At 60.6% G+C, this 57,671-nt stretch carries 47 protein-coding genes (1 of these 47 running past the window's edge); 29 read left to right on the forward strand and 18 right to left on the reverse strand.

The genetic code is table 11. The features are described 5' to 3' along the window. Positions 1 to 234: 234 nt before the first annotated feature. A complete protein-coding gene (locus CQ007_RS16920; RefSeq protein WP_256582327.1) occupies positions 235 to 2,358 on the reverse strand; it encodes a 4Fe-4S binding protein in 2,124 nt (707 codons plus the stop codon). A 178-nt stretch (positions 2,359 to 2,536) separates the two neighbouring features. On the opposite strand from CQ007_RS16920, the gene ercA reads away from it, so the two are divergent. From ercA to CQ007_RS16945, 5 genes are all read left to right on the forward strand, one after another. After that, the gene (gene ercA / locus CQ007_RS16925) at positions 2,537 to 3,700 is read left to right on the forward strand and encodes an alcohol dehydrogenase-like regulatory protein ErcA (RefSeq protein ID WP_105647019.1); all 1,164 of its coding nucleotides are present in this window, start codon (positions 2,537 to 2,539) and stop codon (positions 3,698 to 3,700) included. Further along, positions 3,684 to 5,408: an ATP-binding protein gene (locus tag CQ007_RS16930; protein WP_105647020.1), complete on the forward strand. Its 1,725-nt coding sequence runs from the start codon at positions 3,684 to 3,686 to the stop codon at positions 5,406 to 5,408. Before ercA ends, CQ007_RS16930 begins: the two co-directional genes overlap by 17 nt. A gap of 195 nt (positions 5,409 to 5,603) precedes the next feature. Next, positions 5,604 to 6,779 (forward strand): porin, encoded by a 1,176-nt coding sequence (locus tag CQ007_RS16935; protein WP_105647021.1) that lies wholly within the window; start codon positions 5,604 to 5,606, stop codon positions 6,777 to 6,779. Between the two features lie 139 nt (positions 6,780 to 6,918). Continuing rightward, positions 6,919 to 8,067, forward strand: coding sequence for a nitric oxide-sensing protein NosP (nosP, locus tag CQ007_RS16940; RefSeq protein WP_305888516.1), 1,149 nt, complete (start codon positions 6,919 to 6,921; stop codon positions 8,065 to 8,067). After that, positions 8,012 to 10,645, forward strand: coding sequence for a PAS domain-containing hybrid sensor histidine kinase/response regulator (locus CQ007_RS16945; RefSeq protein WP_105647023.1), 2,634 nt, complete (start codon positions 8,012 to 8,014; stop codon positions 10,643 to 10,645). The genes nosP and CQ007_RS16945 overlap by 56 nt, the downstream gene beginning before the upstream one ends. Here CQ007_RS16945 and CQ007_RS16950 read toward each other — a convergent pair whose 3' ends face one another. Then, entirely contained in the window at positions 10,646 to 11,308 is a 663-nt protein-coding gene (locus CQ007_RS16950) for a response regulator transcription factor (RefSeq protein ID WP_105647024.1), read from the reverse strand. Between the two features lie 455 nt (positions 11,309 to 11,763). Between CQ007_RS16950 and CQ007_RS16955 the strand changes: the two genes are divergently transcribed. Then, positions 11,764 to 12,423: a response regulator transcription factor gene (locus tag CQ007_RS16955; protein ID WP_105647025.1), complete on the forward strand. Its 660-nt coding sequence runs from the start codon at positions 11,764 to 11,766 to the stop codon at positions 12,421 to 12,423. 14 nt (positions 12,424 to 12,437) lie between these two features. On the opposite strand, the gene CQ007_RS16960 is transcribed toward CQ007_RS16955, so the two are convergent. Beyond that, positions 12,438 to 13,133, reverse strand: a complete 696-nt coding sequence (locus CQ007_RS16960; protein ID WP_105647026.1) for a pentapeptide repeat-containing protein — start codon at positions 13,131 to 13,133, stop codon at positions 12,438 to 12,440. Between the two features lie 76 nt (positions 13,134 to 13,209). Then, positions 13,210 to 15,081 carry a quinoprotein ethanol dehydrogenase gene (gene exaA, locus CQ007_RS16965; protein WP_105647027.1) on the reverse strand — a complete coding sequence of 624 codons (1,872 nt, stop codon included), beginning with the start codon at positions 15,079 to 15,081 and terminating at the stop codon, positions 13,210 to 13,212. Positions 15,082 to 15,449: 368 nt separating this feature from the next. On the opposite strand from exaA, the gene pedF reads away from it, so the two are divergent. The 9 genes from pedF (at position 15,450) to CQ007_RS17010 (ending at position 25,847) form a co-directional block, all read left to right on the forward strand. Next, complete coding sequence (gene pedF, locus CQ007_RS16970; RefSeq protein WP_105647028.1) at positions 15,450 to 15,887, forward strand: cytochrome c-550 PedF; 438 nt, start codon at positions 15,450 to 15,452, stop codon at positions 15,885 to 15,887. Between the two features lie 44 nt (positions 15,888 to 15,931). Then, positions 15,932 to 17,893: an acetate--CoA ligase gene (acs, locus tag CQ007_RS16975; protein WP_105647029.1), complete on the forward strand. Its 1,962-nt coding sequence runs from the start codon at positions 15,932 to 15,934 to the stop codon at positions 17,891 to 17,893. 197 nt (positions 17,894 to 18,090) lie between these two features. Continuing rightward, positions 18,091 to 18,162, forward strand: a complete 72-nt coding sequence (pqqA, locus tag CQ007_RS16980) for a pyrroloquinoline quinone precursor peptide PqqA (RefSeq protein WP_063607997.1) — start codon at positions 18,091 to 18,093, stop codon at positions 18,160 to 18,162. Positions 18,163 to 18,231: 69 nt separating this feature from the next. Continuing rightward, complete coding sequence (pqqB, locus tag CQ007_RS16985; RefSeq protein WP_105647060.1) at positions 18,232 to 19,143, forward strand: pyrroloquinoline quinone biosynthesis protein PqqB; 912 nt, start codon at positions 18,232 to 18,234, stop codon at positions 19,141 to 19,143. A 10-nt stretch (positions 19,144 to 19,153) separates the two neighbouring features. Further along, a complete protein-coding gene (gene pqqC, locus CQ007_RS16990; protein ID WP_105647030.1) occupies positions 19,154 to 19,906 on the forward strand; it encodes a pyrroloquinoline-quinone synthase PqqC in 753 nt (250 codons plus the stop codon). Next, a complete protein-coding gene (gene pqqD, locus CQ007_RS16995) occupies positions 19,903 to 20,181 on the forward strand; it encodes a pyrroloquinoline quinone biosynthesis peptide chaperone PqqD (RefSeq protein WP_105647031.1) in 279 nt (92 codons plus the stop codon). The genes pqqC and pqqD overlap by 4 nt, the downstream gene beginning before the upstream one ends. Then, positions 20,153 to 21,313 carry a pyrroloquinoline quinone biosynthesis protein PqqE gene (gene pqqE, locus CQ007_RS17000; RefSeq protein ID WP_105647032.1) on the forward strand — a complete coding sequence of 387 codons (1,161 nt, stop codon included), beginning with the start codon at positions 20,153 to 20,155 and terminating at the stop codon, positions 21,311 to 21,313. Before pqqD ends, pqqE begins: the two co-directional genes overlap by 29 nt. Then, positions 21,279 to 23,159, forward strand: coding sequence for a S9 family peptidase (locus CQ007_RS17005; RefSeq protein WP_105647033.1), 1,881 nt, complete (start codon positions 21,279 to 21,281; stop codon positions 23,157 to 23,159). Before pqqE ends, CQ007_RS17005 begins: the two co-directional genes overlap by 35 nt. Before the next feature lie 87 nt (positions 23,160 to 23,246). Next, positions 23,247 to 25,847: an insulinase family protein gene (locus CQ007_RS17010; protein ID WP_105647034.1), complete on the forward strand. Its 2,601-nt coding sequence runs from the start codon at positions 23,247 to 23,249 to the stop codon at positions 25,845 to 25,847. A 5-nt stretch (positions 25,848 to 25,852) separates the two neighbouring features. On the opposite strand, the gene CQ007_RS17015 is transcribed toward CQ007_RS17010, so the two are convergent. Together CQ007_RS17015 and CQ007_RS17020 are read right to left on the reverse strand one after the other, a co-directional pair. Further along, a complete protein-coding gene (locus CQ007_RS17015; protein WP_090539970.1) occupies positions 25,853 to 26,275 on the reverse strand; it encodes a group II truncated hemoglobin in 423 nt (140 codons plus the stop codon). Positions 26,276 to 26,380: 105 nt separating this feature from the next. After that, positions 26,381 to 27,307, reverse strand: a complete 927-nt coding sequence (locus tag CQ007_RS17020; RefSeq protein ID WP_105647035.1) for a lysine exporter LysO family protein — start codon at positions 27,305 to 27,307, stop codon at positions 26,381 to 26,383. A gap of 298 nt (positions 27,308 to 27,605) precedes the next feature. Between CQ007_RS17020 and CQ007_RS17025 the strand changes: the two genes are divergently transcribed. Further along, positions 27,606 to 28,895 carry an integrase gene (locus CQ007_RS17025; RefSeq protein ID WP_105647036.1) on the forward strand — a complete coding sequence of 430 codons (1,290 nt, stop codon included), beginning with the start codon at positions 27,606 to 27,608 and terminating at the stop codon, positions 28,893 to 28,895. 55 nt (positions 28,896 to 28,950) lie between these two features. Here CQ007_RS17025 and tpx read toward each other — a convergent pair whose 3' ends face one another. From tpx to CQ007_RS17040, 3 genes are read right to left on the reverse strand one after another with little or no spacing between them, the layout of a single operon-like run. Then, positions 28,951 to 29,451: a thiol peroxidase gene (gene tpx, locus CQ007_RS17030; protein WP_105647037.1), complete on the reverse strand. Its 501-nt coding sequence runs from the start codon at positions 29,449 to 29,451 to the stop codon at positions 28,951 to 28,953. 30 nt (positions 29,452 to 29,481) lie between these two features. Further along, positions 29,482 to 33,201 (reverse strand): translocation/assembly module TamB domain-containing protein, encoded by a 3,720-nt coding sequence (locus tag CQ007_RS17035; protein WP_105647038.1) that lies wholly within the window; start codon positions 33,199 to 33,201, stop codon positions 29,482 to 29,484. Further along, on the reverse strand, positions 33,198 to 34,904 hold the full coding sequence (locus tag CQ007_RS17040; protein ID WP_105647039.1) for an autotransporter assembly complex family protein: 1,707 nt from the start codon (positions 34,902 to 34,904) through the stop codon (positions 33,198 to 33,200). Before CQ007_RS17040 ends, CQ007_RS17035 begins: the two co-directional genes overlap by 4 nt. A 168-nt stretch (positions 34,905 to 35,072) precedes the next feature. Between CQ007_RS17040 and xthA the strand changes: the two genes are divergently transcribed. Then, positions 35,073 to 35,888 carry an exodeoxyribonuclease III gene (xthA, locus tag CQ007_RS17045; RefSeq protein WP_105647040.1) on the forward strand — a complete coding sequence of 272 codons (816 nt, stop codon included), beginning with the start codon at positions 35,073 to 35,075 and terminating at the stop codon, positions 35,886 to 35,888. A 50-nt stretch (positions 35,889 to 35,938) separates the two neighbouring features. Here xthA and clpA read toward each other — a convergent pair whose 3' ends face one another. Together clpA and clpS are read right to left on the reverse strand one after the other, a co-directional pair. Then, positions 35,939 to 38,206 carry an ATP-dependent Clp protease ATP-binding subunit ClpA gene (clpA, locus tag CQ007_RS17050; RefSeq protein WP_105647041.1) on the reverse strand — a complete coding sequence of 756 codons (2,268 nt, stop codon included), beginning with the start codon at positions 38,204 to 38,206 and terminating at the stop codon, positions 35,939 to 35,941. Positions 38,207 to 38,240: 34 nt separating this feature from the next. Next, the gene (clpS, locus tag CQ007_RS17055; RefSeq protein ID WP_105647061.1) at positions 38,241 to 38,603 is read right to left on the reverse strand and encodes an ATP-dependent Clp protease adapter ClpS; all 363 of its coding nucleotides are present in this window, start codon (positions 38,601 to 38,603) and stop codon (positions 38,241 to 38,243) included. Between the two features lie 260 nt (positions 38,604 to 38,863). Here clpS and cspD point away from each other — a divergent pair, with 260 nt between their 5' ends. After that, complete coding sequence (cspD, locus tag CQ007_RS17060) at positions 38,864 to 39,127, forward strand: cold shock domain-containing protein CspD (RefSeq protein WP_105647042.1); 264 nt, start codon at positions 38,864 to 38,866, stop codon at positions 39,125 to 39,127. Positions 39,128 to 39,232: 105 nt separating this feature from the next. Here cspD and icd read toward each other — a convergent pair whose 3' ends face one another. Then, positions 39,233 to 40,492, reverse strand: a complete 1,260-nt coding sequence (gene icd / locus CQ007_RS17065; RefSeq protein WP_105647043.1) for an NADP-dependent isocitrate dehydrogenase — start codon at positions 40,490 to 40,492, stop codon at positions 39,233 to 39,235. A gap of 337 nt (positions 40,493 to 40,829) precedes the next feature. Here icd and CQ007_RS17070 point away from each other — a divergent pair, with 337 nt between their 5' ends. The 10 genes from CQ007_RS17070 to CQ007_RS17115 all read left to right on the forward strand — a co-directional run bounded on the left by CQ007_RS17070 (position 40,830) and on the right by CQ007_RS17115 (position 50,829). Then, positions 40,830 to 41,264 carry an NUDIX hydrolase gene (locus CQ007_RS17070; protein WP_105647044.1) on the forward strand — a complete coding sequence of 145 codons (435 nt, stop codon included), beginning with the start codon at positions 40,830 to 40,832 and terminating at the stop codon, positions 41,262 to 41,264. Between the two features lie 7 nt (positions 41,265 to 41,271). Further along, entirely contained in the window at positions 41,272 to 42,393 is a 1,122-nt protein-coding gene (mnmA, locus tag CQ007_RS17075; protein ID WP_105647062.1) for a tRNA 2-thiouridine(34) synthase MnmA, read from the forward strand. After that, positions 42,390 to 43,010 (forward strand): high frequency lysogenization protein HflD, encoded by a 621-nt coding sequence (gene hflD, locus CQ007_RS17080; RefSeq protein ID WP_105647045.1) that lies wholly within the window; start codon positions 42,390 to 42,392, stop codon positions 43,008 to 43,010. The genes mnmA and hflD overlap by 4 nt, the downstream gene beginning before the upstream one ends. After that, complete coding sequence (locus CQ007_RS17085; protein ID WP_105647046.1) at positions 43,003 to 43,875, forward strand: DMT family transporter; 873 nt, start codon at positions 43,003 to 43,005, stop codon at positions 43,873 to 43,875. Before hflD ends, CQ007_RS17085 begins: the two co-directional genes overlap by 8 nt. A gap of 45 nt (positions 43,876 to 43,920) precedes the next feature. Continuing rightward, on the forward strand, positions 43,921 to 45,291 hold the full coding sequence (purB, locus tag CQ007_RS17090; RefSeq protein ID WP_105647047.1) for an adenylosuccinate lyase: 1,371 nt from the start codon (positions 43,921 to 43,923) through the stop codon (positions 45,289 to 45,291). 90 nt (positions 45,292 to 45,381) lie between these two features. After that, positions 45,382 to 46,554 (forward strand): cupin domain-containing protein, encoded by a 1,173-nt coding sequence (locus CQ007_RS17095; protein ID WP_105647048.1) that lies wholly within the window; start codon positions 45,382 to 45,384, stop codon positions 46,552 to 46,554. Next, positions 46,547 to 46,987: a GNAT family N-acetyltransferase gene (locus tag CQ007_RS17100; protein WP_105647049.1), complete on the forward strand. Its 441-nt coding sequence runs from the start codon at positions 46,547 to 46,549 to the stop codon at positions 46,985 to 46,987. Before CQ007_RS17095 ends, CQ007_RS17100 begins: the two co-directional genes overlap by 8 nt. A gap of 316 nt (positions 46,988 to 47,303) precedes the next feature. Further along, on the forward strand, positions 47,304 to 48,125 hold the full coding sequence (locus tag CQ007_RS17105; protein WP_105647050.1) for a secretin N-terminal domain-containing protein: 822 nt from the start codon (positions 47,304 to 47,306) through the stop codon (positions 48,123 to 48,125). Positions 48,126 to 48,581: 456 nt separating this feature from the next. Next, positions 48,582 to 50,180, forward strand: coding sequence for an isocitrate lyase (locus tag CQ007_RS17110; RefSeq protein ID WP_105647051.1), 1,599 nt, complete (start codon positions 48,582 to 48,584; stop codon positions 50,178 to 50,180). 202 nt (positions 50,181 to 50,382) lie between these two features. Then, positions 50,383 to 50,829, forward strand: coding sequence for a thioesterase family protein (locus CQ007_RS17115; protein ID WP_105647052.1), 447 nt, complete (start codon positions 50,383 to 50,385; stop codon positions 50,827 to 50,829). Positions 50,830 to 50,975: 146 nt separating this feature from the next. Here CQ007_RS17115 and CQ007_RS17120 read toward each other — a convergent pair whose 3' ends face one another. The 6 genes from CQ007_RS17120 to ppsA form a co-directional block, all read right to left on the reverse strand. Continuing rightward, positions 50,976 to 51,935, reverse strand: a complete 960-nt coding sequence (locus CQ007_RS17120) for an OmpA family protein (protein ID WP_105647053.1) — start codon at positions 51,933 to 51,935, stop codon at positions 50,976 to 50,978. Positions 51,936 to 52,031: 96 nt separating this feature from the next. Next, positions 52,032 to 52,613 (reverse strand): RNA polymerase sigma factor SigX, encoded by a 582-nt coding sequence (gene sigX / locus CQ007_RS17125; RefSeq protein ID WP_177424387.1) that lies wholly within the window; start codon positions 52,611 to 52,613, stop codon positions 52,032 to 52,034. A gap of 38 nt (positions 52,614 to 52,651) precedes the next feature. Then, a complete protein-coding gene (locus CQ007_RS17130; RefSeq protein ID WP_105647054.1) occupies positions 52,652 to 53,473 on the reverse strand; it encodes a mechanosensitive ion channel domain-containing protein in 822 nt (273 codons plus the stop codon). Between the two features lie 10 nt (positions 53,474 to 53,483). Beyond that, positions 53,484 to 53,741 carry a hypothetical protein gene (locus CQ007_RS17135; protein ID WP_105647055.1) on the reverse strand — a complete coding sequence of 86 codons (258 nt, stop codon included), beginning with the start codon at positions 53,739 to 53,741 and terminating at the stop codon, positions 53,484 to 53,486. 146 nt (positions 53,742 to 53,887) lie between these two features. Continuing rightward, positions 53,888 to 54,370 carry a ribonuclease E activity regulator RraA gene (gene rraA / locus CQ007_RS17140; protein WP_105647056.1) on the reverse strand — a complete coding sequence of 161 codons (483 nt, stop codon included), beginning with the start codon at positions 54,368 to 54,370 and terminating at the stop codon, positions 53,888 to 53,890. 18 nt (positions 54,371 to 54,388) lie between these two features. Continuing rightward, the gene (ppsA, locus tag CQ007_RS17145; protein WP_105647057.1) at positions 54,389 to 56,758 is read right to left on the reverse strand and encodes a phosphoenolpyruvate synthase; all 2,370 of its coding nucleotides are present in this window, start codon (positions 56,756 to 56,758) and stop codon (positions 54,389 to 54,391) included. Between the two features lie 158 nt (positions 56,759 to 56,916). Here ppsA and CQ007_RS17150 point away from each other — a divergent pair, with 158 nt between their 5' ends. After that, positions 56,917 to 57,671, forward strand: the 5' portion of a protein-coding gene (locus tag CQ007_RS17150; protein WP_105647058.1) for a pyruvate, water dikinase regulatory protein. It continues 64 nt past the right edge of the window; only the first 755 of its 819 coding nucleotides appear in the window; its start codon is at positions 56,917 to 56,919; the stop codon falls past the right edge of the window.

Raw genomic sequence — 57,671 nt, forward strand, 5'->3', positions numbered from 1 at the left:
CGACCCTCCATGGCCTTGAACGGGGATTCGAAGTCACCACCTGGAAGGCCGGGTTCCATCCCGGCCTGCGGTGTCTCCGCCGCGCCGCTGGTCGAGATGGAACTCGACCTTCCATGGCCTTGAATGGGATTCGAAGTCACCACCTGGAAGGCCGGGTTCCATCCCGGCCTGCGGTGTCTCGGGCCACCCCCCCCGGGTCGAGATGGAGCTCGATCCTCTAGCTTCCACGACGCCTCAACCCTTGTAGATCAATACCCCCGGGCCAGCCTTGCGCTGGCTTTTCTCGGCCTTCTTGCGGGCACTGATCGTGGCTACGCATTGTTGGTCGTCATGCAGGATGACGATACATTCCAGGCACTGGATGCATTCGTCATAATCGATACGTCCGTCCCGGTGTATCGCGCCGATACCGCAGTGATTTCGGCAGTGCTGGCAGGGTTGGCCGCAGGCGTCGATCCGCTTCAACCATGAGAACAGGCGGAGCTTGCCCAATATGGCCAACCCCGCACCCAGTGGGCACAGGTAGCGACAATAGAATTTGTGGATGAACAGCCCCAGGCAGAGCAGCAGCAGGGCATAGGCGACGAAGGGCCAGGTACGGATGAAGAACAGGGTGATGGAGGTCTTGAAGGGCTCCACCTCGGCCAGACGTTCAGCCAGGGTCTGGGAAAGCGGGGCGCTGACCAGCAATAGCAGCAGGATCACGTATTTGATCCATTGCAACCGGCGATGCATCGGCTCCGAAACCTTCCACTGCCGAAGACGCAGCTTCCGGGCCAGCCAGGCCGCCATTTCCTGTAGCGCGCCGAATGGACAGAGCCAGCCACAGAACAGCCCACGCCCCCAGATGAACAGGCTGGCGAAGGTGAAGCACCAGAGCACGAAGATGACCGGGTCCATCAAGAACACGGTGATATCGAAACCATCGATGATCGCCAGCAGCAGCGTCGTGATATTGACCACGGACAACTGCCCCTGGGCATAGAAACCGATGAACACCAGGGTGAACAGCAGAAAGCCTGCGCGCAGCCAGTGGAATACCTGGCTGTGGCGACTGATGCGGTGCTGGAAGGTGAAGATCAGGCTCAGCAGGACCAGCGCGGCACCCAGCAGAGCGACCTGCCACCAGCGCTCCTGCCACATGCGCAGCCACACCGGAGCCGGTGTGGCACTGGCCTCGGGATGATGGATATCGAACAGCGCCGGGTCCGGCTCGAACGGATGCTCCAGCACCAGTTGGCTTTCCACCAGGTGGTTGCGTTGCAGGTTGACGTTGAGCTGCAGTTGAGCGGGTTGCGCCGGGTTGTAGGCGGCATGGGTCTTGATGCGGAAGATGTGGCCCTGCACACCCTGCAGCGGGGTTGCCAGCGTATCCAGCAGCGCACCGTTGTCAAAGTCCAGATCATGCAGTTCGATCGCCTGGCCGTTCTGCACCAGCACCACACGACTGGGAGCCGAGGCAGGGATGAAATCCCGCGGAACGTGAGGATAGGCACCCCGGGAGAGAATCAGCAGCGCCTGTTCACCCTCACGCAGGCTGCCGTTCAGCCGAGCGAAGCCGTCATCTCCCAGCAGATTGCGCCCGGTCATCGGGGTGTTCAGATAGGCGAGGAACAGCTCGCTGAAGGGCTGGTCCGGGTCGATTCCGGGGTAATGCCCCAGGGAGTGGCCCAGTATCTGCTCGACCTCGGCCGCCTCCACGGTCCAGTGCTGGATATCACCTCGCCCCAGCAACTGCGGCCAGTCCAGAGGCTCATACAGCTCGGTATTCGGTGTCGCCAATGGGGCGCTGGTAAAGCCTTCCAGGTAGCTGCGAGCCACCGCCAGCGCCGATTGCAACACGGTTTCATTGAGGATCACCACCGATACGGTGGCCTTGCTGATGCCATCGAACTGGATGATGGACTGGCCGTCGCTCGAGTCCGGCTTGCGACCACCGACGACGACTGGCGTGCTGATCGGGTGCTGGCGGTATTGCTCCACGAATTCGAGCAGGGATTTCTCCCCCATGCCATGCAGGAATACCGGTTCGTGGTGCCCCAGTACCCTGACGCCGGCCAGCACCCCGTTGGTGTCCAGGCCGATCAGCAACCGGATCGGTTTGCCCGCGAATCCCTGCAGGCTGGAGTGGTCGGTGGACTCGAACGCATACCCCAGCAGTTCGTTCAACTGATAGACGGGATAGGCTGGTACATTGCCCTGCTTGTCATCGATTCGGGTGGCCTGGGGGAACAGTGACTGGATCGCTTCCTGGACCGGCGCAGTCGGGGGCGTATCGGCGATCAGCAGCGAACTGTGAAGCAGGCACAGCAGGGTCAGCGAGCGGAGCAGCAGATGCAGGCGGCGGGACAGCGACATGGCATGCCTCGATGGGTTGCATGGATTAACACCATGCTATCGAAGCCACCCGGCGCCGCCATGCGACTTGGGGTTCGGTGGATCACGACTTCAGTCGTAGAAACGGCTGGGCGGGGTCGGACCTGGGGCGTTTTGAGGTAATCTGTATGCCCCACAATAATAAAGTCGATCCTTGCCCATGTCTTACGATATCAGCCAACTGCGCAAATTCGTCACGCCCGAGATCATCTTCGGTGCCGGCTCCCGCAAAACGGTGGCCAACTACGTCAACACCTTTGCCGCCCGCAAGGTGCTATTGGTTTCCGACCCCGGCGTGGTGGCAGCGGGCTGGGTCGCTGATGTGGAGGAAAGCCTGCGGCAGCAAGGCGTGGATTATGTGCTGTATACCCAGGTCTCGGCCAATCCGCGGGTGGAGGAGGTGATGCAGGGGGCCGAGATGTACCGTGCCTCCAGCTGTGATGCGATCGTTGGTATCGGTGGTGGCAGCCCGATGGATTGCGCCAAGGCGATCGGCATCGTGGCCACCAATGGCGGGCATATCCTGGATTTCGAAGGGGTCGATACCATACGCGCCCCGGTTCCGCCGGTGATCCTGATTCCGACCACGGCGGGTACCTCGGCGGATGTATCGCAGTTCGTGATCATTTCCAACCAGCAGGACAAGGTCAAATTCTCGATCATCAGCAAGGCGGTGGTGCCGGATGTGGCGTTGATCGATCCCGAGGTCACCGCCACCATGGACCCGTTCCTGTCAGCCTGCACCGGGGTCGATGCGCTGGTGCATGCGATCGAGGCCTTCGTCTCCACCGGCAGCGGCCCGATGACCGATGCCCACGCCCTGGAAGCCATGCGGCTGATCAACGGCAACCTGGTGGCGATGATCCAGCAACCGGATGATATCCAGCTGCGCGAGAAAATCATGCTCGGCAGCCTGCAGGCCGGGCTGGCATTCTCCAATGCCATTCTGGGGGCGGTACATGCCATGTCGCACAGCCTCGGCGGCTATCTGGATCTGCCCCATGGCCTGTGCAATGCCATCCTGATGGAGCATGTGGTGGCTTTCAACTACGATGCCGCCCCGGATCGTTTCAAGGTAATTGCCCAGACCCTGGGTATCGATATCCGCGGCCTGTCCAACCAGCAGGTGCGCCAGCGACTGGTGCAACACCTGATCGAATTCAAGCAGGCGGTGGGCTTCCAGCAGACCCTGGGCATGCACGGGGTGGGGGTCAGTGATCTACCGATGCTGTCGATCCATGCCATGGATGACCCCTGTATCCTGACCAACCCGCGCGAATCCAGCCTCAGGGACGTTGAAGTCGTTTATGCCGAAGCCCTCTGACCCTCGTCGCGATATGCTGACCGGCCTGCTTGGGCTGGGCCTGCAATCGTCACGCAAAAGTTACTACCCGGAGCTGATGGGCCGTCTGGAAGAGCTGGAGACGGAGCGCAATCGCTACAAGTGGCTGTTCGAGAATGCCGTGCACGGTATTTTTCAGGCTGACCTGGAGCATGGCATTCGAGCCGCCAACCCCTCGCTGGTGCGGATGCTTGGCTATCCCTCGACCGAGGCCGTGCTGGCGGCAGCCACCGAGCTGAAGGACAGTTTCTTCGTTGGCGGACCGGCGGAGTTTGCCGAGGTATGCCGCAAGTTGCAGCTATCGGGGGAACTGATCGGTTATGAGACCCGGCTCAGACGCCTGGACCAGGGCGAACTGGATGTGCGCATGAACCTGCTGCTCAAGCAGGAGGCAGGGCGGACCCTGGTGGAAGGTTTCGTGGCCGATATCACCGGTCGCAAACAGGCCGAGCGGGCGATGCAGCAGCTCAACGAGCAACTCGAGCAACGGGTGCATGAGCGCACCCTGGAACTGGAAAACCTCAATGACAGCCTGCGCCGCGAGATCATCGAGCGCGAGCGGGTGCAATGGGCCCTGCGTGATGCCAGGGATGCCGCCGAGCTGGCCAACCGCAACAAGGATCACTATCTGGCGGCGGTCAGCCATGACCTGCTGCAGCCCTTGAACGCCGCACGGCTGCTCATGGCCACCCTGCGTGAGCGTGCTCTGCCGGCATCGGAGGCGCAACTGGTCGAGCGCTCCCATGCTGCGCTGGAAAGTGCGGAGGACATCCTCAGCGACCTGCTCGACATCGCCCGGCTGGATCACGGCAATGTTCCCCTGGACCTGGGCAACCACACCCTGGCGGAGGTCATCGACCCGCTGTTGAGCGAGTTCCAGGGGCTGATCGAGGCCAGCGGTCTGCAGGTGCGGACCAGGCTCGGGCGCTGGGCCGTACGGACTGACTACCGCATGCTCAGTCGAATCATGCGCAATCTGCTCAGTAATGCCATTCGCTATACGCCGACGGGGCGGATACTGATCGGTTGCCGGCGTCGGGGTGATCTGCTGACCGTCCAGGTGTGGGACACCGGCCTGGGCATTCCCCGCGAGCGTTTCGATGACATATTCCGGGAATTCAACCAACTGCATGGCGACCGGGTCGGGCCGCGCAAGGGCGCCGGGCTGGGGCTGGCCATCGTTGAACGTATCGCCCGGCTGCTCGAAGCACCTCTGCAACTGCACTCGGTGGTCGGTGCCGGCTCCATGTTCAGCGTCACGCTGCCGCTGGCCAGCGGCAACGCATCGACTCCGACGGACACCCTGCTGGAACAGCTCAGCGCTCCATTGCAGGGCAGGCATCTGCTGGTGATCGACAACGACACGATGATTCTCTCCAGCATGCAGGGGCTGCTTGAACAATGGGGAGCCCAGGTGCAGGTCGCGGTGGATCTGCCGGGGGCTCTGACCACGCTGGATGACCGGCGCCCCGACGCCATTCTGGTCGATTACCATCTCGATGCGGGCCAGACCGGTTGTGATGCGGTGAGCCTGTTGCGTGAGCATTTCCAGTGGCAGATACCCGCCATCATGATCACCGCCGATCGCAGCGAACACAGCCGGCAGCGGCTGCGTGATCTGGGCATACCGGTGCTGAACAAGCCGATCAAGGCGGGCAAGCTCAGAGCCATGCTGGGGCAGGTGCTGTGATGTGCCGCCTGCCGTGGCTGATCATCCCAAGGTAGCAATCGACCCGCTGCTTTGGCAGCAGGTCACCACCCCTTGGTACCCACAACCAAAGCCCGGTGTTTTCAGCTCCTTGGCAGAATAGGGTTGTTGATTCCGCTTTCCGATAATCCGCTGGACGCTCAGTTTCGTCAGCCACTGATTCCATCGGAGAGCACAATGAACAACAACAAAACCGCCTATCCTCTACTGACTGCACTGGCCGCCGCCATGCTCAGCGCCCAGGCCTCGGCAGCCATTACCCTGTATGACCAGGATGACACCAGCTTCTCGGTCGATGGTTATTTCAATGCCTTCTATGTGCACAACAAGGTCGACCACCTCGATCCTGATCTGGACCGCAACCAATCCCGGGTGAAGATGGGCTTCCTGCCCAACTACATCGGCTTCAATGTCGACAAGAAATTCGACAACCTGACCCTCGGCGGCCGTTCGTCATTCTGGGTCACCATCAATGACAGCGAGGACAATGCCACCAGTACCGGTATCGATGTGCGCCAGTTCTACGGTACCGTTTCCGGCAGCTGGGGTGAGGTGCTGTTCGGCAAGGACTTCGGTCTGTTCGGCCGCTCCAACATCATGCTCGACGAGTTCCTCACCGCCTACGGTCAGTCCAGCGACACACTCGGGCTGGTCGACGGCGGCGGGGTATCCTTTGGCAATATCGGCACCGGCTATCCCTATCCATTCCCCACCTCCCAGATCACCTATCGCTCGCCAGTGATGAACGGCTTCCGGGCCGCAGTGGGCATCATGGACCCGGTCGACGGTCATCTGGTGGACGACAACGGGGTGCAGACCGGCAAGGATTACCAGGACAGTCCGCGTTTCGAGAGCGAACTCACCTATCAGTTCGAGCTGGGTGGCGCGCAACTGCATACCTGGCTCAACGGCATGTACCAGGAGGCGCAGAATACCGGGGCCGGTGTCGACTCGGTGAAATCCCGCGGGCTGGGCTATGGGGTGCAGGCCAGGTTGGGCCAGCTTTCGCTGACCGGATCCGGCTTCGATGCCGAGGGCATCAACCCGTTCTTCACCAACAACGCGACCCAGGCCACGCTGCGTGAGAGCGACAGCCAGGGCTATCTGCTCCAGGGGTCCTACACCTTCAACAAGACCCGGTTGGCACTGTCCTATGGCAAGACCCGGGATGATGGCAACGGACTGGGCTACCAGGCGGACTTCAAGACCAGCGGGGTTGGCCTGTTCCACAGCATCAATGACAACCTGACGCTGGTCGCCGAGTACAACCGCTTCGACCTGAAAAACCGGGATGCCGGTGACCGGGTGGAGAAAACCGACACCCTCGCTCTGGGCGTGGCCCTGGGCTGGTAATCCCTGATGTCCAATAACAGGGCCGGGCAATAAGCCGGCCCTCATCCTTAAGCACTATCGGCTTGCTACTCAAGCAGCATGGGGCAGGGCCCGGTGGCTCAATAGAATCTCGTCATGGCCATCGTGCAGAGAGGTATCCATGCAACAGATACTGGCAGATTGTTTCCGAACCGCCATGACCGATGTTGCCGACCCGGAGCTGGCGGCTCAGAGCCTGGCCCGCCAGCTGCTTCATCCACATCTCGGGTTTGTGCTGTTCTTCTGCTCCGCCCACTATCCGCTCGACAGGTTGGGGGCGGCACTGGAGCAACACTTCGGTGGGGTAATGCTGGTCGGTTGTACCAGTGCCGGGGAAATCACCCCGCAAGGCTATGGCCGGGGTTGCATCAGCGCCGTTGGCTTCGACTGCCGCGCCTTCGCCATTGACAGCACGCTAATCAGTGCGCTGGATAGTTTCAGCCTGGTGGATGCCCAGGCCTCGGTCGAGAAGATGCTCAACCATTGCCGGCACGCGCTACTGGCACCGATCAAGGAGCACACCTTTGCCCTGACCCTGCTTGACGGTCTCTCCAGCCGTGAGGAGGTGGTGCTGGCCACCTTGAGCGCGGCGTTGGGGAGCATTCCGCATTTCGGCGGGTCGGCTGGCGGGGACGATCATCAGGGGCACACCTACGTCTACTACCAGGGGGTATTCCACTCCGGGGCGGCGATCGTGGTGATGATCAACACCTGGCTCGATTTCGAAGTCTTTACCACCCACAACCTGCAGGCCAAGGCCGAGAAACTGGTGGTGACCGCCGCCGACAATGACAGCCGGACCGTGCTGGAACTCAATGCCGAGCCTGCCGCCCAGGAGTATGCACGTCTGGTCGGCGTGCCTGTCGATCAGTTGAGCACCGCGACCTTCGCCCTGAACGCACTGGCGGTGCGTATCCGCGACCAGTTCTATGTACGCTCCATTCAACGGGTCAATGCCGATGGCAGCCTGACCTTCTATTGCGCGGTGGATACCGGCATCGTGCTGACCGCGATGGCCTCGCGGCCACTGTTGCCGGATCTGCAGAAACAGATGGCGCAGCTGCGCCAGCGCCTGGGCGAGCCGGTGCTGATCATCGCCTGCGATTGCGTGTTGCGCCGGCTGGAAGCGGAGCTGCTGGAGCAGGATGCCGAGCTGGCAGCCTATATGGCCGGTAACGCGGTGCTGGGGTTCAATACCTACGGCGAGCAGTTCAATGGCATGCATATCAACCAGACCTTCACCGGGGTGGCCTTTGCCTATCCACGCTGAGCTGACGGCCCAGACCGATCGCGATGAGTTGCTGGCCCTGCGTGCAGCCAACAACAAGTTGCGGCGGATCAATGCGGCGCTGATCGAACGGGTCGAGTCGATCGCCAATCCGCGTACCGAAAGTTACGCCGCTTTCCAGCATTCGGTGGAACTGGCCGAGCAGGTGCGTGAACGTACCCAGGCGCTGAACGAGACCATGGCCGAGCTGCAGGCCAGCAATCGCCTGCTCAACGAGGCGCGAGCCAGGGCGGAAACAGCCCGGCACCATCTGGCTGATGCCATCGAAAGCATGAACGACGGGGTGGTGCTGTTCGACAAGGACAGACGCATCGTGCTGTTCAACAGCCACTACGCGCGCTTCTGGGAGGGCACCCGGGTGCGGGTGCGTGAGGGCGTGCGACTGGAGGAACTCAAGCGTCTGGCTGCCGCTAGCGGCCTGGTGATGGACATGGAAGCCGGTGCCGATGGGCACATGCTGTATCGCATGCGCAACAAGCGCTGGGTCCAGGTCAGCGAGCGGCCGACCCGGGAAGGCGGCCTGGTCATCATCTATACCGATATCACCGACCTGAAAAATTCTGAAACGGCCCGCCGGGAGCAGGCCCTGGCGCAGAAGACACGCCTGCTGCAGCGTACCGTGGACAGCCTGTCCCAGGGGGTTGCGGTGGTGAACGAGGAGGGCGGGCTGGAGCTGTGGAACTACCGTTTCCTGGAGCTGGCCGGGCTGGCCCCGGTCAGACCGCACCGGCCCTTTGCCGAAGTGCTGGAAGACAGCGAGCTGGACCTGTTCACGCCGTACAGTCACAGCGCCGCAGGGCAGCCCCAGTTGACCTGCGAACAGCGACTCGGCAATGGCCGGGTGCTGGAGATGCGCAGCCATCCCATGCCGGCGGGCGGTTTCGTCAACACCTACACCGACATCACCGAGCGCGACCTGTATGCCAAGGCGCTGCTGGAAAGCGAGCGCTGGGTACGCCTGATCACCGACCACCTACCGGCCATGATCGCCTATGTGGAACAGGATCTGACCTACCAGTTCACCAACAAGGTATATGACGAGTGGTACGGCTGGCAGCGTGGCAATATTCTCGGCCAAAGCATGATGCATGTGCATAACGCAGAGCAGTTCACCCGGTTGGAGCCCTATATAGAACGGGCCTTCAATGGTGAAAGCGTGAGCTTCGAGTTTGCCGAATGCAGCCTCAATGGGGATGAGCGCTACCTGCTGCGCTCCTATGTGCCCAACCGAGACCCGAATGGCGAGGTCACCGGGCTGTTCGTCCTGATCCGGGATGTCACCGAGCGTCGGCGCAGCGCCGAAGCGCTGCACCAGGCGTACCAGCACCTGGAGCAGCGGGTCAGGGAACGAACCCGGGAACTGACCAGCCTGAACGACCAACTGCGCCAGGAAATCAACGAACGGGCCCAGGCGGAGGCGCGACTGCGCGAGGCCAAGCATGAAGCTGAGCAGGCCAACCTGTCGAAGACCAAGTTTCTCGCAGCCGTCAGTCATGATCTGCTGCAGCCGTTGAACGCCGCGCGCCTGTTCACCGGTGCCTTGCTGGAGCAGCCGGTACCGCCGCCCAGCGGCGCGCTCGCCAGGCAGATCAACCAGTCGCTGGAAGATGTCGAGAACCTGCTCGGTACGCTGGTGGATATTTCCAAGCTGGATGCCGGGGTGATCAGGCCGGATGTCAGCTCCTTCAACATTGCCGAGCTGCTGGATAATCTGGCCAATGAGTACCGGCAGGTATGCGCCAGCCAGCAACTGCAGTTTCGTTTTGCCGGCAGCCAGTGCGTGGTGCACAGCGATATCCAGTTGCTGGCACGGATTCTGCGCAACTTCCTGACCAATGCGGTCCGCTACACGCAGAACGGCCGGATTCTGCTGGGGTGTCGCCGCCATGCCCACGGGCTGCGCATAGAGGTCTGGGATACCGGCATGGGGATCGCCGAGGACAAGCTGGAAGAGATCTTCCAGGAATTCAAACGCATTCAGCCTGCCACCCAGGCCCGGGACCAGGGTCTGGGGCTGGGCCTGGCCATCGCGGAAAAGGTCGCGCGCATGCTCGGCCATCGGATCCGCGTCCGCTCGGTAGAAGGCAAGGGGTCGGTGTTCTCCGTGGATATTCCCTATGGCAGGCGTAGCCCGGTACCGAACACCGCGGCATCGATTCCGGCGAGCATCGGCCAGCATCTGCGCGGTGCGCGCATCTGGGTAGTGGATAATGACCCATCAATCTGTGCGGCCATGCGCACCTTGCTGGAGAACTGGGGCTGTGAGGTGATCACGGCGCTGTCGGCTGATGATCTGGCCAGCCAGGTGGACGGGTTCCGTGCTGCAGCCGACCTGCTGCTGGCCGACTATCACCTGGATCACGGTGCCAATGGGGTGGATGTCGCGGCCGCGATCAACGCCCGCCGCGGTACACCGCTGCCGGTGCTGCTGATCACCGCCAATTACAGCAACGAGTTGAAGCAGCAGGTGCGCGAGCTGGGGCACATGCTCATGCACAAGCCCGTCAAGCCAATGAAGCTGAAGGCTGCCATGAGCCACATACTGGCCCAGCCAGGTTGATCAGCGCCGCAGATAGGCGCTGAAATCCACATCGACGGCGGACAGAATGGCCTGTACCCGGTTGCTGACATGCAGCTTGCGCAGGATGGCGGAAACATGCGCCTTGACTGTGGTTTCGGCAATATCCAGATGATAGGCGATCTGCTTGTTCGACTCGCCCTTGGCCATGCGTTCCAGGACCAGCAGCTGCTTGCGGGTCAGGGCATACAGCAGCTCCGGCGACAGTGGTGCCTCGTCAGGTGTACGTCGGGTGATGGTGCGATTGGAGCGGATGACATCCGAGGGCAGGTAGACATCACCAGCCAGAATCTGCACGATGGCCTCGGTCATCTGCGCCCTTGGTGAAGATTTGGTGATGAACCCCACGGCGCCATAGGTGATCGCCTGCAACACGACCTGTTTGTCTTCCTCCGCCGATACGATCACCACCGGAATCGACGGCGACTCGTTGCGCAGAGTGATCAGTCCGTTCAGCCCATGCATTCCGGGCATGTTCAGATCCAGCAGGATCAGGTCCAGATCATCATGTTCCCTGGCAATGCCCAGGGCACTGTCCAGGTCCGAGGTTTCCAGCAGTTCGGAGCCGGGAAAACCGGCTGCAACCACGTTGCAGATAGCTTCACGGAACAGAGGGTGGTCGTCGGCTATCAGTATTTTGTACATGACCTGCTCCAGGCTGTTCTTGTTATCGACTGCCAGCCATTGTGCTCGCAGTGTTTATTATATGTCCGGCATTACACCCTGTGACGGGGTACTTTCAAATAGTACATTGGCATCAGAGCTTACAACCAAAGTAGTAGATGGCAACGGAAAACCCCGCCGTACCTTGCCAACAAGTAGCGCTCAGGAAGTACCAAGGTAGCATTCAAGTGCGGTGCCCAGGCCTTAGGATGGACGTATGTCGGCAGTGCCGTACCGGTGGGTTGCTTCACCGCTTTGCGGTTCGCAATGACGAGGGAGAGTGGTTGGGGCTATGCCACCTCCGTGGCTCCCCAGCTGTCATTGCGAGCCCGCAGGGCGTGGCAATCCACGGCGCTGGCCATCCAGCGCACCGAGCTTGTGGGCTGCCGTCTCCTGCTGGTAATAGCGGAGTGGAATGTTTAATGGGAGGTCGGGGCATGCATATCCTGTTATTGGACGATCACTTCATTGTCAGGCAGGGCTATCGCAGCCTGCTCGCGGCACAGCATCCACAGGCTGGCATCCTGGAAGCGGGCAGTGGTGAGGAAGCACTCACGGCCGTCCAGCAGCAGGTGCCGGACCTGGTGATCCTGGAGGTCAGCCTGCCCGGCATCAGTGGTATCGAAACCGCTCGCCGTCTGCTGCAGCGCTGGCCGCTGCTGCGTATCCTGTTCTTCAGCATGCACGACGAACTGCCGCTGGTGCGCCAGGCACTGGCGGTCGGCGCCATGGGTTTCATAACCAAGGGGGCAGGGCGGGAAGTACTGCTCGAGGCGGTGAAGCGCTGCCTGACCGGCCATCGCTACATCGAGCAGGAGCTGGCCATCCAGCTTGCCTGTTCGGCGGACGACAGCAGGCTCGACCCGCGTCTGGAGTGCATGACGCCCCGCGAGTTCGAGATCTTCGTCATGCTCTCCAAAGGCCTTGCTCCACGCCAGATCGCCCATCACCTCTGCCTGAGCAGCAAGACCATTTCCAATAACCTGACCATGCTGAAACAGAAACTCGATGTCACCTCGTTGGCCGAGCTGGTTCATCTGGCCATCGATACCGGCGTGATCCGCATGCACGGTCTGATCGGTCGGCAGCTAAGCTGAACCTGCCGACAGCCTCATTGTGCCTGGGGACTGAGGTGGGCTTCCCAGTCTACCGGGCAGTCGATGCAGTTGGTCATGTGCATATTCAGGTAGGTGCCATAGTGCAGGCGGGTGCCGGTCATGGTCGCTGACTCCAGGTTGGCGTGGTTCATTTTCGACTCCTGCAGATTGGCATCGCTCAGATCGGCACCCTTGAGATCGGCCTTGGGCAGCCAGGCCATCTCCAGATTGGCGGCACGCAACACCACATCATGCATGCGGGCTGCACTGAAGCGGGCGAACTCCAGATTGGCTCCGGTGAAGTCAGCCTGCCGGAACTCGCCGCCCTGGGCATTCAGGTTCCATGCCTGGACCGCGACAAAGCTGCTGCCGATGGCGCTGGCACCGCGCATGGCGGTTTGTTGCAGACTGGCACGGTTGAAATTGGCGCCGTCGAGTCTGGCATTATCCAGTTTGGCCTGGTCCAGCTTGGCGTGGCGCAGATCGGCACCGCGCAGATCGGCGCCGGTGAGGTCAGCCTTGCTCAGATCCTTGTGGCGCAGATCGGCCTGGCGCAGATCCACACCGGGGCAGGAGGTGCCGCGCACCAAGGCGCAGCCATTGATGGTAACGACATCTTCATCGGCAACATCCGCCACCTGGGCTTGCAGCGCGAGGCTGCATGTTGCCAGACCGGACATCAGCAGCATGCGGGGAATCAAAGGATTCATGGTCCGTACCTCTGTCGGTGATTCATGCAGTTGCGCCAGGCTGGGCCTGGCGCAACGTCGGTTACCGCGATAGTGCTCAGCGCTTGGCTGTCTGCTGTTCCCAGGACGGGAGCTTGAACACCCAGAAGGAACCACCCTGGGCGACCGGCTTGGTCAGCTCGGCCATGTCGCCACCCCACAGCGGAACCGCGCCGCCGTAGCCGGTGGTAACGCCGATGTACTGCTCACCATCCTGTTCCCAGGTGATCGGCGGGGAAATGATCCCGGTGCCGGTCTGGAATTTCCACAGCTCCTTGCCGGTCTTGGCATCGAACGCCTTGAAGTAGCCATCGCCGGTGCCGGTGAACACCAGGTTGCCCGCGGTCGCCAGGACGCCTGCCCACAGCGGCAGCGGTTCCTTGTGCTCCCATTCCACCTTACCGGTGGTCGGGTTCATCGCCCGCAGGATGCCGACGTGGTCGTCATACAGACGCTTGATGCGGAAACCCATGCCCAGGTAGGCCGAGCCCTTGTTGTAGCTGACTTCCTCGGTCCAGTAGTCTTCCTTCCAGTGGTTGGCGGGAACATAGAACAGACCGGTGTCCTTGCTGTAGGCCATCGGGTTCCAGTTCTTGCCACCAAGGAAGGGCGGCGATACCTCGACCGCTTCGCTGCGCTCCTGGCCCGGCTGCAGGCGTGGCGGGCGCTGGCCTTCGTTTTCCACCGGACGGCCGGTCTCCAGATCGATATGGCTGGCCCAGGTGATGTTGTCGACGAACGGGAAGGCGTTGGTCAGCTTGCCGTTATTGCGGTCGACCACATAGAAGAAGCCGTTGCGGTCGGCGTGGGCGGTGGCCTTGACGGTCTTGCCTGACTGGTCCTTGTAGTCGAACAGCACCAGCTCGTTGTTGCCGGAGAAGTCCCAGGCATCGTTGGGGGTATGCTGGTAGAACCACTTCACCTCGCCGGTGGTCGGGTCCACGGCGACCTGGCCACTGGTGTAGAGGCTGTCATAGTCAGCCGGGTTGCCGTCCTTGGAGGTCCGCGCCCAGCCATTCCACGGCGCGGGGTTGCCGGCACCAACGATGATGGTATTGGTTTCCGGGTCGAAGCTCGCACTTTGCCAGGGCGCACCGCCACCCTGGCTCCAGGCTTCGACCTTGCCGGTGGGGGAGTTCGGATCGTCCGGCCAGGAGGGCGCCTTGATATCACCGGTGGGCGTGCTGTCCTTGCCGTTCAGACGGCCCATGTGGCCTTCGACGAAGGGCCGCATCCAGATTTCCTCGCCGGTATCGGGATCACGGGCAAACAGCTTGCCGACCACGCCGAACTCGTCACCGGAGGAGCCGTGGATCAGCAGCGTCTTGCCGGTTTTCTGGTCCTTGACGATGGTCGGAGCGCCGGTCATGGTGTAGCCGGCACGGTGATCACCGAACTTCTCCCGCCAGACCACCTTTCCGGTGTCCTTGTTCAGTGCCACGACTCCGGCATCCAGGGTGCCGAAGAATACCTTGTCGCCATAGATCGCCGCGCCGCGGTTGACCACGTCACAGCAGGGGCGGATGTCGTCCGGCAGGCGATGGGAATAGCTCCACAGACGTTTGCCGGTCTTGGCATCCAGGGCGAACATGCGTGAATACGAACCGGTGACATAGATCACGCCGTCGTGCACCAGCGCCTGGGATTCCTGCCCGCGCTGCTTCTCATCGCCGAACGAGAACGACCAGGCCGGAGTCAGCTTGAAGACGTTCTGGTCGTTCACCAGGCTCAGCGGGCTGTAGCGCTGGGCGTTGTTGCCCATGCCGTACATCAGTACGTCGTGGGTGGTGGTGTGATCGTTGGCGATATCGTCCCAAGTGACTGGCTTGGCCGCCACGTGGGATGCGCTCAGGGCAAGTCCAGCCGTGAGGATAAGGTATCTCACAGCCCGGGCTGCAGGCCTCATGGCAGGAAGTGTTTTTGTTGTCATGGCAGTGTTCCTTGTTGTTGGAAGAGGGCAGCATTGCTGGTCCACGCCAACATCTTGGTCAGGGCAGGGAAGGGGCGAAACGGAAAATAACCCGTAGTTGGCGGGAAATAGTCCCTTGCGGATGCTCCTTGGGATGCCTACCGGAGAACCGCTACTTCAGGAGGAGAGAAACGCTGCTTTGGCATCTGTGATCAGCTGAATGCGCCGCGCCATGGCCCGCCGGCGGGGGCTCTCGCCCATGTACCTACTACCAAGGAAGCATCCCCCGACCACCAAAGCAGCATTGGGAGCTTCTCGCTACCTTCCTACCATTTCTGCCGACAGCCGAATAAAAACCATCCGTATCACACGGCCGCGAGGTAAGCAGGATGACACAGTACAAGAAAACACTGAAATTGGCCGCCATCAGCCTGGTGCTGGTAGCCGGCCAGGTCTGGGCGCATGGCAACGTAACGCCGCAAGCCGTCGACACCAAGGGCCTCGACAAGCTCGGAGAGGAGTGGCTGGAGTCCAACCCTTACCGTGAAGGTCATCCGCAATACGAGACCGCCGTGACCATCGGCGCTTCCGCCTATAACCAGAACTGTGCCGCCTGCCACGGCCTCGACGGCATCTCCGGGGGCATCAATCCGGACCTGCGCTATCTGGAGACCGGCGACTACGGCGATGAATGGTACAAGGAACGGGTGGTCAACGGCGCCGTGCGTGATGGCCGGGTGTACATGCCGAAGATGGCCGACTTCCTCAGCCAGGAAGCGCTCTGGGCCATCCGTGCCTGGCTGGAAACCGTTGCCATTGAGCAATAGCCACGCGGGCCCATGAGATTTCCAATACATTACCGAGGTATCCAATGAGCGCCGACCATCTGTATCCCGTTCCGCCAGCCGTGGCCCAGCACGCCCATATCGATGAGCCCCGTTATCAGGCGCTGTACCAGGCATCGATCTCCCACCCCGAACAGTTCTGGGCGGAACAAGCCAAGCGCATTGACTGGATGACCGCATTCTCGCAGGTCAAGCAGACCTCGTTCGATACCGAGCAGTTCGGTATCCAGTGGTTTACCGGTGGCCAGCTCAACGTGTCGGCCAACTGCCTGGACCGCCACCTGGCTGAGCGCGCGGAGCAGACCGCGATCATCTGGGAAGCGGATGAGCCAGGCTCCGCGATACATATCAGCTACCGGGAACTGCACGCACAGGTGTGCCGTTTCGCCAACGTGCTGAAGCAACAGGGTGTCGTCCAGGGCGATGTGGTTACCCTGTACATGCCGATGATTCCCGAAGTCGTTATTGCCATGCTGGCCTGCACGCGCATTGGTGCGATTCATTCGGTGGTCTTCGGCGGGTTCTCTCCCGAGGCGCTGAGCAGCCGAATCGGGGACTGCGGCTCAAGGATAGTCGTCACCGCCGATGAAGGCTGCCGGGCAGGGCGGCGCATTCCATTGAAGGCGAATGTCGATGCGGCAATCGAGCTGCTGGGTGATCGCTCGGTCAACCGGGTGATCGTGGTCCGTCATACGGGTGCGGACGTTGCCTGGGATGCGCGACGGGACCATGACTATGACCAGTTGATGTCCAGAGCCGAGGCACACTGCCCACCCCTGGCGATGGATAGCGAAGCGCCGCTGTTCATTCTTTACACCTCGGGGTCCACCGGTCAGCCCAAGGGTATCGTGCATACCACTGCGGGCTATCTTCTGTACGCCGCGCTCACCCACGAGACGGTTTTCGATTACCAGCCCGGCGAGACCTACTGGTGCACTGCAGATGTGGGCTGGATCACCGGGCACAGCTATATGGTCTATGGGCCGCTGGCCAACGGCTGCACCAGCGTGATGTACGAAGGTGTGCCCAATTACCCGGATATCACCCGTATGGCGCAGATCATCGATAGCCACAAGGTCAATATCCTGTACACGGCACCTACCGCCATCCGCGCCATGATGGCCCAGGGCGATGCTGCCGTGCAGGGTGCCGACGGCAGCAGTCTGCGGATACTTGGCTCGGCTGGCGAACCGATCAACCCCGAAGCCTGGAACTGGTTCCACCAGACTGTCGGCCAGGGCCGCTGCCCGATTGTCGATACCTGGTGGCAGACCGAGACGGGCGGCATCATGGTCACGCCATTACCCGGCGCCACGGCGCTCAAGCCCGGCTCGGCCACTCGTCCGTTCTTTGGCGTCCGGCCTGCTCTGGTGGACAATGAAGGCCAACTGCTGGAAGGCGAAGCCGAAGGCAACCTGGTACTGCTCGACTCCTGGCCGGGCCAGGCCAGATCCATTCATGGTGATCATTCGCGTTTTATCGAAACCTATTTCAGCACATTCAAAGGCGTTTACTTCACAGGGGACGGTGCCCGGCGTGATGCCGATGGCTACTACTGGATCACCGGCCGGGTGGATGACGTACTGAACGTATCGGGGCACCGTATGGGCACCGCCGAGATCGAAAGCGCCCTGGTTGCGCATCAGCAGGTGGCCGAGGCGGCGGTGGTGGGCGTTGCGCATGATATCAAAGGGCAGGGGATCTACGCCTACGTCACCCTGAATGCGGACGTGCAGCCCAGCGAATCACTACGCATTGAACTGATTCAGTGGGTACGCCGCGAAATCGGCCCGATCGCCACACCGGACTGCATTCACTGGACCAGTGGCCTGCCGAAAACCCGCTCGGGGAAAATCATGCGACGCATCCTGCGCAAGATAGCAGCGGCTGAATATGAGGGGCTGGGCGACCTGTCCACCTTGGCTGATCCGGCAGTGGTTGACCACCTGATCAATGAGCATCGTCGCATCAGCGCTGTGGCAAGCTGAAGTATCAGCCCCGGGATGCTGGGTCAGGTCCTGGGGTTCCATGTTGGACGCGGTTTCTTTCGAGCAATAGAGGAGAACGATCAGAGCCTGGCAGGCTCCTATGGTAGAGAAAGCTGTAGATGTATGGTTCAAGTACGTAACGAGTTTGTCGGCAGGTGTCGGCAAGCTTGAGCTATCAATCACCGGAGGACTCTATTATGTGGACAAAACCCAGCTATACCGATCTGCGCATTGGTTTTGAAGTCACCATGTACTTCGCCAACCGCTAAGCGCAAGCGCACTGCCTGGCTGGTTTGCACCTCGAACCGGTCTGGCAGCTGCGCCCCGAGGCTCATACCATGCTGATTCATATTCTGGGCTCTGCTGCTGGTGGCGGTTTCCCGCAGTGGAACTGCAACTGCCGTAATTGTGATGGCTTGCGCAAGGGGCGGATCAATGCCCGGTCACGCACCCAGTCGTCCATTGCGCTATCCGATGGTAGCGGCAGTTGGGTGCTATGCAATGCTTCACCCGATATCCGTACGCAACTGGAGCAAACGCCGGTATTGCAACCCGGCCGTCAGTTGCGCGATACCGCCATTGGTGGAATCGTGCTGATGGACAGCCAGATCGATCACACCACGGGGCTGTTGACCCTGCGCGAAGGTTGCCCCCACCAGGTCTGGTGCACGGAGATGGTCCATCAGGACCTGACTACCGGCTTTCCGCTGTTCAATATGCTGGAACACTGGAATGGTGGCTTGCAGTGGAACCGCATCGAACTGGATGAAGGCTTCAGCGTTCCCGCCTGTCCGGCTCTGCACTTCACCCCGATCCCCTTGCGCAGCGCCGCGCCGCCCTATTCGCCGCATCGCAACAACCCGCATCCCGGGGACAATATCGGCTTGTTGGTGCGCGATAGCAACACCGGCGGGGTGCTGTTCTACGCACCTGGCCTGGGCCAGCCCAGCAGCCAGGTGCGAGACGCCATGGCCATGGCCGACTGCCTGCTGGTCGATGGCACGCTCTGGCGCGAGGATGAAATGCGCCACGCTGGCGTGGGAACCAAGCTGGGCAGCGAGATGGGCCACCTGCCGCAGAGTGGGGAGGGCGGGATGATCGAGCTGCTCGGTGCATACCCGCAGAGCCGGCGGGTGCTGACCCATATCAACAACACCAACCCGATTCTGGACGAAGACTCGGCCGAACGCGCGGAGTTGACGCGCCACGGCATCGAGGTTGCCCATGATGGATTGCTGATCAACCTGTAAGGAGAGCAGCATGTCAGTTGAACCGATGAGCCGTGCGGCATTCGAACAGGCCCTGCGTGACAAGGGGCGCTATTACCATATCCATCATCCGTTCCACATTGCCATGCATGAGGGGCGCGCCACTCGGGAACAGATTCGCGGCTGGGTCGCCAACCGCTTCTATTACCAATTGAACATTCCGCTAAAGGATGCCGCCATCCTCGCCAACTGCAGCGATGCCGCTGCGCGTCGGGAGTGGGTGCAACGGATCATCGACCACGATGGTACCGCCGAGGCCGGCGGCGGTATCGAAGCCTGGTTGCAGTTGGGCGAAGCAGTCGGCTTGAGCCGGGCAGAGCTGCTTGACCAGCGCCATGTATTGCCCGGTGTGCGCTTTGCCGTGGACGCCTATGTCAACTTCGCCCGCCGCGCCGGCTGGAAGGAGGCCGCCAGCTCATCACTGACCGAACTCTTCGCGCCGCAGATTCATCAGTCGCGGCTGGACAGCTGGCCGGAACATTATCCCTGGATCGATCAACAGGGCTATCGCTACTTCCGCCGCCGTCTGAGCGAAGCACGCCGGGATGTGGAACATGGCCTGCGGATCACCCTGGACCATTACCAGACCTTCGAGGCCCAACAGCGCATGCTCGAGATCCTGCAGTTCAAGCTGGATATCCTGTGGAGCATGCTCGATGCCATGTCGATGGCCTATGAGCTGGGCCGTGCACCGTACCATACGGTCACCGATCAGCCTGCCTGGCACCGGGGGATCGCTCTGTGAATACACCGTCGCTGACAGTTGTGCCGATGTTCAGACCGGGCTACCGGATGCAATGGGAGCCTGTGCAGGACTGCCATGTGCTGCTCTACCCCGAGGGTATGGTCAAGCTCAATGACAGTGCTGCCGAGATATTGAAACGGGTCGATGGTCAACGCTCAGTCAATGAGATCATCGCTGAACTGCAAGCCAGCTTTCCGTCTGCATCCGAGCTGGATGCAGACGTTCTGGCCTTTATCGGGGAAGCCCATGAACAACACTGGATCCGTTTTCGCTGACAGCCAGCCCCGGCCCGAACAGGGACCACCGCTGTGGCTGCTGGCCGAACTGACGTACCGCTGCCCGTTGCAGTGTCCCTACTGCTCCAATCCGCTGGAATTTGCCGAGCACAAACAGGAACTGAGCACCGCGCAATGGATTGATGTGTTCAGTCAGGCACGAGCGCTGGGTGCCGCCCAGCTGGGTTTTTCCGGTGGTGAGCCGCTGGTGCGGGAGGACCTGGCTGAGTTGATCGGTGCGGCGCGGGAAATGGGCTATTACACCAACCTGATCACCTCCGGCATGGGATTGAATCAGTCGCGCATCGAGCAGTTCCTGGAGGCAGGGCTGGATCATATCCAGATCAGCTTTCAGGCCTCGGACAGCGAGGTGAACAACATGCTGGCCGGCTCGCGCAAGGCCTTCGATCAGAAACTGGCGATGGCCCGGGCGGTCAAGGCTGCCGGCTATCCCATGGTGCTGAACTTCGTTACCCACCGGCACAATATCGACCAGATCGAGAAAATCATCGAGTTGTGCCTGGCACTGGAAGCCGACTTCGTGGAGCTGGCCACCTGTCAGTACTACGGCTGGGCCCACCTGAATCGCGCCGGCCTGCTACCGACCAAGGCGCAGCTGGATCACGCTGAAGCCGTGACCAACCGCTACCGAGCCCAACTGGCGGAGCAGGGCCACCCCTGCAAGCTGATCCTGGTGACCCCCGACTATTACGAGGAGCGACCGAAAGGCTGCATGAACGGATGGGGCAATATCTTCCTGACCATTACCCCGGATGGCACGGCCTTGCCTTGCCATAGCGCCCGGCAATTGCCGGTGACCTTTCCCAGCGTCAGCGAATACAGCCTGTCGCATATCTGGTATGACTCCTTCGGCTTCAATCGCTATCGGGGCGATGACTGGATGCAGGAGCCCTGTCGCTCCTGTCCCGAAAAACACCAGGATTTCGGCGGTTGCCGCTGTCAGGCTTATATGCTGACCGGGGATGCGACCCAGGCCGATCCGGTGTGCAGCAAGTCACCGCACCATCACCAGATACTGTCCGCCCGGGCCGAGGCCGAACTGCCCCAGCCACCGATCGAGGAACTGACCTTTCGCAATGAACGCACCTCCAGAATCATCTGCAAGGTCTGAGCGGGCCGGACGCTGGCGCAGTGATTTTTCCGCTGCCGATGCGGTGGCCGCGGGCACCGATTACGCTGACCTGACCTGCGATGAGCAGCGGGTGCTGTGGGTCGAGTTTTTCCCAGGGGAGGGACGCAGCGCGGTAGTCGAGTGGACACCCAGGGGCACACGGCGCCTGACGCCGCCCGGCTACAGCGTGCGCAGCCGGGTCTACGAGTATGGCGGCGGCGCGTTGTGTCTTGCCGGCGATGGTCTGGTGTTCGTCAACGAGGCGGACCAGCAGCTCTATCACCAGCGGTTCGATGACCTGTCCTGTACCCAACTGAGCTGCGCTGTCGATTGCCGCTACGGTGGGCTGGTGTTTGACCCGGTACATCGCCGTATCATCGCCGTGGAGGAACAGCATGGTGGCAGTGAGGTGGCTCACCGACTGGTAGCGATCGATCTGCGTGGTATCCGGCATCTGCTGGCCGAGGGTGCGGACTTCTACAACAGCCCCTGTCTCAGCCCCGATGGCCAGCGCCTGGCGTGGATCGAATGGCAGCGCCCCGAGCTGCCCTGGACCAGCAGCACCCTGTGCTGGGCCAGGCTGGACAGTCAGGGGCTACCGGGCGATGTCGAGCGCATGGGACATGATGAGTCGCTGCAGCAGCCACTATTCAGTGACCGCGGTGAGCTGCTGTGCCTGACGGATCGCACTGGTCACTGGCAGCCCTGGCGGCAGTTGGCCGACCAGCAATGGCAGCTGCTGCCGTCACGGGCTGCCGACCACGCGCCGGCGCCCTGGCAGCTCACCCCCAGGCATTATCTGGCCTTGCCGGATGCTTGGCTGGCGCTGAGCTGGAGCGAGCAGGGCTATGGCCGTCTGGCTCTGCGCCATGCCGATCGGGGTGAAGAGCGACTGCTGGCTCAAGGTTATACGCGCTTTCGCGGGCTGGCCTGCAACAGCAACAGCCTGTTCTGCCTGGCCAGCTCACCGGACTGCAGTGCAGCTGTACTGCGCATTTCCCTGGATAGCGGGGAGGTCAGGGTCTTGGCCCAGGCGTCCAGTACATTGGGCTCGGAAGATATCTCCCGCCCCGAACCCATGGCTTATCCAACCGCGCAGCAGGAGATTGCCCATGGCTTCCATTATCCGCCATGCAACAGCCAGGCAAGACTGTCGACCGATGAACTCCCACCCCTGGTGATCTTCACCCACGGCGGGCCGACCTCGGCCTGTTATCCGGTACTGGATAACCGTATCCAGTACTGGACCCAGCGCGGTTTTGCCGTCGCCGACCTGAATTATCGTGGCAGTGTCGGCTTCGGCAGGGCCTATCGGCAGCGGCTGCAGGGTAACTGGGGCGTGACCGATGTGGAGGATGTGCTGGCGGCCATTGAGCATCTGGACCAGCGTAAACTGATCAATCCAGCACGTGTGTTTATCCGCGGCCAGAGCGCCGGCGGTTTTACCACACTGAACAGCCTGGTCAGTGCCAGCGGGCGCTTCCGCGCGGCGGGCAGCCTGTATGGTGTGAGCGATCCCTTGCAGCTGCGCAGCGTCACCCACAAGTTCGAGGCCGACTATATCGACTGGCTGATCGGCGCCCCCCATGAGCAGCCCGAGCGCTACCAACAGCGCTCGCCGCTGGCCCAGGCTGCAGCCATCAGCACACCGACGATTTTCTTCCAGGGCATGCAGGACGCGGTGGTGCTGCCGGCCCAGACCGAGCAGATGGTCGCGGTATTGGAAGAGCAGGGCGTAGCCGTGCAGTACGTCAGGTTCGAGGAGGAGCGTCATGGTTTTCGCCAGCCCGACAGTTTGCGACAAGTTCTAGAAAAGGAATTAGCCTTCTACCGTATGTATCTGTAATGACTGAACTGCTCGGGGTGTAGCGCCCCTGCGCTACGCCTGCAGCGCTGCCGCCCCGAATGCCTCTCCGGAGAACATAGAGCCCCCATGCAAAGTCTGGAACTACCACGCCTACCCAACGATGGCCGGCACTACCAGCTCTACATAGCCTCGAACGGACTGCTCTGCCTGCTGGTCAGTGACCCCATGGCCGATGCCGCCAGCTGCGTGGTCCAGTTCCGCGTGGGCAGTCACGACGAGCCGGAACATCTCCCCGGCCTGGCGCACCTGCTCGAACATATGCTGTTCATGGGTTCGGCGGATTACCCCCAGGCCGGCTCATTTCCGCAATTGGTAAGCCAGTGGTCCGGGCGCTTCAATGCTAGCACCGCAGCGCAGCGCACACGCTACCATTTCAGCGTCACCCCGGCCGGACTCGATGCCTGCCTGGCCCAATTGACAGACATGCTGACAGCCCCCTTGTTGTCCCCTGAGGCAGTGGCCGCGGAACGCCAGGTGATCGATGCCGAGTTTCATACCCGGCTGGCGGATGACGCACTGCACGAGCAGGCTGCCCTGGGCCAGGTCTGCAACCCGGCCCATCCCCTGAGCCGTTTCAGTGCAGGCAACCTCAGCACTCTGGGGCTTGAACCCGAGGCTCTGGCCGAAGCGCTGCGGGCGTTTCACAGTCGGCATTACCAGGCGGCGAATGGCTGCGTACTGATCCATGCGCCACAGCCCATGGCAGAGCTTCAATTGTTTGCCGCCCGGCTGGCTGAACGCCTGCCTGCCAAACCTCAAGCGCCACGTCTCAGCCCTGGGCCACTCTTTGCGCCACAGGCATTACCCGGCCTGTTGCGTTGGCAGAGTTGCGCCCAGCAGAACCAGTGGCTACTGCTCTTTGCATTGAACAATGTGCAAACCGGGCAGGGCGCCAGCGCCCTCGGCTGGCTATGTGAATGGCTGGCCAGTCCAGCGCCTGCCGGCGCGCTTGGCTGGTTACGCAGGCAGGGGCTGATTGCCCAGCTGCAGGTCAGCACCCAGCATTACACCGACCAGCAAAGCTTATTGCGTATCGAGCTTGACCCATTGATCGGGGACAGTGACTATCCCGCGCTGCTCAATGGCTTCTTCTCCTGGTTGACGGCACTGAGACTGACCCCGATACCAGCCTGGCCACAGGCTGCCCGGCAGCAACTCGCCGATCAGGCTTTTGCCCATGGCCTACGGGGGGAGCCGTTGCACTGGCTCACCATGCAGGCCGAGCGCACCCTGTACCAGCCACCGGAACAGATTCTGGAAAGTACCGGCCAGTGGGCTGGACTTGATCAGCCATCCTGGCTTGGGTTGCTTGAACAGCTGCAACCCGAGAGCGTCCTGCTCGTCCAGAGCCAGAAGGACGAGACCGCCTTGCCGCAACAAGCGGCCTGGACGCGTACCCACTTCGCCTTCAGCCCCTTGAACTGGCAACCCGTCGCAGGCCACGGTCAGGCGCTGGCCGAGGCGGATTGGCCGATCTGGGCAGTTGCCGAGCCGGAAGCTGAATGCCACGCCGGGGCCGACTGCGACTCACTGCCAGGATTGCGCAGCATCCCTCTGCCGATCAAGTCCGAGGGGCAGGGCAGAGATACTGTCCGTCTTGCCTGGTGCTGGCCAGAGGGGCGACTGGATCGTTACCAGCGGGACAGGCTCAAAGTCCTGTGGAACCTGCAGACCGAGCCATTACATGGCTGGGCTAGCGCCTGTGGTATCAGCCTGGCGTGGCAGGATCAGGCAGGTCTGATCTGGCTTGAATTGCAGGGTCCGCGGCAAGGACTCCGGGCGGGTGTCGCCGCAGTGGTAGCGGCGCTGGCCCGGCAACCCGATCCGACCCTGCAGCATCTGGCCGAGCATCGCCATCAAAGGAATCTCAACGAGCGCCGGCAGGCGCTGCCTGCCTACCGCCTGCTGGAAGAGCTCGATATCCAGCTGAACCCGACACCGAACAATCCCGACAGTGCACAACCAGCAGCCGCTCAGGTAGCCTGGCTGTATCCCCAGGAGTGGCAGGCAGAGTGGCTCAAGCCGGTAACCACCAGCCTGCAACAGCTCTGCCCGCGACTGGCAGAATCCTTCAACTGGCAGCCCCCTGCGCTGCGCCTGTTGGGGGAGGGCACCACCACCATTCGGGTGGACTGCCAGCACGCTGACCGGGCCTACCTTCTCTATTGTCAGGCCGGCTCAAGCAGCCTGGACCAGCGTGCCAGCTGGCAACTGCTGCACCAGCATATCGGCGCGTCCTTTTTTGACCAGCTGCGTACCCGCCAGCAACTGGGTTACTGGGTCGTGGCCCGTTACCACGAAGTGGCTGGAACCCCGGGGCTCATCCTGTTGGTGCAATCGCCCACTCACGATCATCAGCAGATCGAGATCGCCGTGAGCAACTGGTTGGAGAGCGAGCGCAAGCGCCTGGCTGAACTGCACTTTGCGCAGATCCGACACCAGGCGCAGCAGCTGGCAAGTCATCTACGCGCGCAGTCCCGTTCGCCATCTGGTCAGCTGGAGCTGCATTGGGCCCAGGGGCTGGGACTGCCTGGTGCAGCGGTGAACGGCGTCTGTACAGCCCTGGAGCAACTCACCCCAGCGTCATGGGCAGAAACGCTGGATGACTGGCTACTACAGAGACCACGCCGGCTGCGCTTGCTCAGCCGGCCAGCACAGGAAAACTGAGCGAATCATACGCCGGGTTTGCGCTGCACTGCGACGACACGCTCGGCGGGCACCCGCAACTGGCGCAGCAGATATTCCTTGAATTCGGGCGTGTAGGGCTGCAACTCGATCGCCTGAGCCATACAACCCAGCCAGGCGTCCCGCTCAGCCTCGCCAATCGGCCAACTGGTATGGAACATGGGAATACTGATCGAACCGTAACGCTCCTGGAACAGTTTGGGCCCGCCCAGCCAGCCGCTGAGGAAGCAGGCCAGTTTGTCCCGGGCAAGGGTCAGATCCTCGGCATGCATGGCCCGAATGGCACGGGCGGGTTCCCAGCTATCCATGATCCGGTAGAAATCATCCACCAGTTGGCGAATGCCTTCGATACCCCCAGCGGCCTGATAGGAAGCGTCCTGAGTACCGTACATGGGTGGTTGAGCAGACATGTCTTTCCTCTCATCAGCAGTCCAGTGGCAGCGGTCACATGGCCTCTGCCTGTCGGGCTACAGTCTATCAACAAAGGAGCGCCATTTTGCCGGACCTTTGTTGCGTCAGACAAAACTGAGGAAGAACAGCATGAAGAAGGGCGCAGCAATGGTCAGAATCAGACCGCTGATGATGGCGGTGGGCACATATTCGTAATGGCAAGCCTGGCGCACAAAGGGCAGGGTGGTGTCCATGGCGGTTGCACCGCAGACACCGATACTGCTGTTGGCAAAGTTGCGCCCCAGCATGAACACCACGGTCAGGCCGATCAGTTCGCGCATCAGGTCGTTGAGCAGGGCTACGCTGCCATAGGCCTCGCCCAGGTATTGTCCAGCCAGGGCGCCGGACAGGCTGAACCAGCCAAAACCGGTGCTCAGGGCCAGGGCCACGGCCAGCCGCTCACCGGTAAGCCAGCTCAGCAGCACACCAGCCAGCATGGAGGCCAGCATCACCAGCAGCGGGATTTTCAGCACACGTGGGGCCAGCCAGGAGCGGCTGATGGTAACCTGGGCCAGGTCCAGACCGATCAGGAACAGCAGGGCGTAGAGCCACCAGGAAATGTTCAGCAGCACCGCGCCAATGCTGTTGTCATGCCATTGCAGGCGCCAGGCAAAGGCACCGAGCAGAACCAGCCCGAAGGCGATCAGGCACTCCTTGACCGGATACCAGAGTCCCCGCCAGCCACCGGGACTGTCTGCCTGCGCGGTGCCGGGCCGGTTCAGCGGCAGGAGGCAGACAAATACCACGGCACTGATGGTAAAGGCATAGATCGCCGCCTGCTTCAGCACCTGCATGCCCGAGGCGAGACTGCTGAAGGCCGCGCCCGAATCCAGGCCGATCACGAACAGAATTATCCAGACCACGGGGGTGATGCAGCGGATCAGCGGTTTCACAACAGGCTTGGGCAGTCGCTTGCCCACCGCATAACCGACCAGCAGGGACAGCAGTATGGGCAGAATGGCTGCGAGGATATTGGATAGCTGGGCGGACACGTAGCAGGACTTTAACCGGAAAATGGAAAGGAGGAAAAACCGCAGTGGTTTTCAGCATGCCATCAAGGGCGCGAACTATAACGCACAGAGGGCTTGGTTTGTAGCCATGAGGGGCTGGCATACCCAAGGACCCATCCGGATAAATATGCGATTTAACATAATATAGATTATGCGAACATACGGGATCCCGCCCAGACATCCCGCTTCCTGTTTCCGATATTAGCCATTATCGGATATCGCGCATGTGTTAATCTGCGTGCCTGCGCATATTGCTGTCGGCTTATGGACCTTTATATCCATGTCTCAACCTGTCCCATTATTTGATACCTACAAAACCTTCGAGTCCCTGACTCGTCACAACCTGGATGCCGAACTGCCTGCTGTGCTGGCGACGCTCGATCGATTCCCGAATCCCACCGAGGCCGTGGCTGGCTATTCGGTGGTCAAGCTGTTCCTGAAATCCTATGCGGCGAATCAGGCAACCTTCAATAGCTATCGCACCCACGTTGAACGTCTGCTGCTGTGGTGCTTGCTGGTGCGTAGAAAGCCCATCCTGCATCTGCGTCGTCAGGATGCTGAAGATTTCCTGGAGTTTTGCCTCAATCCACCTGAAAACTGGGTTGGCCCTGGAACCAAGTCCCGGTTCTTGCGCATTGGTGGCCGCAAGAAAGCGGACTCCGATACCTTTGAGGTCAACCCCGAATGGCGGCCATTCAATTACACCGTCGACAAGGCCACCCGCAAGCTGGCCGATGAAAACAACTCAGGCATGCCGGAGATCCAGGGTTACCAGATGTCGCAGACGACCATCGCCCAGGTATTCACTGTCTGCGGCAGCTTCTATCAATTCTGTATCGATGAGGATTACACCGATGCCAACCCTTTCCGGGCAGTAAAACAGAAATCCAGATACAAGCAGAGCGTGGTCTCTCAGGTCACCAGCCGCTCCCTGACCCAGCTGCAATGGGAGTTCGTGATCGAAACGGCTGAGCAGTTGGCCGATCAGGAGCCTGAACTTCATGAGCGTACGTTATTCATTCTTGCCACGCTGTTTTCCATGTACCTGCGAGTATCGGACCTGACTGGACGGGATAACTGGCGACCCACCATGGGTAGTTTCAAGAAGGCCGGCGATAACTGGTGGTTCCATGTTGTGGGCAAGGGCAACAAGGCGGCCAAGGTGAGCGTGCGGGACAGCTATCTGCCTTACCTTGTGCGGTATCGCACCAGTCTGGGGCTGACCGACCTGCCCTACCCTGGCGAACAAACGCCGCTGCTGTCATCTCTGGATGGCCGCGCCGGCTTGTCTGACCGGCGGATTCGCGAGCTGATCCAGCAGGTATTCGATATCGCGTGCGAGCGCATGATCGAGGAAGGTCTGCAGCAGGATTGTGATGCTTTACGCGCAGCCAGTTTGCACTGGTTGCGGCATACATCTGCGACACTGGATGCGCCGTTCAGGGACATGAAGGATCTGCAGGCGGATCTACGCCACGAAAGCCTGTCCACCACCCAGGACAGCTATTACGATTCGCTGGATGATCAGCGCGCCAACTCGATCAAGGGCATTCCGATCAAGGGCCGCTGAACAGCAAGAGGCCGCATTCAAGCGGCCTCCTGTATCCTGAGTGTGACTATAACGCTCAGGACAGCGCAGCCAGCGCCTTGTCATAGTCGGGCTCATTGCCGATTTCCGACACCAGCTCGCTGTGCAGCACCTTGTCGTTCTCATCCAGCACCACCACCGCGCGTGCAGCCAGGCCAGCCATGGGGCCACTTTCGATGGCTACGCCGTAGTTGCGGATGAACTCGGCGCCACGCAGGGTCGACAGGTTGGTCACGTTTTCCAGCCCTTCAGCGGCGCAGAAGCGGCTCTGGGCGAACGGCAGGTCTGCAGAGATGCACAGCACGGCGGTGTTGGGCAGGCTGCTGGCCTTGGTGTTGAAAGTGCGTACCGAGGTAGCGCAGGTCGGCGTATCGACGCTGGGGAAGATGTTCAGGATCTTGCGCTTGCCGGCGAAAGACGACAGGCTCACATCGGACAGGTCCTGGCCCACCAGGGAGAACGCCGGGGCGCTATCGCCAGGAGCGGGAAGTGTGCCGCCCACGGTGACCGGATTGCCCCGCAATGTAACATTCGACATGTGAAACTCCTTCAGTCTTGCAGTGATGCATCAGAAATCGATGCGGTAGAAAAAATCCAGTGAGCTGGCCAGGCCACCCACAGCTTCCAGGTACAGGCGCTTGGTCAGATCGTAACGCAGAGCCAGCTGGTTTGCCTGCTCGAACACCCCTACACCATAGCGCAAACTCAGTTTTTCGGTGATGTATCCGGTCGCCACCACACTGGTAGTCAAGCCGCTGCCTTCGGTGTCGAGCTGGAAGTCCTCGATGCCGAGGGAGCCAGCGATATTCTGCGCCAGCGGCGCGCTGCCAGCCATGCCCAGTGCCAGCGCCGCCTGGCCAAGCAGGTTGCTGTCGCCGCCGTCGGCACCCAGTGGGCGACCGAGTATCAGATAGGCCAGGGCCTGCTCCTGGGCCATGGTCGGTTCGGAGAAGACCTCCGACACCGGTGCATCGGCCGGGCCGGTCAGACGCAACCCGGCGATCACGTCATCCACCCGGCGGATGGCCTCGATATCCAGATAGGGTTTGCTCAGCGGCCCGGCGAACAGGATCTGCGCCCGGCGCAACTCCAGCCGCTGGCCATAGCCACGGAAGCGGCCGTCGAGGATGTTCAGGTCGCCGGTGGCGGTCATGTTCTCCCTGACCTGCAACAGCCCACTGAGCCGCCCGGTGAGACCGAAGCCGCTGAAGTGCAGTTGGTCCCCGATGGCCAGGCGGATATCGGCGGTGATGCCCATCGGCAGCTCCTCATCCACTGTTTCCTCGGCGCCGACGATCTCCGCATCGGCCGATACCCTCACGGCCGCCGCTGGCAACTCACGCACGGTGATTTCGCCTTCGGGGATGGCAATGGTACCGGTGAGCTTGAGGTTGTTATCGGCCAGCCCGATGTGCAGGTCAGGGCTGGCCAGCAGATCGGCGTAGGGGTCTACATGGATCGGCAGGTCATTGCCGGTCAGGTCGATATCCACCGCCAGCGAAGGCGCCCAGGCGGCAGTTCCGGCAAGCCTGCCCTGCCCTGCGCCGCTGCGCCACTGGCCATCGATATTGGCCTGCTGCCCGTCGATGCCGATCAGAACCTGCAGTTGTTCGAAACTGACCGGTAGCTCGGGGCCACTGACATGGCCATCACGCAGGCGGATTTCGCCCTGCACCTGGGGTTCGCTGAGGGTTCCGCTCAGCAGACCACTGCCGATCAGGTCGCCAGTGAGGGTGTCCACCTGGGGCAGGAAGGGCCGCAGGACATCCAGTTGCACATCGCTCAACCGGAAACTGCCTTCGAGACGCTGCTCGCCACTGGGGTCGGTAATGTCGGCCTGCGCATCGAGATTGCCGAGCCCGCTGCTGAGCAGTTGCAACTGGGTGCGCGCCCGCCTGGGGTCCAGCTGAGCGCTGAACTCGAGAGTTTCGTATGGCAGTTGCAGTTCCTGCTCCGGATTGCTGACGGTGATCTCGCCATTGCGGCTACTGATCAGCACATTGGCGGTCGGCTGCGCACCGGCCGATTGACGGAACTGGGCATCGGCGTTCAGGCTGGCATTCCAGGCGAAATCTTCGGGCAGCCACGGTTGCAGCGAGGCCAGGGGGAAATCACTGAGCTGCACATGCAACTGCCGATCAGGCATCAGCCGCTGTTCGCCATTGAAACACAGTCGGCTGTGCTGATGGCTCCAGCAATGCCCGCCGAGCCGCAGATCGCCATTGGCCAAGCGGTAACTCAGCGTAGCCGGGTTGTCCAGTTGCCAGAGCATCTCGTCGCTGGCGATGCTGCCCGTATTCAACTGGCCTTGCCAGCGCTCGTCGGTAAGACGGCCGGACAAGTGCGTATCCAGTTCGACGATGCCGCCCTGGAGGTCGACGGCCAGGCGATGCGACGCCTTGTTGCCCTCGGCGGACAGATTGAGATCACCCAGCCGGGTATCACCACTGCGCAGTCGGGTTGCCGACAGGTTCAACGCACCGGGCAGCTGTTCATTGAAAGTGACGTTACCGTCCAACGCCAGTTGGGCCAGACCGAAGTCGTCGTAGCCTACCCGCTCGCCGCGCAGGTCCAGGGTCAGCTTCGGCGCATCGGCGGCGCCCGACGCCAATGCGGTACCGCTCAGGCTGCCAACCAGCCCGGGCCACAGGGTGCGCAGTTGGGGCAGATTGATATCAAAGCGACCCTCTACCGTGGTGCCCCAGTGCCCGGCACCGGCGATGCGGTTTTCTCCCTGGCGCAGCAGCAGATCATTGATCCGCCATTGCCCGTTGGCCCCGGCCAGCGCGCCGGACAGGGCCAGCGGTTGCCTGCGCAGAGTGCCGCCAATGTCCCAGCCTGCGGACAGTTGCAGGTCGCCTTCGCGGATACTGCCTTCGCTGCTGAGCGGACCACTGAGCGAGCCGGGCAGCTCGGCAACGAACATGCCCGGATTCAATTCCTCCAGCAGCAGGTTGGCATTCCAGCTGATGGCGTCCAGCAGGCCTATGACAGCCTGCCCGCTGAGGCGGCCATTGTCCGTCGTCAGGGCCAGGGGCGCGATGGTGATTTCCTCCGGCGTGCCCACCAGCGACAGCGTCAGGTTGGCGGTCTGCTCCGCCACCCCGGTGAGCTGCGCCTGCAGATCGGAGCTGAATCGCTCGCCATGCACCTGGGCCTGCACCCCCAACTGCTGCACTTCCAGCCCCCCGATATCCTGCGGGTATAGCCACTGCCAGGGAAACTGCCGCATGGCCAACTGGGCCTGGGCAGCCAGCTCCTCGCTCCAATCGGCGTCGGCGGACAAGGTCAGATCTCGCTCCGGCTGCTCGGTAACCCAAAGCTGCAGATTCAACCCCGAGATACCGGTAGTCATGACCTGCCCTTGCAGATCAAGGCTGATGTTCCCCCCCTCTCCCGGCAGATTGCCGTTGGCCTGCAGGGCGATACCCTTTTCCAGGTCGCCCTGCAGATCCAGTACCAGATCATCGAGCGTCAGGCTTGGCGGCAAGGATTGCAGTGCCAGGAAGGATTCGCCTTGCCAATGCGCCTGCAGAGGTAGCTCCGCCTGTAACGGATGGACAGTGGCAGTCAGTATGCCGGGCAGGTAGCCGCTGCTACGAGCCTCCAGCTGCAGGTCCGCGACACTGCCGCCGAGGCGGGCCTGCAACTGCCAGGGGCGCTCATCCACGGCGGGCAACTGCAGATCGGCGAGCATGCGCAGCGGCCAGTCGCCACTCATGCGCACATCCCCTTCCACATCCCATGTCAGATCAGGCCCGGTTCCGCTGAACCGGCTGATATGCAATTGATCACCACTTGCCTGAGCCTGCAACAGGATATCGCTGAGTAGCGCCTGTTCGTCATCGAGCCAGATGCTGCCGATCCGCAGTTGCTGCAGCTGTATGCCGAGCGGCAATTGAATGGCAGGCAGGCTGATGTCCTCTCGGGGTTCGCTGGGGCTATCATCCTCGCTGGTGATGACGCTGATGCGTTCGGCGCTGAGCACATCGATGCATACCCGTTTACCGCGCAGGCAACCGGGTGACCAGGCCAGCTCCAGATCTTCGACGGTCACGTCGATACCCGTGTCCGTCCAGCGCAGGCGCGAAAACTGCCATCCCTGCCAGAGCTGACCACCAGTGAAGTCGAGCTCCAGGCGCGGCTCCAGTTCAGGCGCCTTGTTCATCAACCAGCGATTGACTCCCTCGTTGGACAGCAACCCCGCCAGCAGCGCGATCAGCAACAGCGGTACCAGCAGCAGGATCAGCAGGCCGCGCAACAGGGCCTTGAGAAGAAAGCGCCTCACAGCTCTGCCCCCATGGAAAAGTGGATTCGGAAACCTTCATCCGGGTCGCTCACCGACCTGGCCAGGTCCAGGCGTATCGGGCCGACCGGGGAAACCCAGCGGATACCCACGCCGGCACTGGTCTTCATCGGGTCCTTCCAGCTGTCCACGGCATTACCATGATCGACAAAGGTTGCAACACGCCACTTCGGCTTGAACTCGTACTGGTACTCCGCGCTGGTGGCCAGCAGATAGCGCCCCCCTATGCGGTCGCCGGTGTCATCGGTGGGGGCCAGGGTGCGATAGTCATAGCCGCGCACGCTCTGGTCACCACCGGCGAAAAAGCGCAACGAAGCAGGTACGCTGGCAAAACCGTTACTCGCTATCCCGCCGGCCTGGGCACGGGCCAGAAAACGATGGTTGTCCCACAGGGTATACAGACCCTTGGCGGACATGTTCAGCCTGACGAAGTCGATATCCGAGATTATCCCCTCCTTGGCGCCTTGCAGGTCCATCATCAGGCTATAACCCCGGCTCGGGTCCATGGTGTCATCGCTGATGGTGCGCTGGAAACCCAGGCTGGGGATCAGCAGTGTACTGTGACCCGAGTCGTTACCCAGGGAGTAGCGCTCCTGCTCCAGGCGCAGCCCTATGCTGCGGTTCCAGCCATTGTCCAGCCGCCGCTGGAACAGGCCGCCGACTACCAGGCTCTCGCTTTCGGTATCGTCGATGTCCTCCCGCTGCCAGCCGGTAAAGAAACGCAGGTGGCTGGATTGCGGTGGGGTCAACGGGATCTGATACCAGGAGGATACCTTCTGCCGTGGTCCGGACAGCTCCAGCTCGGCGCCACGGCTATGGCCCCGGGAGTTGAGCCAGTGCTGGGTCCAGTCGGCCTTGGCGCGCGGACCCACGTCCGTGGAAAAGCCACCACCAAAGCCCAGGGTATGCTGGTTGCGGGCCTTGAGATTGACCTGTACCGGAATCTCGTTATCCACCGCCAGGTTCGGTGGCGCCGATACCTGTACCGCTTCGAAATAGCCACTGGAGAGCAGCTCACGGTTGAATTCGGCGATCAGGTCGGAGTCGTAGGGCACCCCAGGGCGAAATGGCACCATGCGTTGCAACAGGTCCGGATCGAACGGCGTATCGGAAAAGCTGACATCTCCCAGCCGATAACGCTCGCCGGTGTCATAACGCAGGATGATGTCGGCCAGATACTGATCGACGTCGATCAGTAGTCGGTTTTCGAGAAATTCGGCGGAAAAGTAACCATAGCGCAGCGCCTGGTTTTCCAGCAGGGACTTGGTATCTTCGTAGCGGCCATGGTGTAACTGGGCGCCGGGCATGAGATAGCGGCTGCGCGGGAAGCTGAAGTACTCGGTATCGCGCCCGGCTCCGGTGATATCGAGGGTTACCTCGTCCAGCAGCACCGGCTCGCCGAGAGTTACCTCCAGCACCAGGACCGGCTCGGTCTCACTGCCAGTGACTCGCGGCCGTACTCGCGCATGGTAGTAGCCGAGCGCCTGCAGCGCACTGAGTGCCTGTTCGCGACTGGAACGGGCCAGGCGCCACATGGCCTGACGGCTGTCCGCGGAAATGGGACCGATATAAGCTTCGATATTTCTTCTGGCCGGGTCGTTGCGCGGTTCTATCCTCACTTCCAGCTCAGCGTACACCGCCGAGGTAAGCAGGAGCAGCACCGCCAGCACAAAAAAACGAACCATGTTCTCTTCCAGCAACTAAGGGGCTAGGGTCTGCCGAAGCGGTAGCGCGCACAATGCCATCTCGCGGCCATGCTGAAACATCAACGGACCTGCAGGTGATGCTAACATGCACACCGTTTCAGGCCGAGCATTGCTGCGGCTTTTTCGATCTCTTATGACAGGTACGCAATGAAAATAGTCTCTTTCAATATCAATGGGTTGCGGGCAAGGCCTCATCAATTGCAAGAGGTTGTCACGCAACATGCACCCGATGTGATAGGTCTGCAGGAAACCAAGGTGGATGATCCGGCCTTTCCGCTGGAGTCGGTTCAGGCATTGGGCTATCACGTGCACTTTCATGGCCAGAAAGGCCATTATGGCGTTGCCCTGCTGACCCGGCAGGAGCCGTTGTGGGTACGCAAGGGCTTTCCGGAGGATGGCGAAGCGGCACAATGCCGGATGATCAGCGCTGCGCTGCCCTGTGCTGACGGTCAGCCCCTGATCGTCTTCAACGGCTACTTTCCCCAGGGCGAGAGTCGCGCCCACCCGATCAAGTTCCCGGCCAAGACCCGTTTCTATGCCGACCTGCAGGCCCATCTGGAACAGAGCTTCAGCCCCGAGCAACGGATCGTGGTGATGGGGGATCTGAACATTTCGCCGCAGGACTGTGATATCGGTATCGGTGAAGCCAATGCCAAGCGCTGGCTGCGCACCGGCAAGTGCAGCTTCCTGCCCGAAGAGCGTGAATGGCTGCAGAAGCTCAAGGACTGGGGGCTGGTCGACACCTTCCGTCATATGAATCCTGCCGTCGCCGATCGTTTCAGCTGGTTTGACTACCGTAGTCGCGGTTTCGAAGACGACCCCAGACGCGGGCTGCGTATAGACCTGATCATGGCCAGCCAGGGACTGATCGAACACTGCGTCGATACCGGTATCGATTACGCTATCCGCGGGATGGAAAAACCCTCGGATCATGCGCCGATCTGGGCGCAGTTCAAGCTCTGAGTCCTGACCGGGCGGGGGCTGATGCCCCGCCCCGCCCGGCCCGACTCGGATCAGGCCATTTCCTCCTCGGGCACATCCAGTACCAGTTCGCCGTCACGCAGCGTGACGTGCACCGTGCCGCCATGCTCGGCCAGCTCGCCGAACAGGATCTGCTCGGCCAGCGGCCGCTTGATCTTGTCCTGGATCAGGCGTGCCATGGGCCGAGCACCCATCAGCGGGTCGTAGCCGTGCTCCACCAGCCAGTCGCGGGCGGCATCGTCCACATCCAGCAGCACGTGCTTGTCCTCCAGCTGTGCCTGCAGTTCGGTGAGGAACTTGTCCACCACGAACTTGACGCTGGCGTGACTGAGCCGGCCGAACTGGATGATGGTATCCAGGCGGTTGCGGAACTCCGGGGTGAAGGTCTTCTTGATGACCTCCATGGCGTCGGTGGAGTGATCCTGGGTGGTGAAGCCAATCGAGGACCGTGCCATGGACTCGGCACCGGCGTTGGTGGTCAGCACGATGATCGCATTGCGGAAATCGGCCTTGCGCCCATTGTTGTCGGTCAGGGTGCCATGATCCATGACCTGCAACAGCAGGTTGAAGACCTCTGGATGCGCCTTCTCGATCTCGTCCAGCAGCAGCACGCAGTGCGGTGTCTTGTTCAGGGCTTCGGTAAGCAGTCCGCCCTGATCGAAACCGACATAGCCGGGCGGCGCCCCGATCAGCCGGGACACGGTGTGCCGCTCCATGTACTCGGACATATCGAAGCGCACCAGCTCCACGCCCAGGCTCTTGGCCAACTGACGGGTGACCTCGGTCTTGCCGACCCCGGTGGGGCCGGCGAACAGGAAGGAGCCCACCGGTTTGTCGGCTGACTTGAGTCCGGCACGGGACAGCTTGATCGCCGTGCTCAGCGCATCGATGGCCTGGTCCTGACCGAACACCACCAGCTTGAGATCGCGCTCGAGGTTCTTCAGCAGCTCCTTGTCACTGGTGGACACGTGCTTGGGTGGGATGCGCGCGATCTTGGCAACGATGGCCTCGACCTCGGCAACGTCGATGCATTCGGGCCGCTCTTCCTGCGGCTTCAGCCGCTGGTAGGCGCCCGCCTCGTCGATCACGTCGATCGCCTTGTCCGGCATGTGCCGGTCGTTGATATAGCGATCGGCCAACTCGGCAGCAGCCTTCAGCGATTCGTCGGTATAACGGATGCCATGGTGATCCTCGAAGCGGCTGCGAAGCCCCTTGAGGATCTGGATGGTATCGCTGACCGAGGGTTCGACCACATCGACCTTCTGGAAGCGCCGCGCCAGGGCGCGGTCCTTTTCGAAGATGCCGCGAAATTCCTGGAAGGTGGTGGAGCCGATGCAACGTATCTCTCCCGAGGACAGCAGCGGCTTGAGCAGGTTGGAGGCATCCATCACCCCGCCGGATGCCGCACCAGCACCGATGATGGTGTGAATCTCGTCGATGAACAGCACCGCGTGGGGCCGTTTCTTCAGCGCCTTGAGCAAGGCCTTGAAGCGCTTCTCGAAGTCTCCACGGTATTTGGTACCCGCCAGCAGAGCGCCAAGGTCCAGCGAATACACCACTGCCTCGGTAAGAATGTCCGGTACTTCGCCATCGACGATACGCTTGGCCAGCCCCTCGGCGATGGCAGTCTTGCCCACCCCCGCCTCGCCGACCAGCAACGGATTGTTCTTGCGCCGGCGTACCAGGATCTGCGCCACGCGCTCGACCTCGGCAGCACGACCGACCAGCGGGTCGATCCGCCCCAGCCGGGCCTGTTCGTTCAGGTTGCTGGCATAGGCTTCCAGAGGGTTGTTCGCTGCAACGGTTTCACCGCCCTCTTCATCCATGCTTTCCTGGTCGACCTGCATGCTCTCGCTGTCGTCGGCCACCTTGGATATGCCATGGGAAATGAAGTTGACGATATCGATGCGGGCAATATGCTGCTGCTTGAGGAAAAATACCGCCTGGCTTTCCTGTTCGCTGAAAATCGCCGCCAGCACGTTGGCGCCGTTGACCTCGCCCTTGCCCGAGCTCTGTACGTGGAATACCGCGCGCTGCAGCACACGCTGGAAACCCAGAGTGGGCTGGGTTTCCCGTTCGCTGTCCTGGACGGGAATCAGGGGCGTGGTGGAATCGATAAACTCGGACAACTCCCGGCGCAGGCGCTCCATATCCGCACCGCAGGCGCGCAGCACCGCAATGGCAGCCTGGTTGTCGAGCAAGGCGAGCAGCAGGTGCTCGACCGTCATGAATTCATGGCGTTTATTGCGGGCATCCTTGAACGCCAGGTTCAGGGTGATCTCCAGATCTCTGTTAAGCATAGTGCCCCCTCATCATGCGACCTCGGTCGCTTTATTACGCTTCCCGTTCTATCTGACACATCAGCGGGTGCTGACATTCCCTGGCGTATTCATTTACCTGGGCTGCCTTGGTTTCGGCAATGTCCCGCGAGTAGACTCCGCAGACCGCCCTGCCTTCAGTATGGACCCTGAGCATGATCTGTGTAGCTGTTTCCCGGTTCAGCATGAAAAAGGTTTCCAGCACCTCCACCACGAAATCCATCGGAGTGTAATCATCATTGAGCATGATCACCTGATAGCGCGCCGGCGGCTTCAGCTCGGGCTTTCCCGTTTCTACCGCCAGGCCGCTGTCATCCTCATGCTCCGGTTGATCTGGCCCCTGCATAAAGGTTAGTTGAATTTCCATCTTTGCAAACATCTTGTGTGTCACTGGTTGATATTCCGGAACGGTCGCCGTCTCGATATGCCAAGACGATCTGCCATCGTCCTCAGCTCTCAGGCTACAGACAAAATGTGTACTGGTACACAGCTTGTCGGCAGCTAACTTGACTTGCCTTGATTCAATGTTAAAAAGTGTAACAGGCATGCTCTGCGGGAGATATCCGCTATCGCCCATGGATCATGCCGATATCGGGATTCACTACCCCTCGATATAGGGGAACAGCAGAGGAATGCAGTATGGAGATTGGTAAGGTCAAATGGTTCAATAACGCCAAGGGATATGGCTTTGTGGTAGCCGACGGACGCAGTGAAGACCTTTTTGCTCACTACTCAGCTATCCAGATGGAAGGGTACCGAACGCTCAAGGCGGGACAGCCTGTACAGTTCGACATCATCCAGGGACCGAAAGGTCTGCACGCCGTGAATATTCAAGCCGTTGGCGAACCTGTTCGCAAAACTGCTGAAACAGCCAGGGCGAGCGCGATGACGACCGTTGTTTAACTGACACCCTGCCCGCGTGTTCCTCGCTGTACCGGGCATCCCTAAACAAACAAGCCGGCATATTTGCCGGCTTGTTTGTCATTGCCTACAGCATAGTGCTGGGGCTCAGCTCATCGCGGCGATCAGGTCATCACCGAACTCGGAGCACTTACGCAGGACTGCACCGTCCATCAGACGCTCGAAGTCGTAGGTGACGGTCTTGTTGGCGATGGCGCCTTCGGTACCCTTGATGATCAGGTCGGCAGCTTCCACCCAACCCATGTGACGCAGCATCATTTCGGCAGACAGGATCAGCGAACCCGGGTTCACCTTGTCCTGGCCAGCGTACTTGGGCGCAGTACCGTGGGTCGCTTCGAACATCGCAACCGAGTCGGACAGGTTGGCACCCGGGGCGATACCGATACCACCTACTTCGGCCGCCAGGGCGTCGGACAGGTAGTCACCGTTCAGGTTCAGGGTGGCGATCACGTCATACTCGGCCGGGCGCAGCAGGATCTGTTGCAGCATGGCGTCGGCGATGGCGTCTTTCACCACGATGTTCTTGCCGGTGTTGGGGTTCTTGAACTGCATCCAGGGACCACCGTCCAGCAGCTCGGCGCCGAACTCGTCACGAGCGACTTCGTAGCCCCACTCCTTGAACGCACCCTCGGTGAACTTCATGATGTTGCCTTTGTGCACGATGGTCACGGAGCTACGATCATTGTCCACGGCATACTGCAGAGCCTTGCGCATCAGGCGCTTGGTACCCTGCTCGGAAACCGGCTTGATGCCGATACCGCAGCCTTCGGTGAAACGGATCTTGGTAACGCCCATTTCCTCGGTGAGGAACTTGATGACTTTCTTCGCTTCGGGGGAGTCGGCTTGCCACTCGACACCAGCGTAGATGTCTTCGGAGTTCTCGCGGAAGATGACCATGTCCACGTCGCCGGGGTTCTTGACCGGGCTGGGTACACCGGTGAACCAGCGAACCGGACGCTGGCAGACATACAGATCGAGCTGCTGGCGCAGAGCTACGTTCAGGGAGCGGATACCACCACCTACTGGCGTGGTCAGCGGGCCCTTGATGGAAACGACGTAGTCTTTGACCGCGTGCAGTGTTTCTTCGGGGAGCCAGGTGTCCTGGTCATATACCTGAGTGGCCTTCTCACCAGCGAAAACCTCCATCCAGGAGATCTTGCGCTTGCCAGCGTAGGCTTTTTCAACGGCCGCATCGACGACCTTGATCATGACCGGGGAAATATCCACGCCGATACCATCACCTTCGATATAAGGGATGATCGGGTTGGCAGGTACGTTCAGGGAAAGGTCGGCATTAACGGTAATTTTGTCGCCGTTGGCCGGCACCTGGATCTTTTGGTATCCCATTTGTGACTCCGTTGTCGTTGTCAATGAAGACCCGGAGGGTTGATCCGGATCAGAAGAATACGGCTCTGGTGGGCCATATTGTTGTAGTTTTCCTACATAAAGTCACGCACTTTCTGCCCGGACTCGTTGTTTTTACGGTAAATTCAACTGATTCAGTCGGCAGGCTAATTGCATCTCCGCCGTTATGTAGTGAGACTACATGAAACACTACAGAAACCGCTCATGGCATCCTAGCCGTTTTTCCATTCAAATCCAGTAGCCCCGACTCAACGTCCGACGGGCATTCACCCGCCGGGCTGTTTACGGTAACCTATCGACCCAGAATCGGGAGTCGTTCATGCGTTTTATACCTCACGTTACCGTCGCGACCATTGTCGAGGATCAAGGGCGGTATCTCATGGTTGAGGAACTCAGCAACAATCGTGTTGTATTCAACCAGCCCGCCGGCCATTTGGAAGCCGACGAAAGTCTTATACAGGCCGCCCATCGCGAAACCCTGGAAGAAACCGCCTGGACCGTAGAAATAACGGGTATCACCGGCGTCTATCTGTTTCGCGGCGAGAATGGCGTTACCTACCAGCGCACCTGTTTCACCGCACTGCCGCTGGCGCACCAGCCCGAGCTGGAGCTCGATAGAGGCATTCTTCGGGCCCACTGGATGACGCTCGATGAAATCCGCGCTCGCCAAGCCGAGCTGCGCAGCCCGCTGGTGCTGGAATGCATCCTGGACTACCTGAACAAACCGCGCTATCCACTGGATCTGATTCGTTGAGATGAACATGCAAGCCAAAGCCCCCAGCCAGACCAAGGTCATTGTCGGCATGTCCGGCGGTGTCGATTCCTCCGTGTCCGCAGCCCTGCTCCTGGAGCAGGGCTACCAGGTGGAAGGCTTGTTCATGAAGAACTGGGATGAAGATGACGGCACCGAGTACTGCACCGCCATGGAGGATCTGGCCGATGCCCAGGCGGTATGTGACAGGCTTGGTATCAAGCTGCATACCGCCAACTTCGCCGCCGAATACTGGGACAATGTCTTCGAGCACTTTCTGCACGAGTACCAGGCCGGGCGTACGCCCAACCCGGACATCCTGTGCAACCGGGAAATCAAGTTCAAGGCCTTCCTGGATTACGCAATGATGCTTGGCGCGGATCTGATCGCGACCGGTCATTACACCCGGCGCGCCGATCGTGACGGACAGACCCTGCTGCTGCGCGGCCTGGATACCAACAAGGACCAGAGCTACTTCCTGCACGCGGTGGCCGGCGAGCAACTGGCCCGCACCCTGTTTCCGGTTGGCGAACTGGAAAAGCCGGAGGTGCGCCGCATTGCCGAGAAATACCAGCTGGCGACCGCGCGCAAGAAGGACTCCACTGGCATCTGCTTCATCGGCGAACGCCGCTTCAGTGACTTTCTCAAGCGCTACCTGCCTGCCCAACCGGGTGATATCGAAACCACCGACGGCCAGATCATCGGCCGCCATCACGGGTTGATGTATCACACCATCGGCCAGCGCCAGGGGCTGGGGATCGGTGGCCTGCAAGGAGCCAGCGACAACCCCTGGTATGTGCTGCGCAAGGATCTGACGCGCAACGTGCTGGTGGTCGGCCAGGGCAACGATCACCCCTGGCTGTTCGCCAGCGCGCTGGAATGTTCGAACATCTACTGGGTCAACCCGATCGAGATCAGCGAGCCATTGCGATTGACTGCCAAGGTACGCTATCGCCAGCCCGACCAGACCTGCACTATCGAGCCCAGCGAAGGCGGCTATCTGATTCGTTTTGACGAGCCTCAGCGCGCGGTTACACCCGGACAATCGGTGGTCCTGTACCAGGATGAGGTGTGCCTCGGCGGCGGTGTGATCGAGCGGGCGATTGCCGCCTTCGACGAGGCCGCCGCATGAGCGCATACGAACAACAGGTACTGGCACTGGGTGCGATATTCGAAGCGGCGCTGCAGGTCGACAAGCTGGCCCGCAGTGGCCAGTACAGCGAAGGGCCTACCAGTTGCCTGATCCAGAGCATCTTCGAACGCTCGCCGGATGATACGCTTGGCGTCTATGGTGGCTCGCACCATCAGATTCGCGGCGGCCTGCAGGCGGTTGCCTCCATGCTCGAACGCGATACCGCTGCCCTGCAGCGCGACGCATTGCGCTATGCGATGAACCTGATCGCACTGGAACGCCAACTGGACAAGCGTGATGACATGCTGGCGGTGCTGGGGCAGCGGCTTGATCAGGCGCAGCAGCAGGTGCAGCACTTCGGACTACTGCATGACAACGTCATGGCTTCCCTCGGCAGTGCCTACCAGGACACCCTGAGCACCCTGCGCCTGCGCATCCAGGTGCATGGCGACATGCGTCACCTGCAGCAACCGGACGTGGCCAACCGCATTCGCGCCCTGCTGCTGGCCGGCATTCGCTCCGCCCGCCTGTGGCGTCAACTGGGCGGCCACCGCTGGCAACTGCTGTTTTCCCGGAGCAAGCTGCTGGAAGCCACCCGGACCATTCTGAATGGCTGAAGCCGTTCGGCGTGAGCAGCTCGGCAAGGGGGCTGCTCTACTGGCACTCTCGGCCCTGCTGTTTTCTCTGATGGGGGTGCTGATCCGCGAAGCCTCGGTCACGGTCAATAACGAGACCATCGTCTTCGCCCGCAATCTCATCGGCATGCTGTTTTTCCTGCCGATGATCCTGCTGGGTGGCTTCGCCCCCTTTCGCACGCAACGCCTGGGCAGCCATATGCTGCGGGCCCTCTACGGCCTGGGGGCGATGTATTGCTTCTTCTACGCCATCGCCCACCTGCCGTTGGCCGATGCCATGGTTTTCACCTACGCCGCGCCGGTATTCACGCCGGTTCTGGCCTGGCTTTTTTTGCGCGAGCTGTTGACCCGACGCATGATGCTGCTGGTACTGCTCGGTTTCGCCGGCGTGCTGCTGGTGGCCAAACCGACCGGCGCGCTGTTCGATCCCAAGGGCCTGGTGGGCATCGGTGCAAGCCTGCTGGCGGCGATGGCCTGGGTGTCCATCCGGATCATGAGTAGCAGCGAGCCGACCAGCCGTATCGTATTCTACTTTTCCACCTTTGCTGCGTTGTTTTCCGCCATACCCCTGTTCTGGGCCTGGCAGCCGCTGACACCGCACGATCTGTTGCTGCTCGGCGGCCTCGGCCTGCTGGCGACCGTCGCCCAACTGGTGATGTCACATGCCTATTCGATGGCGCCACTGGGCAGCATCGGCCCGTTCAGCTATCTGGCCATCGTCTTCTCGGGCATCATCGCCTGGCTGTTCTGGGGAGAATTGCCGGATGCCAGCTCCTGGTTGGGAGCGGGGTTGATCTTCATGTCCACCCTGCTGAGCATCGCGATGCCCGCGAGGCGGGCCAAATGATGTATCATTTGCGCCTTTCAGCCAGCCTTATGACGAGAACTTCCTATGCAACTTTCTTCCCTGACCGCCGTTTCTCCGGTTGATGGCCGTTACGGCAGCAAGACCGCCAGTCTGCGCAACATCTTCAGCGAATATGGTCTGATCCGTTTCCGTGTGCAGGTAGAGGTTCGCTGGCTGCAATGCCTGGCCGCACACCCGGGCATTCCCGAAATCGCGCCGTTTTCCGAGCAGGCCAACGCGCTGCTCGACAACCTGGTCGATGACTTCCAGCTGAGCCATGCCGAGCGGATCAAGGAAATCGAGAAGACCACCAATCATGACGTCAAGGCGGTCGAATATCTGCTCAAGGAGCAGGTCGCGTCCCTGCCGGAGCTGCAGGCGGTCAATGAGTTCATTCACTTCGCCTGCACTTCCGAGGACATCAACAATCTGTCCCACGCATTGATGCTGCGCAGTGGCCGCGATGACGTGCTGCTGCCGTTGATGCGTCGCATCGCCGATGAAATCCGCTCCCTGGCCGTGCAGTTCGCCGATGTGCCCATGCTGTCGCGCACCCATGGCCAGCCAGCGTCGCCGACCACCCTGGGCAAGGAACTGGCCAACGTGGTCTATCGTCTGGAGCGGCAGATCGCGCAGGTCGAGGCAGTTCCGCTGCTGGGCAAGATCAATGGCGCGGTAGGCAACTACAACGCGCACCTGTCGGCCTATCCGCAGCTCGACTGGGAAGCCAACGCCCGTGATTTCATCGAGCAGACCCTGGGCCTGACCTTCAACCCCTATACCACGCAGATCGAGCCGCATGACTACATTGCCGAGCTGTTCGATGCGGTGGCGCGCTTCAACACCATCCTGATCGATTTCGACCGGGATATCTGGGGCTATATCTCCCTGGGTTACTTCAAGCAGAAGACCGTTGCCGGTGAAATCGGCTCCTCGACCATGCCGCACAAGGTCAACCCGATCGACTTCGAGAACTCCGAAGGCAACCTGGGTATTGCCAATGCCATTCTGCAACACCTGGCCAGCAAGCTGCCGATTTCCCGTTGGCAGCGGGACCTGACCGACTCCACCGTGCTGCGCAATCTGGGTGTGGGCTTTGCCCATGGCATCATTGCCTATGAGGCTACCCTCAAGGGAATCAGTAAGTTGGAAGTCAATATTCAACGAATTGCTGAAGATCTGGATAGCACCTGGGAGGTGCTTGCCGAGCCGGTACAAACAGTCATGCGTCGGTACGCGGTGCCCAATGCCTACGAGAAGCTGAAGGAACTGACGCGCGGCAAGGGCATCACCCCGCAGGCCCTGCAGGATTTCGTTGACACCCTCGATATCCCTGAGGCGGCCAAGCTGGAGCTCAAGGCCCTGACGCCAGCCAGCTATATCGGCAACGCAGTGGCCCAGACCCGTAGAATCTGACGTGTGAGCATCGCTTGTTCGCCACTTCGGCGGGCAAGCGGTGCAACTACCACCCCACTCCCATCCGCCTGCTATCGCTGCGAGGCCAACATGTCCCTTTCCGTTACCACCCTGCCTGGCGGTATGCCGGCTGAAGAGTTCCTCCGCGATTACTGGCAGAAAAAGCCGCTGCTGATCCGCCAGGCGTTTGCCGGGTTCGACAACCCGCTGACGGCAGATGAGCTGGCCGGCCTGTCGCTGGAAGAGGAAGTCGAATCACGCATCGTACTCGAGCATGGTGCCACTCCCTGGGAGTTGCGCCGGGGGCCCTTCAGTGAAGAGGATTACCGTCACCTTCCTGAACGCGACTGGACGCTGCTGGTGCAGGCCGTTGACCAGTTCGTTCCGGAGGTTGCCGATCTGCTGCGGGCGTTCCGCTTCCTGCCCAGCTGGCGGGTGGATGATGTGATGATCAGCTATGCGGCGCCAGGCGGTAGCGTTGGCCCGCATTTCGATAACTACGATGTGTTCCTGCTGCAGACCCAGGGCCACCGGCGCTGGCGGATTGGTCAGCAGTGCGATGCTGACAGCCCCCTGTTGGAACACCCTGATCTGCGCATTCTCAGCCAGTTCGAACAACAGGACGAGTGGGTTCTGGCACCAGGGGACATGCTCTATCTGCCGCCCGGCCTGGCCCACTACGGCATCGCCGAGGACGAGTGCATGACCTGGTCGGTCGGCTTTCGGGCGCCCAGCCAGGCCGAAGTACTGACCCATTTCACCGATTTCCTCAGCCAGTATCTGAGCGACCAGCAGCGCTACACTGATGCCGGCCTTGCCCTGCCCGCCGACCCGGCGCAGGTTGATGACCAGACCGTCGAGCGGCTGCAGCGAATGATCCTTGAACTGGTTCAGGATCGGGAGGCTCTGGGCACCTGGTTCGGCCGCTTCATGACCGAGCCGCGCTTCCCCGAGCTGCTGCAGGCGCAGGAGCCGGATGCCCAGCTATTGGCCGAGGCGCTGGACAACGATTATGGCCTGGTCCGTAACCCCAGTGCGCGACTGGCATGGCGCCAGGAGCAGGACCGATACCTGATGTTGTTCGCCAGCGGCGAGCATTGCCTGTTGCCGACACCGTTGTTGCCGCTGGTGCAACTGATCTGCAATCAGGACTATCTGGGTGCGGAGCAGTTGCAGGCGTGGCGCGCAGATCCGGAGGCAATGCAACTGCTGGAACAGTTGCTGGCCAAGGGAGATCTGCTGCTGGAGGAAGACGATGGGTGACGTACAGATCCGCATCGCAGACTGGAACGCCACTCCGGCACTGCGCAGCATCCGCCAGACCGTGTTCATCGACGAGCAGCAGGTTCCGCCAGAACTGGAATGGGATGCGGAAGATGTCGGCGCAACGCATTTTCTGATGACGCTGGAGCAGCAGCCGGTAGGCACCGCAAGGCTGCTTGCCAATGGCCGCATCGGTCGCGTGGCCCTGCTGGTTCCGGCTCGGGGCAAGGGGCTGGGGCATGTGCTGATGCGTGCCGTCATGGCGCATGCCCAGCAGACCGGAATGACCTGTTTGACCCTGTCGGCACAGACCCATGCATTGGAGTTCTATCGTCAGCTTGGCTTCGAAACCTGCTCCGACACCTACCTCGATGCCGGCATACCGCATCAGGATATGTATTGGAAAACCGCGGATACCCAAGCTGACAACTGATGACAGCCCCGAGGCGCTTGCTGCGCTTCCGCTGGCGTAGCGCAGGGGCGCTACACCCCGATACCCAATTACAGCACCAGCCCGGGTTATCGAGCCCCTGCTCGACGACAGCGCTGCGGCGGCTGCGCTTCCACCAGCAGAGCGCAGGGGCGCTACACTCCGATACCCGATTGCAGCATCAGCCCCGGATTGTCGAGCCCCTGCTCGACGACAGCGCTGCGGCAACCGCGGTTTCGCCGGCAGAGCGCGGGCGCGTTATATCCCTGGAGAACAGTCGAGGTGCTAAACTCAGGTTCGGTCCCCATGAGATTGCGCCATGAACCTGCGACCTTTTCTGACCCTGTGCGTCACCCTGCTCCTCGCTCTGGGCTCGGCCCAACTTGCAGCGGCGCCGAAGACCGAAATCATCCCCCTCGGCTACAGCATGGCCGAGGATCTGCTGCCTGCCATCCAGCCATTGCTGCGTCCCGATGAGCGGGTTTCCGCCTACGGCAACCAGTTGATCATTCGCGCCGAGCCACAACGACTGCAGGAAATCCGCGCCCTGCTGGCTGACCTTGACCGCCAACCCGCGCAGCTGCGCATCAGCGTCAGCACCGCCGGCAGCTCAATCGGCAGCCAAAGCGGTTACCGGGTGGACGGGCGAATCGACACCGGCGCTGGTGATGTCGTCGTCGGCCGCCCTGGAAGCGGCAACCAGGCCCGTATTATCCGCCGCGAAACCCGTGGCGCCAACGACGGTACCCGGGTGATCACGGCCAGTGAGGGCCATCCCGTTCTGATTCAGACCGGCCAGAGCATCCCGCTGACCTCGACTACGACCAATATCTATGGCCAGGTGATGCGGCAGACTGAATATCACGATGTGACATCGGGTTTCTATGCCACCGTTCGCCTCAATGGCGACCGCGCGACCATCACTCTCAGTGCCAACAATGATCGGCTGCATCCGGCAAACGATGACGTCATCGAGGTACAGCGAGCCGATACCGTGGTCACTGCACGCCTCGGCGAATGGGTCACCATAGGCGGTGTGGATGATCTGGACCGCAGCCAGGATCAGGACATCGGTCGACGCACCACCACCCGTAGTGCCCAGCAACAGAGCGTCCGGCTGATGGTCGAACGGCTCGATTAGCCTTTGTTGCATTTTTGTAGTGTTTTAATAAATTCACTACAAACTGCATTGACTTCTGTTTTCTTAACCCGCATTATTGCCCCGCTCCCGCTAGCCGGAGCCCCTTTAAGAGGGTCTCCGGATGGGCTCCTGAACCTAAGGAACCATCTGTGTCTCAACAGCCCACAAGGCAGTTCGACGAGGTTGCGACTGGAACGAAGTTGTCCTGAGGGACGGGGAAGCGATTAAAACGTAGCAGCCTGCATGACACAGGAGCGGCCGAATACTCTGCCAAGCTGCCAGCTTGTTCGAGATGCGCCATCCAGGTCGTAGACTGTTCGTCACCCTCCTCTCTTCATGTCATTCTTCAATCCGGTCACTGTTTCGACGCACTGCGGAGTGCCGCACCCTAGCTCTGGCTGATGGGTTCGGGGTCGACTAACGTCAGAACCAAACGCAAACTTTGAAGGATTGACCATGTCTGCATATCAAAACGATATCAAAGCAGTTGCCGCGCTCAAAGAAACCGCCGGTAACGGCTGGAACGCCATCAACCCGGAATCCGTCGCGCGCATGCGTGCACAGAACCGTTTCAAAACCGGTCTGGATATCGCCAAGTACACTGCTGCTATCATGCGCAAGGACATGGCAGAGTACGATGCCGATTCGTCTGCTTACACTCAGTCCCTGGGCTGCTGGCACGGTTTCATCGGTCAACAGAAACTGATCTCCATCAAGAAGCACCTGCAAACCACCAACAAGCGCTACCTCTACCTGTCCGGCTGGATGGTGGCGGCCCTGCGTTCCGAGTTCGGCCCCCTGCCCGACCAGTCCATGCATGAGAAGACCGCCGTTTCCGGTCTGATCGAGGAGCTGTACACCTTCCTGCGCCAGGCTGACGCCCGCGAACTGGATCTGCTGTTCTCCGCACTGGACGATGCCCGCGAAGCCGGCGACAAAGCCAAGCAGGACGCTATCCAGGCGCAGATCGACAACTTCGAAACCCATGTTGTGCCGATCATCGCCGACATCGACGCCGGTTTCGGTAACGCCGAAGCCACTTACCTGCTGGCCAAGCAGATGATCGAAGCGGGTGCCTGCTGCATCCAGCTCGAAAACCAGGTATCCGACGAGAAGCAGTGCGGCCACCAGGACGGCAAGGTCACTGTGCCCCACTCCGACTTCCTGGCCAAGATCAACGCGGTTCGCTATGCGTTCCTCGAGCTGGGTGTTGACGACGGCGTCATCGTTGCCCGTACCGACTCCCTGGGCGCAGGCCTGACCAAGCAGATCGCCGTGACCAACGAACCAGGCGACCTGGGCGACCTGTACAACAGCTTCCTCGATGGCGATTACATCGAGAACGCTGATGCCATCGAGAACGGTGACGTGGTCATCAAGGCCAACGGCAAACTGCTCAAGCCCAAGCGCCTGGCCTCCGGCCTGTTCCAGTTCCGCAAGGATACTGGTGTCGATCGCGTGGTGCTGGATTGCATCACCTCCCTGCAGCACGGTGCCGACCTGCTGTGGATCGAAACCGAGAAGCCTCACGTTGGCCAGATCGCCGAAATGGTCAACCGCATCCGCGAAGTGGTTCCGAACGCCAAGCTGGTATACAACAACAGCCCGTCGTTCAACTGGACGCTGAACTTCCGTCAGCAGGTGTTCGATGCCTGGGCCGCCGAAGGCAAGGATGTATCCGCCTACGACCGCGCCAACCTGATGAGTGTCGAGTACGACGAGACCGAGCTGTGCAAGGAAGCCGATGAGCGCATCCGTACCTTCCAGAAGGACGCTGCGCGTGAAGCAGGTATCTTCCATCACCTGATCACTCTGCCGACCTACCACACTGCTGCACTGTCGACCGACAACCTGGCCAAGGGTTACTTCGCCGAAGAAGGCATGCTGGCCTACGTCAAGGGTGTGCAGCGTCAGGAAATTCGCCAGGGTATCGCCTGCGTCAAGCACCAGAACATGGCTGGCTCCGATATCGGTGACAACCATAAGGAATACTTCGCTGGTGAAGCGGCACTGAAAGCCGGCGGTAAAGACAACACCATGAACCAGTTCGGCTGATAGGCCATCCGGTTTACGGGCCTCGGCCCGGGTGTTGAGAAAAGGCCACCTTCGGGTGGCCTTTTCCATATGGGCGCAGCACAGCGGCAAGCAAGCGGCTGTTGCCCCCTGGGCAAGTCGCGTACAATGCGCCCTTCATTGCCGGACATGACTGTTTCAGCAACGCTCTGTCGGCGCATCATGCAGCAGCAGGTTTTAAAGAATGGCACGTTTACATTTGGAATTTCCGGAAGATCAGTTCTATTTCACTACGCAACTGACAGTCCGTATCACCGATATCAACTCGGGCAAGCACCTGGCCAATGATTCGATGGTTTCAATGATATCCGAGGCACGGGCGCGCTTTCTGTATCAGTTCGGCATAGAGGAAGTCAGCGTCAATGATGTAGGTATCATTGTTACCGATATGGCCACCACCTATCTCAAGGAAGCCTTCGCTCGGGAGGCATTGATCTTTGAAGTCGGGCTGATGGATTTGAACAGGTATGGTGGAGATATCATCTTCCGTATTACCAAGGCCGAGGGTGGGGATCTGGTTGCCCTGGCCAAGTCCGGTTTCGTCTTCTACAACTTCCTCGCGGCCAAGGTGACACCCATGCCGGAAGACTTCAGATTGCGCTTCCCTGGCGTCAATCAGATAGAGGAATGACAGGATGCCGAGCCCGATCTCTATTCGGGCTTGATGACCCGCCCGGATACGAACCGGGACGCCCCACCCCGGTGGCACTTTCAATCAAGATATCCAGCTATAAAAAAACCCGGTCAATTGACCGGGTTTTCGTTGCTGAAGATCGATTAACGAACTTCAACCTCTGTTTCCACTTCCGCTTCCACACGACGGTTCATGGCACGGCCATCGTCGGTAGCGTTGTCAGCGATCGGACGGGATTCACCGTGGCCGACAGCGTTCACGCGGGAGGACTCGACACCTTCGGCAATCAGAGCTTCACGAACCGAGTTGGCACGACGCTCGGACAGATTCTGGTTGTAGGCATCGGTACCGACGGAGTCAGTGTGACCTTCAACGGTGGTGGTGACCGACGGGTAGGTCTTCATGAACTCAGCCAGGCTCTGGATATCCTGACGGAACTCGGGGCGAATGGTGTCACGGTCGAAGTCGAACTTGACGTCCAGCTCAACACGGACGGACTGCATTTCAGGAGCCGGTTCGGGAGCCGGAGCCGGTGCGGGAGCAGGCTCAGCCTGAGCTACAACCGGAGCGGGTTTGCCACCGAAGTTCAGACCCAGGCCAACGCCCGCCTGCCATTCGGTGTTGCGATGATCCAGGCCGTACAGCGCGTCAACGCCGGCCTTGACGAAGAAGTTCTCGTTCAGATAGTTCTTCACACCGAAGCCGGCCTGCGCGATGGTAGTGCGGTCACGCTGGCTGGTGCCAACCTGATCCAGCTCCTGGTGAGCGAAGCCACCGGAAACGTAGGGACGCAGAGCGCCTTCTCCGAAGTGGTATACGGCTTCAACGTGGGCCAGACGACCGTCGATGTCCTCGCCGGTAATATCGGAGTCCAGGCTCTTGTAAGTACCCAGGCCGATATTCAACAGTACGTCGTCGGTGACAAAGTAACCCAGGCTGCCACCAACCAGAGTACCGTCGTCCAGGTTACGCATGCTGTCGGTGAAATAGCGCTTGGCGAAGGCTTCAACTTCAACCGAGCCGGCGCTCTGGGCCATGACCGGCAGCGCGGAAGCTGTAATAGCTGCGCCTACAACGATACCTACTGTGTTTTTCAATTTCATCTTTGAATCCCCGTTAAATCCATTCGGACGTTAGGTTTTGCGCAAAACTCGGAAGGGAGTATAGCAGAGTTGAGAAAAGAGCAATATGAGAAGGGCCTAAAAAGGATTGCTTATATGCTTGCGCAGCTTCTCCAGTGCACGTTTGTACCGCATCTTCGTCGCACTCAGACCCATATTCATAATATCGGATATCTCCTGAAACTCCAGCTCGGCCACGAAGCGCAACACCAGAATCTCGCGATCCACCTGGTTGACATGCACGAGCCAATGATCGAGCCCCTTGCTGTCCACCGCCGGACTCTCTGGTTCGTGAGCCTCTTCCTGACCGTCCAAACTCAGCGCATCGTATAACCGTCGTTTCCGCTTTTCTTTTCGATACTGAGTAATGCACTCATTGTAAGTAATACTATATAGCCATGTCTTGAACTTGGCCTTGCCTTCGAAGTGCTTCAGTCCATGCAGCACTTTGAGCATTACTTCCTGACATACATCATCAGCATCCCTTTCGTTGCCAAGATACCGGGCACACACATTGTAGAGTGTACGCTGGTACCTTCGCATCAGCTCCTCATAGGCAACGGTGGTATGAAAAAGTTCACGGTTAGCGCGAATTACCAGTTCCTCATCCGTCATCTCGGATAACTGGTCGCGGCTGCGCGAAGCTGGGGTATCGGTCAAAACAGTGTCATCAATCAATGGGCAAGGCCGTGTCGCGGTCAGCGCGACACGGGTCTGTCGATCAGGGAGCGGTTGGGTACGGAAATGAGCCTTCCCTCATCATCCATGAGCGAGGTCTTGACGGTGCCTATTTCCTCGATAACACCCTCGGTACCGTCCACCGTGATGCGGTCCCCCACCTCATAGAGCTCACGCAGATATACCCCGGCGATGATCTGGCTGACCGTATCCCGGCTACCCAGCCCCATGGCCAGAGCCGCTGCAGCGCCGAAGGAAACCAGCACGATGGCAATGACGGTATTGAGCAGCTGCGTCTCGATCTGCAACTGACCGATCGCCAGCGACACCGTGATGATCACCAGCAGCCCTTGGACAAGCCGGCTGATGCCGCCGGCATAATCGGCACCGATACTCTCGACGGTGCCCCGCACTACCCCGGCGACCAGGTGCGACAGCAGCAGGCCTGCGAGCAGAATGAGGGCGGCACCGAATACCTTGGGCAGATAAAGAGCGAAGGCATCCAGCGTGGCCGATACCCGTGCCAGCCCCAGTGTTTCAGCGGCAGACACGACGAAAGTGAGAATGATGAACCAATAGATGATCTTGCCGATCACCGCCGACACCGGCGAGGCGATGCCGATCCGGCTCAACATCTTGGTCACGCCCGCCCCGCTCATCAGCCGGTCCAGTCCCAGCTTGGCCAGCCCCTTGCTCAGAACCGCGTCAACGATCCGGGCAACGACGAACCCCAGCAGGATGATGAACAGTGCCGTGATCAGGTCGGGAATGAATGAAGCTATCTTGGTCCACAGAGCAGTCATCGCAGAGATGAAGCCCTGGCTCCAGGTTTCTTGTTCCATGACAGGCTCGCTATGAATTCAGATCAGTGGAAGAAAGGCTCTTCTTGGCATCGCGTCGTGCACTTCTGGCATGGCGCAGACCACGCGCACCACCCTCGCTGATGACCCAGCCCCAATTGGCGAACAGCTTGAGCAGATCGAACAGGCCACTGTGAATGTGGGCCCGGTGCAGAACGCGTTCCAAGCGCTTGTCGTCCTCCCCGGATGACTTCCGGGAGGCATCCTGCTGCATCAGACTGCGCAGATGGCGCTCAAAGGGATCGTCCATGTCTATCTCCGAATCAGTGAGTAGGGCCGGGCCTGTTTTTGCGCGATGGCGAATGAAGCGGTAACAGACCCTCGGCACAGACGCGCGCCGGCCAGGCGATGTCACCTGACCGACGCGTCCCTCAGGGCAAGGGGTTGCCCTGCCTGCTACTCGGGCATCTTCAGCGCCACGGCTGAGACGATGATGCCGTTATTGTCGGCATACACGTACTCACCAGGGCGGAAGGTGACTCCGCCGAAGGTGACCGGCAGGTTGAGCTCGCCGATACCGCGCTTGTTGCTCTTCATCGGGTGGCTGGCCAGCGCCTGGACGCCCAGTGCCGTCTGCACCAGCACGTCGACGTCACGCACGCAGCCATAGATGATGATCCCCTCCCAGCCGCTCTTCGCTGCCTTCTCGGCCAGCATGTCACCCAGCATCGCGCAGCGCAGAGAGCCGCCGCCGTCCACCACCATGACCTTGCCGGTACCGTCCTGGCCGACCAGGTCCTTGACCACCGAATTGTCTTCAAAGCACTTGACCGTGACGATCTCGCCGCCGAAGGAGTCGTGGCCGCCGAAGTTGCTGAACATGGGTTCGACAACCGCGACGTCAGGGTAAGCGTCACACAGGTCTGGAGTTATATACATCTCATGCTCCCGGGCTGATCAGCCGTTGTTTTCCGCAAGGAAGAACCAGGTATCCATGACCGAGTCAGGGTTGAGCGACACGCTCTCGATCCCCTGCTCCATCAGCCAGCGCGCCAGATCCGGATGGTCCGACGGGCCCTGGCCACAGATGCCGATGTACTTGTCGGCCTTGCGGCAGGCAGCGATGGCATTGGCCAGCAGCTTCTTGACCGCCGCGTTCCGCTCGTCGAACAGGTGGGCGATGATACCGGAGTCGCGATCCAGGCCCAGGGTCAGCTGGGTCAGGTCGTTGGAACCGATGGAGAAACCATCGAAGTGCTCGAGGAACTCATCGGCCAGCAGCGCATTGGCCGGCAGCTCGCACATCATGATCAGGCGCAGACCGTTCTCGCCACGCTTGAGACCATTCTCGGCCAGCAGCTCGACTACCTGCCTGGCTTCACCCACGGTACGCACGAAGGGCACCATGATTTCCACGTTGGTCAGGCCCATCTCGTCACGTACCCGCTTCATCGCGCGGCACTCGAGCTCGAAGCAGTCGCGGAAGGATTCGCTGATATAGCGCGACGCACCGCGGAAGCCCAGCATGGGGTTTTCTTCTTCCGGCTCATACAGACGGCCGCCAATCAGGTTGGCGTATTCGTTGGACTTGAAGTCGGACAGGCGCACGATGACCTTCTTCGGCCAGAACGCCGCCGCCAGGGTGCTGACACCCTCGACCAGCTTGTCGATATAGAAGCTGACCGGGTCGCTGTAGCCGGCAATGCGCTTCTCGACACTGTCCTTGACTTCCGACGGTAGGCCGTCGAAATTCAGCAGTGCCTTGGGATGCACGCCGATCATGCGGTTGATGATGAATTCCAGACGCGCCAGACCGACACCTTCATTGGGCAGGTTGGCAAAGTCGAATGCGCGGTCCGGGTTGCCGACGTTCATCATGATCTTGAACGGCAGCGGCGGCATGGCATCGACGCTGTTGGTACGGATGTCGAACTCCAGACGGCCGGCATAGATCATGCCGGTATCCCCTTCTGCACAGGAAACCGTGACTTCCTGGCCGTCACTCAGCTCACTGGTGGCGTTGCCGCAGCCGACCACGGCCGGAATACCCAGCTCACGTGCGATGATCGCCGCGTGGCAGGTCCGCCCGCCACGGTTGGTCACGATGGCGCTGGCGCGCTTCATCACCGGCTCCCAGTCAGGATCGGTCATGTCGGATACCAGTACGTCGCCTGGCTGTACCTTGTCCATTTCGGATACGTCGCGGATCACCTTGACCGGACCGGCGCCGATGCGCTGACCGATGGCACGACCTTCGACCAGGACGGTGCCCTTGTCCTTGAGCAGGTAGCGCTCCATGACGTTGACGTTGCTGCGGCTCTTCACGGTCTCGGGACGGGCTTGAACGATATACAGCTGATTATCGTCCCCGTCCTTGGCCCACTCGATGTCCATCGGGCAGCCATAGTGCTTCTCGATGATCAGCGCCTGACGGGCCAGGTTCACCACTTCCTCATCGCTCAGACAGAAGCGCGCGCGTTCAGCGGCGTCAACATCGACGGTCTTGACCGAACGGCCAGCCGAAGCCTCTTCGCCGTAGATCATCTTGATCGCCTTGCTGCCCAGGTTGCGGCGCAGGATCGATGGGCGCCCGGCTTCCAGGGTGGGCTTGTGTACATAGAACTCGTCGGGGTTGACGGCGCCCTGTACCACAGTCTCGCCAAGGCCGTAAGCACCGGTGATGAATACCACATCACGGAAACCGGACTCGGTATCCAGGGTAAACATGACACCGGCCGTACCGGTTTCGGAGCGCACCATGCGCTGCACACCCGCGGACAGGGCAACCAGCTTGTGATCGAAGCCCTGGTGAACGCGGTAGGAAATGGCGCGGTCATTGAACAGGGAGGCGAATACTTCCTTGGTCGCGCGGATCACATTGTCCACGCCACGGATATTGAGGAAGGTTTCCTGCTGGCCGGCGAAGGATGCATCGGGCAGATCCTCGGCAGTGGCGGAAGAGCGCACGGCCACGGCCAGGTTGTCGTTGCCGGCGGACAGTTCGGCGAAGGCGTCGCGGATGGCCTGATCCAGGGCTGCCGGGAATTCAGCGTCCATCACCCACTGGCGGATCTGGGCACCGGTACGGGCCAGGGCGTTGACATCATCCACATCCAGCGCGTCCAACGCGGCATTGATACGGTCATTGAGACCACTTTGTTCGAGAAATTCGCGATACGCATCAGCTGTGGTGGCAAAACCACCCGGTACGGATACTCCGGCACCGGCCAGATTGCTGATCATTTCACCGAGCGAGGCGTTCTTGCCGCCAACACGCTCAACATCTCCAACACCCAGTTGCTCAAAGGACACTACGTACTCTAGCAAGGTGATCTCTCCGTCAATCAATGAATTAGGGTGGCAGCGCCGGCTTTGCCGTCTGGTCTGCAAGTCACAAATACGCCACAATGCCACTTCGACGCTCATTAAATAGAGGGCTTGGACCTCTGCCCTCAGCAAAATTCCGATATTTTAAGGCTTCGCGCATGAAACGCACTGCTTTTTTCATTTCCGATGGTACCGGTATCACTGCCGAGACGCTTGGCCAGAGCCTGCTCTCTCAATTCGAGAACATCCAGTTCAGCAAGCTGCTGCGGCCCTATGTGGATACCGTGGAAAAAGCGCGGGACATGGTACAACAAATCAATGCCGCTGCCGAGGCAGATGGTCAACCGCCGATCATTTTCGAAACGGTGGTCAACCGCGACATTCATCAGGAGCTGACCCAGTCCAAGGGCTACATCATCGATATCTTTTCCACCTTCCTGGCTCCCCTGGAGCAGGAGCTGGGTGCCGGCTCGTCCTACTCGGTGGGTAAGTCCCACTCGATCCAGCATAACAGCAACTACCAGGATCGTATCGATGCCGTGCACTTTGCCATGGACAACGACGATGGCGCCCGCACTCACCACTATAAAGAGGCCGACATCATCCTGGTCGGTGTGTCCCGCTGCGGCAAAACACCTTCCTGCCTTTATATGGCACTGCAATATGGCATACGTGCGGCCAACTATCCGCTGACCGATGATGACATGGAAAGCCTGCAGCTGCCTGCCGCCCTCAAGCCGCACAAGCACAAGCTGTTCGGCCTGACCATCGATGCCGAGCGCCTGGCCAGTATCCGCAACGAGCGCCGCCCCAACAGCCGGTACGCCAGCTTCGCCCAGTGCGAGTTCGAAATTCGCGAAGTGGAAAACCTGTTCCGCCGGGAAAATATCCCGCACATCAACTCGACCCATTT

Source organism: Pseudomonas sp. MYb185 (assembly GCF_002979975.1).
Lineage (GTDB): Bacteria > Pseudomonadota > Gammaproteobacteria > Pseudomonadales > Pseudomonadaceae > Halopseudomonas.

Coding starts and splice junctions, on each gene's coding strand:
- pqqE (WP_105647032.1), top strand. CDS start 20,153: ATGAACAACACTGGATCCGTTTTCGCTGACAGCCAGCCCCGGCCCGAA.
- hflD (WP_105647045.1), top strand. CDS start 42,390: ATGAGCGCATACGAACAACAGGTACTGGCACTGGGTGCGATATTCGAA.
- CQ007_RS17105 (WP_105647050.1), top strand. CDS start 47,304: ATGAACCTGCGACCTTTTCTGACCCTGTGCGTCACCCTGCTCCTCGCT.
- CQ007_RS17025 (WP_105647036.1), top strand. CDS start 27,606: ATGTCTCAACCTGTCCCATTATTTGATACCTACAAAACCTTCGAGTCC.
- CQ007_RS17085 (WP_105647046.1), top strand. CDS start 43,003: ATGGCTGAAGCCGTTCGGCGTGAGCAGCTCGGCAAGGGGGCTGCTCTA.
- clpA (WP_105647041.1), bottom strand. CDS start 38,206: ATGCTTAACAGAGATCTGGAGATCACCCTGAACCTGGCGTTCAAGGAT.
- clpS (WP_105647061.1), bottom strand. CDS start 38,603: ATGTTTGCAAAGATGGAAATTCAACTAACCTTTATGCAGGGGCCAGAT.
- CQ007_RS16935 (WP_105647021.1), top strand. CDS start 5,604: ATGAACAACAACAAAACCGCCTATCCTCTACTGACTGCACTGGCCGCC.
- CQ007_RS17010 (WP_105647034.1), top strand. CDS start 23,247: ATGCAAAGTCTGGAACTACCACGCCTACCCAACGATGGCCGGCACTAC.
- CQ007_RS16960 (WP_105647026.1), bottom strand. CDS start 13,133: ATGAATCCTTTGATTCCCCGCATGCTGCTGATGTCCGGTCTGGCAACA.
- CQ007_RS16955 (WP_105647025.1), top strand. CDS start 11,764: ATGCATATCCTGTTATTGGACGATCACTTCATTGTCAGGCAGGGCTAT.
- CQ007_RS17130 (WP_105647054.1), bottom strand. CDS start 53,473: ATGGAACAAGAAACCTGGAGCCAGGGCTTCATCTCTGCGATGACTGCT.
- CQ007_RS17095 (WP_105647048.1), top strand. CDS start 45,382: ATGTCCCTTTCCGTTACCACCCTGCCTGGCGGTATGCCGGCTGAAGAG.
- pedF (WP_105647028.1), top strand. CDS start 15,450: ATGACACAGTACAAGAAAACACTGAAATTGGCCGCCATCAGCCTGGTG.
- tpx (WP_105647037.1), bottom strand. CDS start 29,451: ATGTCGAATGTTACATTGCGGGGCAATCCGGTCACCGTGGGCGGCACA.
- CQ007_RS17040 (WP_105647039.1), bottom strand. CDS start 34,904: ATGGTTCGTTTTTTTGTGCTGGCGGTGCTGCTCCTGCTTACCTCGGCG.
- pqqB (WP_105647060.1), top strand. CDS start 18,232: ATGCTGATTCATATTCTGGGCTCTGCTGCTGGTGGCGGTTTCCCGCAG.
- CQ007_RS17100 (WP_105647049.1), top strand. CDS start 46,547: ATGGGTGACGTACAGATCCGCATCGCAGACTGGAACGCCACTCCGGCA.
- pqqC (WP_105647030.1), top strand. CDS start 19,154: ATGTCAGTTGAACCGATGAGCCGTGCGGCATTCGAACAGGCCCTGCGT.
- icd (WP_105647043.1), bottom strand. CDS start 40,492: ATGGGATACCAAAAGATCCAGGTGCCGGCCAACGGCGACAAAATTACC.
- mnmA (WP_105647062.1), top strand. CDS start 41,272: ATGCAAGCCAAAGCCCCCAGCCAGACCAAGGTCATTGTCGGCATGTCC.
- purB (WP_105647047.1), top strand. CDS start 43,921: ATGCAACTTTCTTCCCTGACCGCCGTTTCTCCGGTTGATGGCCGTTAC.
- ercA (WP_105647019.1), top strand. CDS start 2,537: ATGTCTTACGATATCAGCCAACTGCGCAAATTCGTCACGCCCGAGATC.
- CQ007_RS17015 (WP_090539970.1), bottom strand. CDS start 26,275: ATGTCTGCTCAACCACCCATGTACGGTACTCAGGACGCTTCCTATCAG.
- CQ007_RS17115 (WP_105647052.1), top strand. CDS start 50,383: ATGGCACGTTTACATTTGGAATTTCCGGAAGATCAGTTCTATTTCACT.
- nosP (WP_305888516.1), top strand. CDS start 6,919: ATGCAACAGATACTGGCAGATTGTTTCCGAACCGCCATGACCGATGTT.
- CQ007_RS17120 (WP_105647053.1), bottom strand. CDS start 51,935: ATGAAATTGAAAAACACAGTAGGTATCGTTGTAGGCGCAGCTATTACA.
- CQ007_RS17135 (WP_105647055.1), bottom strand. CDS start 53,741: ATGGACGATCCCTTTGAGCGCCATCTGCGCAGTCTGATGCAGCAGGAT.
- CQ007_RS16930 (WP_105647020.1), top strand. CDS start 3,684: ATGCCGAAGCCCTCTGACCCTCGTCGCGATATGCTGACCGGCCTGCTT.
- CQ007_RS16950 (WP_105647024.1), bottom strand. CDS start 11,308: ATGTACAAAATACTGATAGCCGACGACCACCCTCTGTTCCGTGAAGCT.
- CQ007_RS16945 (WP_105647023.1), top strand. CDS start 8,012: ATGGCATGCATATCAACCAGACCTTCACCGGGGTGGCCTTTGCCTATC.
- rraA (WP_105647056.1), bottom strand. CDS start 54,370: ATGTATATAACTCCAGACCTGTGTGACGCTTACCCTGACGTCGCGGTT.
- acs (WP_105647029.1), top strand. CDS start 15,932: ATGAGCGCCGACCATCTGTATCCCGTTCCGCCAGCCGTGGCCCAGCAC.
- CQ007_RS16920 (WP_256582327.1), bottom strand. CDS start 2,358: ATGTCGCTGTCCCGCCGCCTGCATCTGCTGCTCCGCTCGCTGACCCTG.
- CQ007_RS17110 (WP_105647051.1), top strand. CDS start 48,582: ATGTCTGCATATCAAAACGATATCAAAGCAGTTGCCGCGCTCAAAGAA.
- xthA (WP_105647040.1), top strand. CDS start 35,073: ATGAAAATAGTCTCTTTCAATATCAATGGGTTGCGGGCAAGGCCTCAT.
- CQ007_RS17070 (WP_105647044.1), top strand. CDS start 40,830: ATGCGTTTTATACCTCACGTTACCGTCGCGACCATTGTCGAGGATCAA.
- CQ007_RS17005 (WP_105647033.1), top strand. CDS start 21,279: ATGAACGCACCTCCAGAATCATCTGCAAGGTCTGAGCGGGCCGGACGC.
- cspD (WP_105647042.1), top strand. CDS start 38,864: ATGGAGATTGGTAAGGTCAAATGGTTCAATAACGCCAAGGGATATGGC.
- exaA (WP_105647027.1), bottom strand. CDS start 15,081: ATGACAACAAAAACACTTCCTGCCATGAGGCCTGCAGCCCGGGCTGTG.